47 protein-coding genes and 1 pseudogene (1 of these 48 running past the window's edge) are annotated in these 57,671 nt (G+C 64.4%); 34 read left to right on the top strand and 14 right to left on the bottom strand.

What is annotated here, in order from left to right; genetic code table 11:
- Together JOY50_RS29335 and JOY50_RS29330 are read left to right on the top strand one after the other, a co-directional pair.
- Positions 1–436 (top strand): annotated as a pseudogene (locus JOY50_RS29335) (cache domain-containing protein); its annotated part reaches 650 nt to the left of the window's first position; the annotation flags it as partial.
- 90 nt (positions 437–526) lie between these two features.
- Positions 527–1,294, top strand: coding sequence for a methyl-accepting chemotaxis protein (locus JOY50_RS29330; RefSeq protein ID WP_370529840.1), 768 nt, complete (start codon positions 527–529; stop codon positions 1,292–1,294).
- A 128-nt stretch (positions 1,295–1,422) separates the two neighbouring features.
- Here JOY50_RS29330 and JOY50_RS23250 read toward each other — a convergent pair whose 3' ends face one another.
- Entirely contained in the window at positions 1,423–2,202 is a 780-nt protein-coding gene (locus tag JOY50_RS23250) for a helix-turn-helix transcriptional regulator (RefSeq protein WP_243055927.1), read from the bottom strand.
- Positions 2,203–2,293: 91 nt separating this feature from the next.
- On the bottom strand, positions 2,294–3,571 hold the full coding sequence (locus tag JOY50_RS23245) for an acetyl-CoA C-acetyltransferase (RefSeq protein ID WP_132846996.1): 1,278 nt from the start codon (positions 3,569–3,571) through the stop codon (positions 2,294–2,296).
- 118 nt (positions 3,572–3,689) lie between these two features.
- On the opposite strand from JOY50_RS23245, the gene JOY50_RS23240 reads away from it, so the two are divergent.
- From JOY50_RS23240 to JOY50_RS23205, 8 genes are all read left to right on the top strand, one after another.
- Positions 3,690–5,042 carry a 3-oxoacyl-ACP reductase gene (locus JOY50_RS23240; protein ID WP_019470371.1) on the top strand — a complete coding sequence of 451 codons (1,353 nt, stop codon included), beginning with the start codon at positions 3,690–3,692 and terminating at the stop codon, positions 5,040–5,042.
- Positions 5,043–5,044: 2 nt separating this feature from the next.
- Entirely contained in the window at positions 5,045–5,896 is an 852-nt protein-coding gene (locus JOY50_RS23235) for a MaoC/PaaZ C-terminal domain-containing protein (RefSeq protein WP_243055925.1), read from the top strand.
- 73 nt (positions 5,897–5,969) lie between these two features.
- Entirely contained in the window at positions 5,970–6,275 is a 306-nt protein-coding gene (locus JOY50_RS23230; RefSeq protein ID WP_019470373.1) for a MazG-like family protein, read from the top strand.
- On the top strand, positions 6,272–7,021 hold the full coding sequence (locus tag JOY50_RS23225) for a methyltransferase domain-containing protein (protein ID WP_138737175.1): 750 nt from the start codon (positions 6,272–6,274) through the stop codon (positions 7,019–7,021). Before JOY50_RS23230 ends, JOY50_RS23225 begins: the two co-directional genes overlap by 4 nt.
- 21 nt (positions 7,022–7,042) lie before the next feature.
- The gene (locus JOY50_RS23220; RefSeq protein ID WP_243055923.1) at positions 7,043–7,678 is read left to right on the top strand and encodes a DUF4136 domain-containing protein; all 636 of its coding nucleotides are present in this window, start codon (positions 7,043–7,045) and stop codon (positions 7,676–7,678) included.
- 19 nt (positions 7,679–7,697) lie between these two features.
- Positions 7,698–8,267, top strand: coding sequence for a DUF4136 domain-containing protein (locus JOY50_RS23215; protein ID WP_132846992.1), 570 nt, complete (start codon positions 7,698–7,700; stop codon positions 8,265–8,267).
- Positions 8,268–8,571: 304 nt separating this feature from the next.
- Complete coding sequence (locus JOY50_RS23210; protein WP_019470377.1) at positions 8,572–9,042, top strand: A24 family peptidase; 471 nt, start codon at positions 8,572–8,574, stop codon at positions 9,040–9,042.
- Positions 9,043–9,161: 119 nt separating this feature from the next.
- The gene (locus JOY50_RS23205; protein WP_243055921.1) at positions 9,162–9,938 is read left to right on the top strand and encodes a response regulator transcription factor; all 777 of its coding nucleotides are present in this window, start codon (positions 9,162–9,164) and stop codon (positions 9,936–9,938) included.
- A 139-nt stretch (positions 9,939–10,077) separates the two neighbouring features.
- On the opposite strand, the gene JOY50_RS23200 is transcribed toward JOY50_RS23205, so the two are convergent.
- Together JOY50_RS23200 and pbpC are read right to left on the bottom strand one after the other, a co-directional pair.
- A complete protein-coding gene (locus JOY50_RS23200; RefSeq protein ID WP_132846990.1) occupies positions 10,078–11,724 on the bottom strand; it encodes a ShlB/FhaC/HecB family hemolysin secretion/activation protein in 1,647 nt (548 codons plus the stop codon).
- 92 nt (positions 11,725–11,816) lie between these two features.
- Positions 11,817–14,159 (bottom strand): peptidoglycan glycosyltransferase PbpC, encoded by a 2,343-nt coding sequence (gene pbpC, locus JOY50_RS23195; protein ID WP_132846989.1) that lies wholly within the window; start codon positions 14,157–14,159, stop codon positions 11,817–11,819.
- Between the two features lie 77 nt (positions 14,160–14,236).
- Here pbpC and JOY50_RS23190 point away from each other — a divergent pair, with 77 nt between their 5' ends.
- Positions 14,237–14,530, top strand: coding sequence for a hypothetical protein (locus JOY50_RS23190; RefSeq protein WP_016497866.1), 294 nt, complete (start codon positions 14,237–14,239; stop codon positions 14,528–14,530).
- 164 nt (positions 14,531–14,694) lie between these two features.
- Here JOY50_RS23190 and JOY50_RS23185 read toward each other — a convergent pair whose 3' ends face one another.
- On the bottom strand, positions 14,695–19,596 hold the full coding sequence (locus JOY50_RS23185; RefSeq protein ID WP_243055919.1) for an alpha-2-macroglobulin: 4,902 nt from the start codon (positions 19,594–19,596) through the stop codon (positions 14,695–14,697).
- Between the two features lie 279 nt (positions 19,597–19,875).
- On the opposite strand from JOY50_RS23185, the gene JOY50_RS23180 reads away from it, so the two are divergent.
- Positions 19,876–21,213: an MATE family efflux transporter gene (locus JOY50_RS23180; RefSeq protein WP_132846987.1), complete on the top strand. Its 1,338-nt coding sequence runs from the start codon at positions 19,876–19,878 to the stop codon at positions 21,211–21,213.
- Between the two features lie 142 nt (positions 21,214–21,355).
- Positions 21,356–22,225: a class A beta-lactamase gene (gene bla, locus JOY50_RS23175; protein ID WP_132846986.1), complete on the top strand. Its 870-nt coding sequence runs from the start codon at positions 21,356–21,358 to the stop codon at positions 22,223–22,225.
- A 12-nt stretch (positions 22,226–22,237) separates the two neighbouring features.
- Here the strand turns inward: bla and speA are convergent, their stop codons facing one another.
- The 4 genes from speA to JOY50_RS23155 all read right to left on the bottom strand — a co-directional run bounded on the left by speA (position 22,238) and on the right by JOY50_RS23155 (position 26,600).
- The gene (speA, locus tag JOY50_RS23170) at positions 22,238–24,151 is read right to left on the bottom strand and encodes an arginine decarboxylase (RefSeq protein ID WP_132846985.1); all 1,914 of its coding nucleotides are present in this window, start codon (positions 24,149–24,151) and stop codon (positions 22,238–22,240) included.
- 151 nt (positions 24,152–24,302) lie between these two features.
- Positions 24,303–24,674 (bottom strand): translation initiation factor Sui1, encoded by a 372-nt coding sequence (locus JOY50_RS23165; protein ID WP_016497861.1) that lies wholly within the window; start codon positions 24,672–24,674, stop codon positions 24,303–24,305.
- A 319-nt stretch (positions 24,675–24,993) separates the two neighbouring features.
- A complete protein-coding gene (locus JOY50_RS23160) occupies positions 24,994–25,530 on the bottom strand; it encodes an NUDIX hydrolase (RefSeq protein ID WP_138737171.1) in 537 nt (178 codons plus the stop codon).
- Positions 25,531–25,532: 2 nt separating this feature from the next.
- A complete protein-coding gene (locus JOY50_RS23155) occupies positions 25,533–26,600 on the bottom strand; it encodes a DUF2333 family protein (protein ID WP_243055918.1) in 1,068 nt (355 codons plus the stop codon).
- Between the two features lie 248 nt (positions 26,601–26,848).
- On the opposite strand from JOY50_RS23155, the gene JOY50_RS23150 reads away from it, so the two are divergent.
- From JOY50_RS23150 to accC, 6 genes are all read left to right on the top strand, one after another.
- Positions 26,849–28,207 (top strand): diguanylate cyclase, encoded by a 1,359-nt coding sequence (locus JOY50_RS23150; RefSeq protein ID WP_132846983.1) that lies wholly within the window; start codon positions 26,849–26,851, stop codon positions 28,205–28,207.
- Positions 28,208–28,385: 178 nt separating this feature from the next.
- Entirely contained in the window at positions 28,386–30,347 is a 1,962-nt protein-coding gene (locus tag JOY50_RS23145; RefSeq protein WP_243055916.1) for a methyl-accepting chemotaxis protein, read from the top strand.
- Between the two features lie 231 nt (positions 30,348–30,578).
- Positions 30,579–32,351 (top strand): protein-disulfide reductase DsbD, encoded by a 1,773-nt coding sequence (locus tag JOY50_RS23140; protein ID WP_132846785.1) that lies wholly within the window; start codon positions 30,579–30,581, stop codon positions 32,349–32,351.
- Between the two features lie 179 nt (positions 32,352–32,530).
- Positions 32,531–32,986: a type II 3-dehydroquinate dehydratase gene (gene aroQ, locus JOY50_RS23135; protein ID WP_003255330.1), complete on the top strand. Its 456-nt coding sequence runs from the start codon at positions 32,531–32,533 to the stop codon at positions 32,984–32,986.
- Between the two features lie 98 nt (positions 32,987–33,084).
- The gene (gene accB / locus JOY50_RS23130; protein WP_016497855.1) at positions 33,085–33,546 is read left to right on the top strand and encodes an acetyl-CoA carboxylase biotin carboxyl carrier protein; all 462 of its coding nucleotides are present in this window, start codon (positions 33,085–33,087) and stop codon (positions 33,544–33,546) included.
- A gap of 17 nt (positions 33,547–33,563) precedes the next feature.
- The gene (gene accC, locus JOY50_RS23125) at positions 33,564–34,919 is read left to right on the top strand and encodes an acetyl-CoA carboxylase biotin carboxylase subunit (protein ID WP_132846783.1); all 1,356 of its coding nucleotides are present in this window, start codon (positions 33,564–33,566) and stop codon (positions 34,917–34,919) included.
- Between the two features lie 173 nt (positions 34,920–35,092).
- Here the strand turns inward: accC and JOY50_RS23120 are convergent, their stop codons facing one another.
- A complete protein-coding gene (locus JOY50_RS23120; protein ID WP_132846782.1) occupies positions 35,093–36,946 on the bottom strand; it encodes a sigma-54-dependent Fis family transcriptional regulator in 1,854 nt (617 codons plus the stop codon).
- 283 nt (positions 36,947–37,229) lie between these two features.
- Here JOY50_RS23120 and JOY50_RS23115 point away from each other — a divergent pair, with 283 nt between their 5' ends.
- From JOY50_RS23115 to JOY50_RS23090, 6 genes are all read left to right on the top strand, one after another.
- Complete coding sequence (locus JOY50_RS23115; RefSeq protein ID WP_132846781.1) at positions 37,230–38,285, top strand: ATP-NAD kinase family protein; 1,056 nt, start codon at positions 37,230–37,232, stop codon at positions 38,283–38,285.
- A gap of 22 nt (positions 38,286–38,307) precedes the next feature.
- On the top strand, positions 38,308–39,285 hold the full coding sequence (locus tag JOY50_RS23110; RefSeq protein ID WP_016497852.1) for a thiamine pyrophosphate-dependent dehydrogenase E1 component subunit alpha: 978 nt from the start codon (positions 38,308–38,310) through the stop codon (positions 39,283–39,285).
- Positions 39,286–39,318: 33 nt separating this feature from the next.
- A complete protein-coding gene (locus JOY50_RS23105) occupies positions 39,319–40,341 on the top strand; it encodes an alpha-ketoacid dehydrogenase subunit beta (RefSeq protein WP_243055914.1) in 1,023 nt (340 codons plus the stop codon).
- Complete coding sequence (locus JOY50_RS23100; protein ID WP_243055911.1) at positions 40,338–41,444, top strand: acetoin dehydrogenase dihydrolipoyllysine-residue acetyltransferase subunit; 1,107 nt, start codon at positions 40,338–40,340, stop codon at positions 41,442–41,444. The genes JOY50_RS23105 and JOY50_RS23100 overlap by 4 nt, the downstream gene beginning before the upstream one ends.
- 276 nt (positions 41,445–41,720) lie before the next feature.
- The gene (locus JOY50_RS23095; protein ID WP_132846779.1) at positions 41,721–43,454 is read left to right on the top strand and encodes a C13 family peptidase; all 1,734 of its coding nucleotides are present in this window, start codon (positions 41,721–41,723) and stop codon (positions 43,452–43,454) included.
- A gap of 27 nt (positions 43,455–43,481) precedes the next feature.
- The gene (locus tag JOY50_RS23090) at positions 43,482–44,126 is read left to right on the top strand and encodes an oxidoreductase (RefSeq protein ID WP_132846778.1); all 645 of its coding nucleotides are present in this window, start codon (positions 43,482–43,484) and stop codon (positions 44,124–44,126) included.
- A 47-nt stretch (positions 44,127–44,173) separates the two neighbouring features.
- Here JOY50_RS23090 and JOY50_RS23085 read toward each other — a convergent pair whose 3' ends face one another.
- The 4 genes from JOY50_RS23085 to JOY50_RS23070 form a co-directional block, all read right to left on the bottom strand.
- Positions 44,174–44,461, bottom strand: coding sequence for a YceK/YidQ family lipoprotein (locus tag JOY50_RS23085; protein ID WP_019472371.1), 288 nt, complete (start codon positions 44,459–44,461; stop codon positions 44,174–44,176).
- A complete protein-coding gene (ubiX, locus tag JOY50_RS23080) occupies positions 44,458–45,087 on the bottom strand; it encodes a flavin prenyltransferase UbiX (protein ID WP_243055910.1) in 630 nt (209 codons plus the stop codon). The genes JOY50_RS23085 and ubiX overlap by 4 nt, the downstream gene beginning before the upstream one ends.
- Positions 45,084–46,433: a UDP-N-acetylmuramate:L-alanyl-gamma-D-glutamyl-meso-diaminopimelate ligase gene (mpl, locus tag JOY50_RS23075; RefSeq protein ID WP_243055908.1), complete on the bottom strand. Its 1,350-nt coding sequence runs from the start codon at positions 46,431–46,433 to the stop codon at positions 45,084–45,086. Before mpl ends, ubiX begins: the two co-directional genes overlap by 4 nt.
- A 66-nt stretch (positions 46,434–46,499) precedes the next feature.
- Positions 46,500–48,569, bottom strand: a complete 2,070-nt coding sequence (locus tag JOY50_RS23070; protein ID WP_243055907.1) for a sigma-54-dependent Fis family transcriptional regulator — start codon at positions 48,567–48,569, stop codon at positions 46,500–46,502.
- Positions 48,570–48,824: 255 nt separating this feature from the next.
- On the opposite strand from JOY50_RS23070, the gene JOY50_RS23065 reads away from it, so the two are divergent.
- The 9 genes from JOY50_RS23065 to JOY50_RS23025 all read left to right on the top strand — a co-directional run.
- On the top strand, positions 48,825–50,345 hold the full coding sequence (locus tag JOY50_RS23065) for an aldehyde dehydrogenase family protein (RefSeq protein ID WP_019472367.1): 1,521 nt from the start codon (positions 48,825–48,827) through the stop codon (positions 50,343–50,345).
- Positions 50,346–50,582: 237 nt separating this feature from the next.
- Positions 50,583–52,031: an ethanolamine permease gene (eat, locus tag JOY50_RS23060; RefSeq protein WP_132846775.1), complete on the top strand. Its 1,449-nt coding sequence runs from the start codon at positions 50,583–50,585 to the stop codon at positions 52,029–52,031.
- Between the two features lie 46 nt (positions 52,032–52,077).
- Positions 52,078–53,472 carry an ethanolamine ammonia-lyase subunit EutB gene (locus JOY50_RS23055; protein WP_019472365.1) on the top strand — a complete coding sequence of 465 codons (1,395 nt, stop codon included), beginning with the start codon at positions 52,078–52,080 and terminating at the stop codon, positions 53,470–53,472.
- An 8-nt stretch (positions 53,473–53,480) separates the two neighbouring features.
- Positions 53,481–54,299 carry an ethanolamine ammonia-lyase subunit EutC gene (eutC, locus tag JOY50_RS23050; protein ID WP_243055905.1) on the top strand — a complete coding sequence of 273 codons (819 nt, stop codon included), beginning with the start codon at positions 53,481–53,483 and terminating at the stop codon, positions 54,297–54,299.
- A gap of 107 nt (positions 54,300–54,406) precedes the next feature.
- Complete coding sequence (locus JOY50_RS23045; RefSeq protein WP_016484718.1) at positions 54,407–54,865, top strand: GNAT family N-acetyltransferase; 459 nt, start codon at positions 54,407–54,409, stop codon at positions 54,863–54,865.
- A gap of 269 nt (positions 54,866–55,134) precedes the next feature.
- Positions 55,135–55,782, top strand: a complete 648-nt coding sequence (locus JOY50_RS23040) for a DedA family protein (protein ID WP_019472362.1) — start codon at positions 55,135–55,137, stop codon at positions 55,780–55,782.
- Positions 55,783–55,802: 20 nt separating this feature from the next.
- Positions 55,803–56,618 (top strand): zinc-dependent peptidase, encoded by an 816-nt coding sequence (locus JOY50_RS23035; RefSeq protein WP_132846772.1) that lies wholly within the window; start codon positions 55,803–55,805, stop codon positions 56,616–56,618.
- A 92-nt stretch (positions 56,619–56,710) separates the two neighbouring features.
- Entirely contained in the window at positions 56,711–57,238 is a 528-nt protein-coding gene (gene ppa, locus JOY50_RS23030; RefSeq protein WP_016484715.1) for an inorganic diphosphatase, read from the top strand.
- Positions 57,239–57,423: 185 nt separating this feature from the next.
- Positions 57,424–57,671 (top strand): helix-turn-helix transcriptional regulator (locus JOY50_RS23025; RefSeq protein WP_243055904.1); only part of this gene is annotated, 248 nt, incomplete at its 3' end.

Here is a 57,671-nt window from a genome sequence, read left to right as displayed (position 1 = left end):
CAACGGCAACGTCATGGTCGACCCACGCGACGCCGCTCACAACTTCAAGCAGCTGGCCAGCTTTGGCGACGGCTATGCCGCACTGGCCAAGGCCGGCAAAGGCCTGGTCGAGGTCGAGCTCAATGGCGTGCGCTACATGGCCAACGTCTACCCCGACGAGCAGCTGGGCTGGACCTTCATCGGCCTGATCGAGCAAAGCGAAGTGATGCAGACCACCACCCGGCTCACCTGGCTGATCGGCGTTATCGCCGTGGTGCTGGCCGCGCTGTTCGCAGTGGTGGGTGCAGCCTTCGCCAAGCTGATCGTGCGCCCGATCAACAGCGTCACCAGCGGCCTGGAAGACATTGCCCAAGGCGAGGGCGACCTGACCCGCAACCTGGAAATCCGTGGCCGCGACGAAACCGCGCAACTGGCCAGCTGGTTCAACCAGTTCCTCGGTGCCATTCGCAGCCTGATCCAGCACATCGGCGCTGCTGCCGGCAAAATCCTCAGCACCTCCAGCAGCTCGACCCGTGTTTCCAGCGACATGGCCGAGGCCGCAGGCCGCCAGCGCGAGGCCGTGGACATGGTTTCCACCGCCTTCCACGAAATGGTCGCCACCGCCAACGAAGTGGCCCGTTCCTGCAGCCAGGCGGCGCAGTCGGCCGACAGCGGCCAGCAGCAAGCCCGCGAAGGCCAGCAGCAGATCGACGCTGCGGTGCAAAGCGTCGACCGCCTGAGCCACGAAATCGAACAATCTGCGCAGTCGATCCAGCAGCTGGAGCGTGACAGCAACGCCATCCAGTCGATCCTCGGCACCATTCGCTCGATTGCCGAACAGACCAACCTGCTGGCCCTCAATGCTGCCATCGAAGCCGCCCGTGCCGGTGAGCAGGGCCGTGGCTTTGCCGTGGTGGCCGATGAAGTGCGGGCCCTGGCCAAGCGCACTGCCGACTCCACGGCCGAAATCGACGGCCTGCTGGGCAACCTGGCCAGCCGCACTGCCGAAGTGGCCGACCAGATGCATGCCAGCCTGGAAGTGTCGCAGCAGTCGGTGAGCCGTATTGGCCTGGCCCGCGACAGCTTCGGGCAGATCCGTGAGTCGGTGGATGTGATCCGCGACATGAACACGCAGATCGCCACGGCGGCCGAGGAACAACACCAGGTGGCCGAGGACATCAACCGGCACATCAGCCAGATCCACGGGGATGCGCAGCTGGTGGCCGAACTGGCCCAAGCGGCGCGCCAGGACTCCGAGAGCCTGGCTGGGCTGTCCAATGAGCTGGATTCGCTGGTGCGCAGGTTCCGCACCTGATTGACGCATTGCCTATACCGGCCCTATCGCCGGCAAGCCAGCTCCCACAGGGACTGCAAAGCCCCTGAGGCAGCGGGGTCCTGTGGGAGCTGGCTTGCCGGCGATAGGCCGGAACAGGCAAACGATGCCTAGAGTTTCAACTCGCCAGGGGTAGCCCCAAATAGCTGCTTGAACGCCGCAATGTAGGCCGAAGTGGAGTCATACCCACACCCCAACGCCGCCTCGGTCACATTCTCCCCCGCCTCCAGCAGCGCCAGCGACGACAGCAACCGCATGCGCTGGCGCCAGTTGCGGAAGCTCAACCCCGTCTCCCGCTGGAACAGCCGCATCAGCGTCTTCTCCGAACACCCCAGCTCCCGCGCCCATTGCTGCAAGGTCTGCGGCTGGTCCGGTGCGGCCATCAAGCCGTTGCACAGGGCCAGCAACCCTGGGTGGCGGGGCAGCGGCAGTGAAAACCCGACTTCCGGCAAGGTGCACAATTGGTCGAGCAGCACCGCCACCAGACGCGCCTCGGCGCTGTCGCCCTCCGGGTAGTCCGGCGCAAACAGGCAAAACTGTTTGATCAGCTCGCGCGCCAGTGGCGTCACTTCCAGCACCCGGCATTGCTCCGGGGCCCATGGGCAGGCATCGCGGCGCACATACAGGCTGCGCATCTCGGCCTGCACGGAGGTGACCACTTCGTGTTCGGCATCGGCAGGGATCCACACACCCCACTGGGGCGGGGCGAAGTAACTGCCGTCGCGCGTGTATACGCCGAGTACGCCGCTGATGGCGTAGGAAAACTGCACCCAGTCGTGCTGGTGGCGGGTGGTCCAGGAGCCGGCGCCGAGGCTTTCGGCACGGGCATAGAGGGGCCTGGGCAAGTGGTCCAGCGCCGGGATAGCGCGGGGATGTCCGATGATCGGCATGGCGGTTTCTTGTAGTTATGAGCAGACAAGCCTAACAGTTGGGGGTAGGACTGTGGCATCTGTGCTGCCTTCTTCGCGGGCTTGCAGAAGATCACCGCTCGACGATAACGGTTATTCCCTGCCCACCCGCCGCACAAATCGAAATCAGCCCACGCCCCTTCCCCGCCGTGGCCAGCAACTTGGCCAGGTTGGCCAATATCCGCCCCCCGCTCGCCGCGAACGGGTGCCCAGCCGCCAGCGAGCTGCCCTTGACGTTGAGTTTGCTGCGGTCAATCGCGCCAAGCGGCGCATCCAGCCCCAACCGCTCGCGGCAATAGTCGGCATCCTCCCAGGCCTTGAGCGTGCACAGCACCTGGGCGGCAAAGGCTTCATGGATCTCGTAGTAGTCGAAGTCCTGCAGGGTCAGGCCATTGCGCGCCAGCAAACGTGGCACGGCATACACCGGCGCCATCAACAGCCCTTCGCGGCCCGTGACGAAATCCACCGCAGCGGTTTCGCCATCGACCAGATAAGCCAACACCTCAAACCCCTGCTGCGCAGCCCATTCCTCCGTGCCCAACAACACCACCGAGGCGCCGTCGGTCAGCGGCGTGGAGTTACCCGCCGTCAGCGTGCCCTGGCCACTGCGGTCGAAGGCGGGCTTGAGCTTGGCCAACTGCTCGAGGGTCAAGTCGGGACGCAAGTTGTTGTCCCGCGTCAGCGACAGAAAAGGGGTCAGCAAGTCATCCTGCCAGCCCTCGGTGTACGCGGCGGCCAGCTTCTGGTGGCTGAGCAACGCCAGCTCGTCCTGCTCTGCACGGCCAATGCGCCAGGCCTGGGCCATGCGCTCGCAATGCTCGCCCATCGACAACGCCGTGCGCGGTTCGCCATTGCGTGGTAATTCGGGTTTCAGATGGTGAGGCCGCAGCTTGAGGAAAGGCTTGAGTCGCTCGCCCAGGCTTTTGCCACGGTTGGCCTGCAGCAGGATGTGACGCAGGCCTTCGTTGACGGCAATCGGTGCATCGGAGGTGCTATCCACACCACCGGCAATACCGCAATCGATCTGCCCCAGGGCAATCTTGTTGGCCACCAGTAGCGCAGCTTCCAGCCCGGTGCCACAGGCTTGCTGGATGTCATAGGCCGGGGTCTGCGGCGACAGGCGCGAACCCAGCACACATTCACGGGTCAGGTTCATGTCACGGGAATGCTTGAGCACCGCGCCAGCCACCACCTCCCCCAACCGCAACCCATGCAGGCGATAACGCTCGATAAGGCCTTCGAGTGCGACGGTGAGCATCGCCTGGTTGCTGGCCGTGGCATAGGCGCCATTGGAGCGGGCAAAGGGAATTCGGTTGCCGCCCAGGATCGCGACCCGGCGAAGTAAACGCATGTGCTTGTTCCTCCTGAAACAATTTGATCCGTACAGCCTAGGTGTTTTTACCGCTTTCGAACGACCTTGCCACAAAGTTGGTCCACACTTTCAAGCTTGCCTTTGCGGAGACCCACTCATGAGCGATCGCTACCTCGGTTTTGCCAACTCCAACCTCGGCCGCCGGCTCGTGGATGCCCTTGGCCTGCCAAGCCCTGCGCCGCTGGAGCGCTGGCAGGCCGGCCGCCTGCGCCCGGTCGAAGGGGCACTGGTGCTGGGTGGCGGGCCACTGGCAGCCCAGGTCGAAGCCATCGCCCCGCGCCTGACCGACGCGCTATACAGCTTCAATGCCGACAACCTGCAGGCCGAAGCCTGGGTGGCCGGCCTGGGGCCGAAAATCAAAGCCGTGGTGTTCGATGCCAGTCATCTGTCCGACAGCGATGCGCTGAAGCAGTTGCGCGAATTTTTCCAGCCACTGCTACGCAGCCTGGCCCCGTGCGCCCATGTCGTGGTATTGGGGCGCGCTCCGGAAAGCCTCGACAACCCGTTGGCCAGCGTTGCCCAACGGGCCCTTGAAGGCTTCAGCCGCTCGCTGGCCAAGGAACTGCTCAATGGTGCGACCGCCCAGCTGCTGTATGTCGCCCCCGGCGCCGAAGACCAGCTGGAAGGCGCCTTGCGGTTTTTCCTCTCGCCCAAGAGTGCGTTCATTTCTGGCCAGGTACTGCGCCTGGAAGCGTGCACCAGCCAGGTAGACGACTGGACCCGCCCGCTGGGTGGCCGCCGCGCCTTGGTCACGGGTGCGGCACGCGGCATCGGCGCCGCGATCGCCGAAACCCTGGCGCGGGACGGCGCCGATGTGCTGCTGCTGGATGTGCCGCAGGCCAGCCAGGACCTCGACGCCCTCGCCGCACGCCTGGGTGGCAAGGCGCTGCCACTGGATATCTGCGCCAGCGATGCGGCAACGCAACTGCTCGCCGCCCTGCCCGACGGCATCGACATCGTGGTGCACAACGCCGGCATCACCCGCGACAAGACCTTGGCCAACATGACCCCGGAATACTGGGACGCGGTCATGGCGGTTAACCTCAAGGCACCGCAACTACTAACCCAGGCGCTGTATGACAACGGCGCACTGGGGGAAAACGCGCGCATCACCCTGCTGGCCTCGGTCAGTGGCATCGCCGGCAACCGTGGGCAGGCCAACTATGCCGCGAGCAAGGCCGGGCTGATCGGCCTGGCCCAAGCCTGGGCGCCCCGGCTCGCCGAGCACGGCGGCAGCATCAACGCTGTCGCCCCCGGTTTCATCGAAACCCACATGACCGCGGCCATGCCCATGGGCCTGCGCGAGGCCGGGCGGCGCTTGAGCTCGCTGGGCCAGGGCGGCCGCCCGCAGGACGTCGCCGAAGCCATCGCCTGGCTCAGCCAGCCAGGCTCCGGGGCGGTCAACGGCCAGGTGCTGCGCGTATGCGGCCAGGCCTTGATGGGAGCGTGAACATGAGCAGAAACTGGCATGACCTGCAAAGCCCGGCTGCCCGCGCCAGCCTGTACCTGCGTGCAGCCAGCAAGCGCAGCATCAGCGGTGACCGCTTGCCGGAGGATGGCCTGCGCTGTTTCATCCCGGTTCAGCCGGGCAACCTGGCAGCCTATCGACGGCTTTGCCACTTTACCGACGATGGCCGCCTGCCAGGCACTTACCCCCACATCATGGCATTCACGCTGCAGTTGCAGTTGATGACCGCCCAAAACTTCCCTTTCCCGCTGCTCGGGCTGGTGCACCTGCATAACCGCATCGAGGTGCTGCGCCCGCTTGGTGGTATCGAAGGGCTGCGCTTTGCGGTGTATGCGCAAAACCTGCAGCCGCATGCCAAGGGCGGCACCTTCGACCTGGTTACCGAGGCAGACGACGGCATTGGCCTGCTCTGGCGCGAGACCAGCCGCATGCTGGTGCGCGGGCTGAAGCTGGAGGGCCTGGCAGGCGAGCCGGCCGACGATGAACCGGCGCCATTGCCCGAGGCCACCCGCTGGTACGCCGACAGTGATATCGGCCGGCGTTATGCCAAGGTGTGCGGGGACTACAACCCTATCCACCTCAGTGCCGCCAGCGCGCGGCTGTTCGGCTTCCCCACGGCCATTGCCCATGGCATGTGGAGCAAGGCCATGGCCCTGGCGGCACTGCGTGGGCACATGCCACACAGCGGCTATGCCTTTGAAGTGGATTTCCGCAAACCGGTACGGTTGCCGTCGGAAGTGGTACTCAGTGCCAGTGAGGCGGGGCCTGCGGGGGCGTTGCGGCTGGATGGGCATGGGGACGTGCTGCATATGGTCGGAGGGTGGAGTCCCCTGTAGGACCGTGTCGTAGTGGGATGCGCTTGCTTTGCATCGGGCCTGGGCCGAAGCTATGCAGCATTAGGAGACCCCGATGAACCTGCAAGAACTTACCCAACGCCTGCACCAGATCCGCGACAACAATGACTGGCGCGGCTTTCATAGCCCGAAGAACCTGGCCATGGCCGCCAGCGTCGAAATGGCCGAGCTGGTGGAAATCTTCCAATGGCTGAGCGAAGACCAATCGCGCCAGCTGCCTGCCGACAAACTCGCCCACGCCGGCCAGGAGGTCGGTGATGTGGTGCTCTACCTGTTGCTGCTGTGCAGCGAGCTGGGCCTGGACATGGACCAGGTAGTGCGGGCCAAGCTGGCCGACAGCGAGAGGCGCTTCGCCCGATGAACGACCGTCACTTCGATGAGCTGGCCACCCGCTTTGCCGAGAAGATCTACGGCGGCGCCAAGGGCGCGATCCGCCTGGCCGTGCTGCAGGCCGACCTGGCCGAGGCACTGCCCGATCGCCCGCTGCGCATCCTCGACATCGGCGCCGGGCTGGGTCACATGGCCTTGTGGCTGGCCCAGCGTGGCCATCACCTGACCCTGGCCGAGCCCGCCGCCCCCATGCTCGACGGCGCCCGGGCGCGCTTTGCCGAGGCCGGCCAGACTGCCACGTTCATCCAGGCCCCCTGGCAAGACCTGCTCGGCCAACTGACCGAGCCCTACGACCTGGTGCTGTGCCATGCCGTGCTCGAATGGCTGGCAGAACCCGAAAGCATCCTGCCCGTGCTGCACCAGCTCACGGCCCCTTCCGGGTGGCTGTCACTGGCGTTCTACAACCGCGACGCGCTGGTTTATCGCAACCTGCTCAAGGGCCATTTCCGCAAGTTGCGCAGCAACCGGCTGGAAGGTGAAAAGCAGAGCCTGACCCCACAGAAACCCCTTGATCCACGGGAGCTCAAGGCGCAACTTGATGCTATGTGGCAGGTTGAAAGCGAGAGCGGCGTGCGGGTGTTTCACGATTACATGCCCAAAGAGTTCCAGGGCAAGGCCGAGCTGCTCGACCTGCTGGAAATGGAACTGGCCTACCGCCGCCACCCCGGCTTCGCCGGGCTTGGCCGCTACCTGCACTGGGTGTGCCGCCCCCGTTGACCCGCCCGCCGGGAGGAATACATGCCGTACCGTCTGTTGTGCCTGGCCCTGCTGCCGCTTGCCCTGGCTGCCTGCCAAGGCAGCAACCCGTATGTGGCCAGCAGCCGTCCGCTGCCCCCGGCCCCCGCCCAAGCGGCCACCACCTTCGACGCCAGTGCCTACCCCGCGCCCGCGCGCGATTATGGGCACTACCGCAGCTGGAGCTGGCGCGATGGCCAGTTGCCCAGCGGCTCGGCCAATGCCGACCCGTCGCAACTGGCCGATGCCGTCAGTGGCGCACTCGACCAGCATGGCCTGCGCCCTGCCCGAGGGGCCGCCGGCGACTTGCTGGTGAGCGCCGACATACGCCTGGAAAAACGCCTGCGCCAGGTGCGTGACTACGACACCTACGACCCCTACTACGGCCCCTACCCCTACGGGGGTGTCGGCTATGGCGGCTACCGCAATGGCTACGGGGGCTATGCCAGCGTGCCCATCGTGCGCACCTACGAGGTGGAGGTGATGGTGGTGCGCATCGACCTGTACGACGCCCGCAACGGCCAGCCGGTGTGGAGCGCCAGCGCCGAAAGCGGCAGCGACAAGGACTCGCCGCGTGAACGCGAAAGCGCCTTGCGCGATTCTGTGCACAAGGCGCTCAGCGGCTATCCTCCCAGTTAATAGCTAACGGAGAACCATCATGTTGCGCCGTCTCGTTCTACTGTCATTCGCGTTACTGCTTGCCGCCTGCTCCAGCAATAACGTGCAGCAGGATTTCGATGCCAGCCGTGATTTTGCCGCCTACCGCAGCTGGGCGTGGCAAGAACCGGGCCTGCAGTACCGCCCGGATGATCCACGGATCAAGAGTGACCTCACCGAGCAGCGCATTCGCCAGGCGGTGGCAGACCAGCTCGACCAGCGCGGCCTGCGCCCGGTACAAGGCGGCGCGCGGCCTGACCTGACGGTGCGCACGTATCTGATCGTGGAACAGCGCCAGCAACAGATCACCACCAACTATGGCGGTGGCTGGGGTGGCTACTGGGGCGGCTACTGGGGCGGCCCGATGTATAACGAGACCCGCAGTGTCGACTACAAGGTTGCCACCATTCAGGTCGACATGTTCGACGGGCGTGACGGCAAGCTGGTGTGGCGCGGCAGTGCCGAGCAAATCATGAACAACTACCCGCCAAGCCCGGAAGAACGCAACAGCGCCATTCACAAAACCGTAAGCCAGGTGCTGGCCAACTACCCGCCGGGTAGCAAGAAATAACATTCAAACGCGGCTTTTGCATGCACCGCGGACTCTGTGGGAGCGGGTTCACCCGCGAAGCAAGCGACACGGTGCATGGCACCGTCTTCGCCGGTGTTCGCGGGTGAACCCGCTCCCACAGAGATCGCGATTCTGAACACGGCTGTACCTCCTGCCAGGTCTGTGACAACTACGACAAAATCCATTCCAGCCACGCCTTTTTCCCCTTCCCGCCCACTCGTGCACAGGTTCTTGACTATCTTCACTTAAGGAAACCTGACTGACCGGGTAGATGTGTTCAACATTTGGGAAAGGCGACCTGCCAATGCAAAGCATTGTTCTCCTGCTGTGGCTTGCCTTGTGCTCCGAACAGGATGTGCGTCAGCGCCAGATATCCGATCTGCTGACCTTGGGCGTGGCTGCGGGCGCCCTGTTCTGGCTGTTCGCCACCGGCCACAGCTGGATCGGCGCCGATGCCAGTGATGCCGGCTGGGCACTGGCCATCGTCATGCTGCTTACACTGCCCGGCTACATGCTCGGCCGCTTCGGTGCCGACGACGTCAAGCTGATGGGCGCACTGGCCCTGGCCACCAGCCCGCAATATGTGCTCGGCACGTTCATCGGCGCCGGTGTCAGCGTGCTGGTCTGGCTGCTCACCCGTCGGCGCCTGTGGACCCTGCTCAATCCCAAGGTGAAGAAGCGTTTGCAGGCCCTGACCGAACAAATGGGCGACAAACAGGCGTTCGTACCCTATGTGTTATCAGGTTTTCTTCTAACGGCCGTATGGATCCAATAACCCTTCCAGTGGTCCGATAACTTGTACACGTCTTGTACATATTCGCTTTGTGCGACTACTTTTAAGCTGCCAGAGCGTCTGGCACGGGAGCAGGGCCGTATAAGAACAGGGAGTTGATCGTGTCCAGACCAGTGAGTGAAGTGAAAGTGTTGGTGGTTGATGACCAACCGGTCATTGTCGAACAGCTAAGCGAATTCCTCGAAACCAAGGGCTATGTCTGCGTAACGGCCCAATCAACCGACGAAGCCATCAAGCACTATGTGTCAGACCCGGCCATCGGTCTGCTCATCTGTGACCTGCACATGCCGGATCGGGATGGCATCGAGCTGATGCGCGCTTTGAAAGAAATCAACGGCAACCAGCGCATATTCGAAGCCATCATGTTGACTGGGCGCGCCGAGAAGCAGGACGTGATCCGGGCGCTACGCGAAGGCTTCGCCGACTACTACCAGAAGCCGATGGACCTTGATGAGCTGCTGGCAGGGGTACGCCGGCAGGAAGAGGCGTTGCTGTCGCGCTTGCGCAGCGTCCGGGATCTGGGTGAATTGAACCAGCGTTTGCAGGATCTGGCCGACTCGGTGGACGAGCTGTACCAGGACCTGGAAAAAGCCCGTGGCCTAGGTACCCACCGGCGTGCCAGCGATGTGGAAGAGGCCGAAAACGAGCTGCCAGCTGCCTTCGAGAAACTGTCACCACGCCAACTGGAAGTCGCCCGGCTGGTAAGCAAGGGCAAGACCAATTACCAGATCGCCTGTGAACTGGGCATTACCGAAAACACCGTCAAGTTGTACGTGTCGCAGGTGTTGCGTTTGACCCACATGCACAACCGTACCCAGCTGGCATTGGCGCTGACGCCCAGCTCGTCGCCGGTGCATCTGAGGTTTACTACCCATTGAGGGGTTTCCCTGGAGATTGCCGGGGCTGCTTTGCAGCCCATCGCGACACAAGGCCGCTCCTACAGGCACCGCGCAACCCTCATGATACGGTGGACCTGTAGGAGCGGCCTTGTGTCGCGAAAGGGGCGCAAAGCGCCCTCTACATTTGAAACCCAACACTCAGGGTAAAACGAGGAGCGCGGTCCAGGCTATCCAACGCCACATCTGCCAAAGGCTTCGCCACCTCCAGCGCAACGTTGAAGTAGCGCCCATCCCCCAGCCGTACACCCAGTGCCGCCGAAGCCAGATGGGCATCGTCCACCGGCCCCCGGTTATGCCAGGCCTGCGCCACATCCACTGCCGCATAGGGCTGAACCAGCGCCAGCCCGCTACCTCGCAGGCTGTAGTTCAGTTCGTAAGCCACACCCCATCCCTTGTCCCCGTCCGCCTGATCACGCGGGTAGCCACGGCCGAAATGCTGACCACCAAAGCCCGCCCGTTCGCTGTCGGGTAGCCGGTCGTCACTCCAGTACAACGCACCCGACACAACGCCCTGAAAACGCGCTGACAGCGGGTCACTTTGCAGCCCAGACAACCTGAGTCGCAGAAAGTCCATGTCGTAGTCGGCGCCGCTGCGCGCCCCCAGGTAATCCAACCCCTGATAGACCCCGGCACTGATAATACGCAGGCGACTGCCTTCCACCTTGCGCCAGTCACCCTCGAAGGAAAGCGCGCGCACACTGGTGTCGTAGTCGTCCAGTTGGTCTTCGACGTGCTCGCTGACCGCGTACAAATGACCTTGCACGGCCATCCATTCGTTCGGCCTGACAACCACTGGCTGGCGCAGGCCCACTGCATAACGTTCACTGTTGCGCTCGCGGGTCATGTCACGGCCATCATCCAGGCGTATGCGCGTGCCCGGCTCACTGCGGTAGCGCGAAGCCGACAGCAGCAGTTGGCTACCGGCAGCGTCCAGGTACTGGCTGTAGTCCAGCCGCTGGTAATGCTCCTGGTCATCCCCCGCAGGCATCAACAGGCTGGCCTTGAGCTGTTCGGCAAAGCGGGTCTGGGCATTGCTGGTAGCCGTGAGCAGCGTCTGCGGATCGTCGCGATTGGAATGGGCCACGACTACAGTGGCGCTGAACGGCTTGCGCCGCCCATGTACGGTCAAGCGGGCCGCACCGTCAGCAGTTTGCGCCATCGCCAGCTCAGCCTCTATCGAAACGCCCGGCAAACGTTCAGCGAGCCCCAGGTAGCGCTCCAGCGTCTCCCGGGTCAGCGGGCGCTCGGCTTCCAGCTGCGTCAGCAGCTGCTGCAAATAGTCACTGGCCGGGCCGATATCGCCGTCTACGCGATAATCCCGAATATAACCTTCAACCAGCACCACATTTACCCGGCCATCGGCCACGTCCTGAGGTGGCAGGTAGGCGTAGGAAAGCAAATATCCTTCCTGCCGGTAGCGCTCGGTCAGGCGCTCGGTGTACTGCTGCAGCTCACCTAGCGTGACGTGGTGCCCGATCAGCGGCTGGTAGTGCTCACGCAAGTCGCTCAAGGGGAACACCGTCCCGCCTTCGAAGCGCACCTTGTGCAGGACCATACGCGTATCCGCAGGCGCCCAGGCCAGGCTATCGCCACTCGGCCCTGGCATGCGCAGGTTGGGGCTGACGGGGCGGTAGGTGTCCACCGGCAGATCAGTCTCGGGCAGGCGCCTTTCATATTCATGGCTGTCGAGAAAACCCGGCAACGACTCTGCCTGGGCCGCAAACGCCCAAGGCAGCAACAGCAAGGGCATGGCCAGAGGACGCATAGGGCGCTCCATGTTCCCATGGGTTGCGGGGCACCAGCCGGTCACACCCGTCACTTGCAAGCGTAGGTGCTGGCCCGGCTGCCGTCGAACGCCTACTCGCTGACCTGGAACGCCACCCTCGCCGTCTCGCCGCTTTCATCCAGCGCACTGAGCTCGGCCTGCCCGGCCTGCGGCAAGCGCACCAACAGGCTGTCCTGCCCTTGTGTCTCGCCCAGTGGCTGGCCATTGAGGAACCACCAGCGCCGCCCACCACCGCCCAGGGCCGATACATGCAGTTGCAACGGCTCGCTGCTGGTAGCCGGGCGCCGCAGGTTGTCACCCGGGCGCACGCCCACGATCGACAGCGGCGGCGCGCTGGCCGGCACCTGCGGCGGGCAGGCCGGGTCGATGGCCGGCAGCCGCGCCGCGCGCCGCTCCACGCGGGGCAGCCAAGGTTCCAGCGGGGCCGGCCACAAGACGATGTCGCGGGTCTTGGCGCTTGGGCAGCCGCCATCTACACGCAGCCCGTGGTCGTTGACCCACACGCTTTCGCGCAAGCCCAGGCCCAGCGGCTGGTCGGCGGCTTGCAGCGTCGGTGGCGTGGTGCCGTCCAGGGTCCAGGCGAAACGCTGGCGTCGGCAGTTGGGGTCCTGTTTGCTCATCAGCTGGCCCAGCGGCCAGCAGATCGCCGCCACACCAACATTCGCCGGCACCCGCTCCACCGGTACGCTGATGCCACGCTGGCTGTCGCGGTTGCTCAGCAGGTCGTGCACCTGCAGCATCAACGGCGCCGCCGAGGCCAGGCCGAACTGGCCGGGTACCGGCGTACCATCGGGGCGGCCGATCCACACGCCAATCAGGTAGCGCGGGCCCACACCAATCGACCAGGCATCGCGAAAGCCATAGCTGGTGCCCGTTTTCCAGGCCAGTTGCGGGCGCTGTACCAGTTCGGCATGCGGGTCGCGGTCGGGGCGCGCCTGGCCACTGAGGATGCGCCGGATGATCCACGCCGCCCCTGGTGACAGCAACCGCCGCTCCACCAGCGGGTCCTGCGGTTGCAAGCGCACCCGCGCACTGTTGCCACCCCGCGCCAGCGCCGCGTAGCCACCCACCAGGTCTTCCAGCCGGCTGCCGGCACCGCCCAGGATCAGCGACAGGTTGGGTTCGGCCAAGGGCGGCAAAGCCAGTGGCACGCCCGCCATGCGCAGTTGCGCGGCAAAGCGTTTCGGGCCGTAGGCCTCTAGCAACTGCACTGCCGGCAGGTTGAGTGACAGGGCCAGCGCCGAGCTGGCCGACACCGGCCCACTGAAGCCCATGGAGAAGTTGCCGGGGCGGTAGTCGCCATAGCGGCGCGGCACATCCTGCAACAACGATTCGGAATGGATCAGGCCATCGTCCAGCGCCATGCCGTAAAGGAACGGTTTGAGGGTGGAGCCGGGCGAGCGCAGCGAGCGCACCATGTCGACATGCCCGAAGCGGCGCGCGTCGGCCAGCTCAATCGAACCCAGGTAGGCGCGCACCGCCATGCTCTGCGCCTCGACCACCAGGATGGCGGCAGAGGTGCGCTCCGGTAGCCGCGCGCGCCAGCCCAGCAGCAAGTCTTCAAGGCGCCGCTGCAACGCTGCATCCAGCGTGGTGCGGATCAGTGGTGGGCTGTCGGCGCTGTTCAGGCGCCGGGCGAGCAAAGGTGCCAAGGCTGGCTCCTGGCGTGGTGCCAGCACCAGCGGCTCTTCGGCTGCCTCGCGTATTTGCTGCGCAGGCCACACCTGGTATTCGGCCAGGCGCTGCAGCACCTTGTCGCGGGCGCGCTGGGCGCGCTCGGGGTGGCGATCCGGGCGCAGCCGGCTGGGTGCCTGGGGCAGCACCGCCAGCAGCGCGGCCTCGGCCGGGGTCAGGTGCATCGGCGATTTGCCCAAGTACGCCCAGCTGGCGGCGGCCACGCCCTGCAAGGTGCCGCCGAAGGGCGCGCGGTCCAGGTAGATCTGCAGGATCTCGCGCTTGGACAGGTGCCACTCCAACTGCGCCGTACGCCACAGCTGGCGCAGCTTGCCGGCCAGGGTGCGGTCATGCGGGTCTAGCAGCCGTGCCACCTGCATCGACAGCGTGCTGCCGCCCGACACCACGCGCCCACCCCGCAGGTTCAGCCAGGCCGCACGTGCCAGGGCCAACGGGTTGACCCCGGGGTGGTGGTAGAACCAGCGGTCCTCGTAGGTCAGCAAGGCCTGCAGGTACAACGGCGAAACCTGGTCCGGGCTGACCGGGTAGCGCCACACACCTTCGGCATCGGCGAAGCGCCACAAGGGCGTGCCGTCCTCGGCCAGCACTACCCGGGCCAGGTCGTCGCCGGGCAGCGGCAGCGGCCACAGGCGGTCAGCCAGCCACAACAGGCCGCACAGCAGCAGCAGGCCAACCAGCGTGGCGCGCAACAGTCTGCCCGCACGCGCTAAGCTTGGCATCGGGAACCGACCTGGCCAGGTAATGGCCAAATGCTTGGGAACGGCAACCTCGCCAATTCGTTCATCAGGAAGCAACTATGCATGTAGAAGGTTTTTTCGAGTGGCTGGGCCAGGCACTGGGGTCTGTGATCCGCTTCATCGTCGACGCATTGAGCGGGCTGTTCAACCTGCTGGCCAATGCCGGTGGCAATTTCATCGATGGCCTGGCGCGCACCCTGGGCACGGACACCTCGCTGATCAGCATCCTGGCCGTGATCATCGGCCTGATGCTGCTGTACTCGGCAATCCGCGCGTTCATGCGCGCCTCGATCATCCTCGGGATCATCTGGCTGGTGCTGGGGTTGTGGGTGATGAGCTGGGTGATTCACTAGGCACTGCGCCATTCCTGTAGGAGCGGCCTTGCGTCGCGATCGGGCGCGCAGCGGCCGCAAAACCTGGCGGCGCGGTATAACAGTTGCTCCGCGCGTTCAGGTTTTGGGGCCGCTTTGCGGCCCGATCGCGACACGAGGCCGCTCCTACGGCAGACCGCGTCGCCTCAGCGGGCTTTTACGGTCATTTCACCTTGCCCATCCCCCACAGCCTGCAGGTTCGGCCGGTACATCGACTCGACCTGCGGCGGCGGCACGCGGTAAGTGCCAGGGGTCACCGCCCGCGCCAGGTACAGCAGGTGGGTGGTGCCGTAGCTGTCGAGCTTGAGCGCGGCAACATAACGGTCATCACGGTACTCCTGATGCACCACGCTGGCGTTCTGCATCGACTCGCGCCATTCCTTCACGGCGCTGCTGGCGTTGTCCAGGCTGGCGGCGCTTTGCGCCAGGTTCTGGTTTTCCAGCTCCAGGCCTGCCGGTAGCAGGTCTACCACCAGCGCATCCGGCACACGGTCTTCAGCCTTGAGCGCCAGGTGCACCAACACCAGGTCGCCACTGCGCAGGTTATGCAGGTCCAGCGGCTGGCCGTTCATGCCCAGGTACTCACGACGAATCTGCATACCGTTGCCGCTGGCCGCAGGCGCCTGGCGTGGGTAACCGGACAAGGTCAGTTGCTGGTACAGCGTCTCGCTGCCTTCGTTCTGCACGCTAAGTGGCGAGGCCAGCAACGGGCCTTCCAGCTTCATGCCGGCCTCGGCATTGTTGAACTCGCGGACCTCGCCCGCACTGTCCAGGCGTGCCTGCCACTTGCCTTCCGGCTTGCCCAGCAGGCCACGGCCGGCCAGGAACAGTGCATTGCGCTCCTGGGTCGACAGCCAGCGGTTGGCCGCCAGTTCATCCGACAAGGCGAACAAACGCTGGTCGACCTGGCTGCTGGCCAGGTTGCTTTCCTGCAGCAGCGCCAGGATCAATGCCTGGTCACGCAGGGCGCTGCCGTAATCGGCCATCCAGCCTTTGCCACGGCTGATACCCAAGCCCGCCTGCAAGGCTTGCTCGGCACGCGGTTTGTCGCCCATCTTGTCCAGCGCCACCGCCAGTTGCACCAACGGCAAGCCGGAGCGGGCATCGGCGCGGCGCTCGAACAGGCCACGCAGCGCGCCCAACGGCGCCTGCTGGCTGCGCGAAAGCACCAAAGCTGCGTAGGCCTGCACGGCAAAGCGGGTGTGGTCGGCGTTTTCGCTGTAGTCGACTTCGATCAGGTTGCGCTCCTGCAAGTAACGCAGCAGGCGCTCGCTGGCCTTCTTCAGCGCTTCGGCCGGCACGCCATAACCCTGGTCTCGGGCACGCAACAGGAAGTCGGTAACGTAGGCGGTCAGCCAGTACTCTTCTTCGCTGTCCGCACTCCACAGGCCAAAGCTGCCGTTATAGCGCTGCATACCCAGCAGGTGCTCGATCCCCATTTCAATCTTGCGCTTGCGCACATCTGCAGGCTCGCCCTTGATGCCCAGGCGCTTGAGGCTGTCGGCATCGGCGTACAGCGACGGATACAAGCCGCTGGTGGTTTGCTCCAGGCAACCGTAAGGGTAAGCCTCCAGCGCACGGATCTGCTCGGCCAGGTTCAACGGCGGCCGGCTCGACAAGGCCAGGCTGGCCTCCAGGCCAGCGGGTTCGAACGCGGCCAGGTCTGCTTCGGGCAGGGTCCATGGCTGATCCTTCAAGGCCACGCGGTAGTGCTTGAGCATTGCCGGGTAGGCCGGGCGCACGCCCAGCGTCCACTCACGTTCGAACGCAGTGGTCGGCTCGTTCGGCAGCGCCAGGCCGGTCACGCGCACATGCACCTTGCCCTGCCCCAGGCCGCCCTGGGCCTGCACCGGAATCATCAGCGTCGAGCGCTGGCCTTCGGCCAGGGCAACGTTCTGCACGGCGCTGGCTGCCAGGCTCAGCTGCCCTTCGGTGGTGACTTCAACGTTCAGTTGCTGGGCGCGGCCCGACAGGTTGGCCAAGTCCAGTGCCAGGCTGGTGCGGTCGCCTCCGGCCAGGAAGCGCGGGGCCGAAAGCTCGGCAATCAGCGGCGCGGCGACCACAGTCTTGCCTTCGGCCATGCCGAAGTGTTCTTCAGTCCAGGCCTGGGCCATCAGCCGCAGTTCGCCGTTGAAGTCGGGGATGTCGACCGTGGCCTGGCCCTCACCCTTGTCGTCCAGGGTCACCGGCAGGCTCTGCTGGGCGACGATGGTGACCGTGGTGTTAGGGCGCTTGCCGCCCTTGGCCATCGCCGCATCACCACCAAACGCCAGGCTGGCCAGGCGGCCCTGCCCGGCTTCGATCAGCTGGCCGTAGATGTCCAGTTGGTCGGCGCCATAGGCCTTGCGACCGAACAGGCTGGCAAACGGGTCGGGGGTTTTGAAATCGGTAATGTTGAGGATGCCCACATCCACCGCCGACAACAGCACATGCACCTGCTTGGGCACGCTGCCATCAGCATTCGCGGCCTTGACCTTCACGGTCAGCGGCTGTTTCGGGCGCATTTTCTCCGGCGCCTGCAGGCTCACCGCCAACTTGCGCTCGGCGCGGTCCAGTGGCATGTGCAGCACGCCTACCGAACGCTTGGGCGTGGCGTTGGCCTTGCGCTCACCCGGGCGGATCACCAGCGCGCTGATGTACAGGTCGTGGCGGGCCCAGGCTTTGTCCAGTTGCACATCGAAGGTCTTGCCCTCGGCGGGCACTTCGATCTCCTGCCACCACAACGGGCCATCGCTGGATTCAATCATCAGGTAGCCGCTGCCAGCGGCAGGCGGGGTGACGGTGACCTTGGCCGTGGCGCCGTCGGCGTAGGACGGTTTGTCCAGTGCCAGCTTGACCTGATCGGGGCGCACGGCACCGCCTTCGGCGTTGTCCTGGGCGCGGTAGCCGGCCCAGAAGCGCTCGCTGGACACCAGGCCGGTCTGCGGGTCTTCCACCTCGACGCGGTACGGGCCCCATTCAACCTGGAAACTCAGCTTGGCAGTGGAGCCCGCCTTGACGCTGACTGTCTCTTCGTTCTGGGTCAGGAATTTCTCGTTGTAGGCGTAGCTCCAGCCGTCGCTCTGCGAGTAGTTCCAGTAGTAGTCACGGCGCTCCCGGATCAACCGCACCTTGAGGTCGTTGGCCGCCAGCTTGTTGCCATCGCGGTCGGCTACCAGGAACTCGAACTCGACCGGCCCGTCACTGTCGGTTTCTTCGCCGTCAAACAGGCCACGCAGGCCCGGCAGGCGCTCGGCAGGCCAGATCGGTTGCTCCAGGCGCCGGGTAATCGGCCGGCCACCGGACTCCTGCAGGCTGGCCTGCACGGTCAGTTGCAGCGGCGAGCGGGCTTCGGCCCAGCGGCTTTCGATATCGACCACCGCCTTGCCAGCCTGGTCGAGGGTAACCTCGTCCAGCTCCAGGTCCTGGTTCAGCTCGGTTTCGGTGACCGAGCCAAACTGGTAGCCCGGCAGCGCAGGCACCGCCTCGCGAAGGGGACGCACATAGGCCTGGCCACTCAGGCGATTACCGGCAGCCGGGGCGCCATACAGATAACGGCCATTGACCTGAATGCGCGCATCCTCCTCCGGCGACAGCGGCGTGCTGCTGCCCTTCAGCTCCAGCGCCAGGCGCTCGGGCAGGAAGTCTTCGACCAGAAATTCATACACCTGCTTGCGCCCGCCGCCCAGGTCGAGCAGCAGTTGCCAACGGCCAGTCGGGGCCTCGGTGGCCAGTTGCAACTGGTATTGGTACAAACCATTGCTGTCGGCTTCCCAGACGAACTTGCGGCTTACCTGTTCATCCGGGCGACGCACTTCCACGCTCACCGGCTGGGCTTTGACCGGCTTGCCGTCCTGGTCGCGCAGCAGGCCGTTGAGCAGCACGGTTTCGCCTGGGCGGTACAGGTCACGCGGGCCGAAGATGAAAAACTGCAACGGGTTGGCCTGGGGGCCGGTGATGTCGAATTCGGCCAGGTCCAGGGCGGCGGTGTTCAGGCGCAGCAGGGTGGTGTGCACACCTTGGGTGGCGATCAGGGTATCGGCCTTGGGCGTGATCGGCAGCTGGGCGTGGCCCTTGCCATCGGTGCTGGCCTGGGCGAGCAGCTTGCCCTTCTCGTCATGGATTTCGAGGTTGACGCCGTTCAGCGCCTTGCCGCCTTCCAGCGCCTGGGCGAACACGTCGAGGCGGTCACGGTAGCGGTGCGCCGACACGCCGATGTCGCTGAGGGTGAACAGGGTCGCTGGCTGCGAGTAGTCATAGGTGCCCGAGGCACGCATCACCGCCAGGTACACGCCCGGCTCTTGCAACGGCTTGATCCCGGCGATCGGCAGCAGCACCGTTTCGCGCGTGTTGCGGGCCGGGTTGAGGTCGAAGCGGCCGCTGTAGACCAGGTCTGCCAAGGCCAGGGTTTCCTTGGACTGGTAGTAGTACAGGCTGCTGTTGCGCCCCCAGTTGACCAGGAAGGTCGACAGCATCTCCGGTTTTACCCGGAAGAACTCGACATCGACCTTGTCGACGTTCAGGGCAATCACCGGCAGGCCCTCGGCCAGGCGGGTGGGCAACAGCGAGCCGCGGCTGGCGAAGCCGATGGTCGGCTGCATGTCGCGGGTTTCCAGGCGGGTCACCGACTCGCTATCGAGCTGCTTGCCGTTCACCGCCAGCAGGCCTTTGTCGACGGTCAGCACCAGTTTGCGCTGCGGCTCCAGGTGGCGCAGGCGCAGCTCCATCTGGTTGTCGGAGAGTTCCCAGGCGCCATCGAGCTTACCCTTGACGGTATCGACCAAGTGCACCTTGGTGGCGAAGTCCTGCTTGGCATCCAGCGGTGCTGAGAAGCTGATCGACAGCGTTGCTGCGCCATCGAGCTGCACTTCCGAAACATCCAGCACCGAAAGCTCGCGGCCCTCGTAACGCTTGGCGAGCACAGCCGGGTCTTCGCGCTTGGGCGCCTGGGTTTCGACGGGCGCTGTAGCTACGGGTTTCTCGACCGGCGCCGGTTTGTCCGGCGTCGAAGAGTCACAGGCACTGAGCAAAGCCAGCGCGCAGGCCAGCAACAATCCTTTGTTGAACATGGAGTAGGAACTCTTAGGCAGCGTGTACGTGAGGGCAGCAACTATAGCTCAACGTCAGGTGCAGCACCCGGGCGTTGCGCGGCAAGTGAGACCATGGTCGCGCTAAATGGTTGCCTGGCCGTTACACTGTGGCATTTGTTAAAGGGGGCCGCTGTGCGACCCTTCGCGGGCTTGCCCGCTCCCACAGGTTTGGCGCCGTCCGCAAGAGCAACACTTTCCTGTGGGAGCGGACAAGCCCGCGAAGGGGCGCACAGCGGCCCCAAGTCTCATGGAATGCAAATGTCCCAACTCTCTGCCGACTGGCGCCACCGCCCTACCCACCACAAGGTCTGGGCGCTGGCCGCGCCGATGATCCTGTCCAACATCTCCGTGCCGCTAGTGGCGCTGGTCGACAGCACGGTCATCGGCCACCTCCCCCACGCCCACCAGTTGGGCGCCGTGGCGGTGGGCGCCACGCTGTTCACCTTCATGGTCGGCCTGATGGGCTTCCTGCGCATGGGGTCTACCGGCTTCGCCGCCCAGGCTGCTGGCCGTGGCGACGGGGCGGCGTTGCGCCAGGTGCTGGTACAAGGGCTGCTGCTGGCAGTCGGTTTCGCTGTTGTGATCGGCCTGCTGGCTCTGCCTTTCAGCCAGCTTGCACTTCATGCGATGCAACCCAGCGCAGCCCTGCAGCAATCCACCGAAGACTTCTTTCACACGCGCCTGCTTGGCCTGCCTGCAGCACTGGCCAGCTACGCGCTAGTCGGCTGGTTCCTCGGCACCCAGAATGCCCGTGCGCCGCTCGCCATACTGCTGACCACCAACCTGCTGAACATTGCGCTCAACCTCTGGTTTGTACTGGGCCTGGACTGGGGGGTGCTGGGCTCGGCGCGGGCATCGGTAATCGCCGAGTGGGCTGCGGCGCTGCTCGGCCTGGCCCTCACCCGCCCTGCCCTGCGCGCCTACCCCGGTCATATCGCCTGGGCGGCACTCAAGCGCTGGCAGGCCTGGCGGCCGTTACTGGCGGTGAACCGCGACATCTTCCTGCGCAGCCTGGCGCTGCAGTTGGTGTTCTTGTTGATCACCGTGCAGGGCGCGCGCCTGGGTGAAAACACGGTGGCGGCCAATGCGCTGTTGCTCAATGGCCTGCTGCTGACTGCCTACGCCCTCGACGGCCTGGCGCATGCGGTGGAGGCCCTGTGCGGCCATGCCATCGGCGCGCGCGACCGCGACACCCTGCGCCGCTCGCTGGTGGTGGCCTGCGGTTGGTCGCTGATCATCAGCCTGGTGTTTGCCGGGGCGTTCCTGCTGGGCGGGCACTTGTTCATCGACCTGCAGACCGACATCGACAGCGTGCGCGCGGCGGCCTATCCGTACCTGCCGTACCTGGCGCTGCTGCCGTTGATTGCGGTGTGGAGTTACCTGCTCGACGGGCTGTTCATCGGTGCGACACGGGCGCGGGAGATGCGCAATGCAATGTTGCTGTCGGTGCTGATCGCACTGCCCTTGGGCTGGCTATCGGACGGCTTCGGCAACCACGGATTGTGGCTTTCACTCCTGTGTTTCATGGCACTGCGAGCAGTGACATTGGGACGAACAGGCCTGCGCTTGTACCGGCAAGGAAAATGGCTCGAGTAGGCTTTCACAGACCTTACCGGCTGACCAAGAGATATTGCCTACAGCTAAAAGTTAAATTGCCTACAACACTTAACTCCGCATCCTGCTTACACAGCGGCACTGGCCTATTAGGTTTCACAGCCTCAATTAACAGGGAAAGGCCATGCCACTAATTAAAATCGGGCTGTCGATCAAAGCAGGGGCGATAGCTGCCGTCGTTGCGACCTCATCCAACTTGAGCGCGGCACACGATACTGTCCTGGAAGCGGCAGTGCTCGAGGAGCAAAAGCTCGCCGCCCGGGTAGGCTATGCGATCCACGATACTGGCACAGGCCGCTGGTGGCAGCATCGGGCCGATGAGCGCTTCCCGATGGCGAGCACCGTGAAGTTGCTGGTGTGCTCGGCCTTGTTGCACCAGGGCCAAGCGGCGCTTAAAAAGCCCTGGCGGGTTCAGCAGAAAGACATCCTGCCTCATTCCCCTGTGACGCAAGGCATGGTGGGCAAACAGGTAGCAGCCTCGGACCTTTGCGCCGCCACTCTGAAAACCAGCGACAACGCAGCTGCCAATGGTGTACTTGAGGTCCTGGGCGGCCCCGAGACCGTGAACACATTCCTGAAAGAGATCGGTGATCAGACGACACGATCGGATCGCAATGAACCGAGCTTGAACGAGGGCCTACCCCGCGACAAGCGTGACACAACCACACCACGGGCGATGGCAACGACGATGCAGTCGCTGCTGCTGGGTTCGGCACTGAAGGAGGGGCAGAAGCAGCAATTGAAAGAATGGTTGCTGAGCAATGAGGTAGGCGGCCCGCTGCTGCGTGCCGGTATCCCTGACGATTGGCAGATCGCCGACAAGACCGGCAGCGGCGGCTTTGGCACACGAGGCATCGTGGCGGTGATGTGGCCACCCCAGCGGGCCCCCATTGTCGCCGCCATCTATCTCACCGAAACCACCGCTTCCTTGGAGCAGCGCAACGCTGCAATCGCCGAGATCGGCCGGGCCATGGTCAAGGCTGTCGCACCCTAGCCCGGCTGCCGGTCACGAAGACAAGTAAGACGAGCGAGTCAGCCCCAGGCGCAGCGCATCGAGGAACTGGGTGCGCTCGCGCGCAGTGATCTTGGCGCTGGCCACCTTGTCGCGGTAGTGGGTCATCAACTCCTCCGGCGACAGGTGTACGTAGCGCAGCATGTCTTCGATGGTGTCGTGGGTCTCGATACCGGCGTGGTACACGCTGCCGTCGGCGTTCTGGTAGATGTTCACCGAGTCGGTGTCACCGAACAGGTTGTGCATGTCACCCAGGATTTCCTGGTAGGCACCCACCAGGAACACGCCCAGCAGGTAGTCCTCGCCGTCCTTCAGCGCATGCACCGGCATGCTGGTCTCGATGCTCTGCTCGTCGACGTACTGGTTGATCTTGCCGTCCGAATCGCAGGTCAGGTCCTGCAGTACGGCGCGGCGCAGCGGCTCTTCGTCCAGGCGGTGCAGCGGGATGATCGGCAGCACCTGGCCAATGGCCCAGGTGTCCGGCAGGCTCTGGAACACCGAGAAGTTGCAGATGTACTTGTCGGCCAGCTTGTCGTTCAGCTCGTCCAGCACCTGGCGGTGCGAGCGCTGGCGGGCTTTCAGCGAGTTATGCAGGCGGCGGCACACGGCAAAGTAGCACTGCTCGGCCAAGGCCTTCTCGCTCAGGCTGATCTTGCCATCGGCGTACTGCGCGGCCACGTCCCCCATGTAGTGGGTGGCGCGCCAGTAAGTCTCGGTCACCATCTCGATGTCGGTCGGGCCAAGCAGGTCGGCCAGCCACTGCACCGTCTCGGGCAGGGCTTCCTTGTTCTCGATGGTGGGCACGTCGTCGTTGTGCTTCTCGACGTCGGTGACCTGGATCACCAGCATGGCGTGGTGCGCGGTCAGCGAGCGGCCACTCTCGGAGAAGATGTGCGGGTGCGGCAGGCCCTGCGCGTCGCAGAACTCCTTGAGCATGCCCACCACCACGCCGGCGTAGTCGTCCATGTCGTAGTTGATCGAGCTGGCATTGCGCGAGTGGGTGCCGTCGTAGTCCACGCCCAGGCCGCCGCCAACGTCGATGTGGTCGACCGGCAGGCCCAACGCACGCAGTTCGCCGTAGTAACGGATGGCTTCCTTGAAGCCGTGCTGGTAGTCGGCCAGGTTGGCAATCTGCGAGCCCATGTGGAAGTGCAGCAGGCGGATGCCCTGGTCCAGGCCGGCATCGCGGAAGCGCTGTACCACCGAAATCAGCTGGGCAGCCGACAACCCGAACTTGGACTTCTCGCCACCGGTGTCGGCCCATTTGCTGGACGCCAGCGACGACAGGCGCACGCGCAGGCCGACCTGCGGCTTCACCTTGAGCTCGGCGGCCTCGTCGATCACCAGAGCCACTTCCGACTCTTTCTCGATGACGATGAACACGTTGTGGCCAAGCTTCTGGCCCATCAGCGCCAGGCGAATGAACTCACGGTCCTTGTAGCCGTTGCAGACGATGGTACCGCCCTTCGGCGCCAGCGCCAGCACGGCCAGCAGCTCGGGCTTGGAGCCGGCTTCCAGGCCAATGGAGACGTTTTGCGTGGCGATGATGTTTTCCACCACCGCTTCCTGCTGGTTGACCTTGATCGGGTACAGCGCGGTGTACTGGCTCTGGTACTCCAGGCGCGCGATATTGGCATCGAACGCACCGGTCAGCTGGCGTACGCGGTCCTGCAGAATGTCGGGGAAGCGCACCAGCAAGGGCAGCGAGAGGCCGCTCTGGCGCAATTCGTCAACCTGCTCGTACAGGTCGATCGGCGCGCTGTCGGGGCCGTTGGGGCGCACTTCGACGCGCCCGGCTTCATTGATGGCGAAATAGCCAGCGCCCCAATGGCGGATGCCATAAACACTGCGGCTGTCGGCCACGGTCCACTGGCTACCATCGTCTTTGCGTGTGCGTCGTACGGACATTCAAGTCCCCTATAGATAAGTCGAAGACACTGCCCCGCAGGCAGCGGAGCGAGTGTAAAAGCTGTAAATGACGATTCATCCGTGCTCAGGCATAGACCCTGAGCACAGGAACGAGTTTAGAAAGCGCTGGGCAAAAAATCGCGCGACGGCCTCAGCCGCCGGACTTTTTCGCCTTGAAACCCTGTTTGGTCAGCTCGCCGATCAACAGCTCGACATGGTCGCCCTGGATCTCGATAACCCCGTCCTTGAGGGCGCCGCCAGTACCGCAGCGGCGCTTGAGCGTGGTCGCCAGGTCTTTGAGCTGGTCGGGCGGCAGCGGCACACCGGTGACGGTGGTCACGGTCTTGCCGCCACGGCCTTTGCTCTCACGACGCACACGGGCAATGCCGTCGCCTTCGGGGATGATTTGCTGCTTGCAGCTGCAGGCATCCACCGGCTGGCCACAGTCGGGGCAGTGCCGACCGGCGTCGGTGGAGTAAACGAGACCGCCAAGGGCGGAAAAGGAAGAAGCTTTCTTGGCCACTTTTGTTCCTCTGTGCTGAGGACAAAAACTGGTCGTGCCTTGGGGTTGAGGCCGACCGCGAAGCCCCACTCTGGCAGGGGCGGCGCTACTGCCGCAAGATCCTGCGACAGCCCGAAAAGGGCGCGCAGTGTAACGATAAATCCGGCTGTTGCTAAGTACAGGATTGCGGCATTTTACGAATGTTTTGCGACCCTTGGCGTACTGGGGCTGCTTTGCAGCCCGATCGCGACACAAGGCCGCTCCTACAGGGGAGCGCGCAAGGCCGGGGGACGCGAGCTCTTGTAGGAGCGGCCTTGTGTGGCGGATCGGCCCCCCTGCTTTATTTCAAGCTGAGCTTGTAGCGCTGCAACGCCGCCAATGAGTCCGGGCAATACGGTTTGCTCAGGCTCTCTTGCTCAGCCTGCTCCAAGCCAATGAACCGCGCCTCGATCACCTCTTCCGGCTGCAGGCGCAACGGCGCATCGGACACCGCCGAATACACCGCACACCACAGCCGGTTGTCGGGCTGGTCGAAATAGAACCGTTCGTGAAAGCGTAATTCAACCCCTTCAATTCCCAGTTCCTCGGCCAGCTCACGCGCCGCCGAGTCAGCGTAACCCTCCCCGGCCGTCACCATGCCACCCGCCGCCACATCCCAGTACCCCGGGTACAGCGCCTTGCTCAGGGTACGCCGGTGCACACACAACTCACCGGCACTGTTGAACAGCAGAATGAAGGTGCAACGGCCGATCAGGCCACGCTCGCGCAATTCGGCGCGGGGCAGTGCCCCCAGCACCTGATCGGCCTCGTCCACCCAGCTGACCAGTTCGCGGTCGGAGGCCGCCCGGTGGGCGGCCTCGTTCGGGCTGATGGCCATTCTCAACCCTGCGACAGCAGCTGACGCAGGTCGATCACGGCAGCGTTGGCCCGCGAAATGTAGTTGGCCATGACCAGCGAGTGGTTGGCCCACATGCCGAAGCCACTGCCGTTAAGCACCATCGGGCTCCACAGCGGCTCTTGCGAGGCCTCCAGTTCACGGATGATCTGACGCACGCTGACGGTGGCATTCTTCTTAGCCAACACGTCGGCGAAGTCCACCTCGATGGCACGCAGCAGGTGCGACAGCGCCCAGGCCTGGCCGCGGGCTTCGTAGAACACGTTGTCGATCTGCAGCCATGGGGTTTCCACCAGCTCCTCGTCCACCTGCGGCGCCTGGCCGGCAACGACCGACTCGGTCTTCAGCGTGGTGTTGAGCTTGACCCGGCCAACGCTGGCCGACAGGCGCTGCGACAGCGAGCCCAGGCGAGTGGCCACGTCACCCAGCCAGTTGTTCAGGTTGTCGGCGCGGGTGTAGAAGATCGCGCCCTTGTCGCCGGCAGCCAGACGGGTCTGGTAACGGCTCAGCGACTTGATGCCCTCTTCGAACTCCGACTCGCTCGACGGCAGGATCCAGCTCTTGTTGTCGAAGTTGAAGCGCGGCTCGGCCTTGGCCAGGTCGGCGTCTTCGGTGGACTGCGACTGCGAGCGGGCGAAGTCCTTGCGCAGGGCGCGGGACAGATCGCGTACCTGGACCAGCACGCCATATTCCCAGCTCGGCATGTTGTCCATCCACAGCCCTGGCGGGAAGCGGTCATTGGAGATGTAGCCGCCTGGCTTGTTCAGCAAGGTACCAGCCACGGTCTTGAGGGTTTCGATGGTGGTGTAGCCCACCACCATCTGCTGGCCACCGCGCTCAGCGGCAGACTGGGCATTCTGCTGCACCGGGAACAGCTCCGGCTCCTGGCTCCAGTACCAACCCAGGCCGATGCACACCAGCAGGTACAACCCGATCAGGGTCCCCAGGGCACGGCTCCACAGGCCGCCAAGGTAGCTACGGGCGGCAGTGCCGCGGCCGTCGACACGCTCACGGGGCTCGGCTTTGGCCTCGCGGTTTTTCCAGTCCAGCATGGCTTTGTCCTTAATCAGTCACGACGGTTCTAGGGCTTGGACCACAGGCCTGCGCCAGGGTGCCACGGCAAGCCCGCATGGCAGCACTATAAAGCAGACACCACCGTACGCATAAGCGACCAATCAGTCAGTAACTGAATATTCGTTCTGGCCGCTTTGTTGATACAGGGCAGTCCCGGATTTGCAAAGAGCTGCTAGCATAGAGCCATCATTGCCCCTGCACATCCCAACCTATAAGTAGCCAGGACATGAGCCAAGCAGTTGAGCCGAGCCCGCAGTGCCCCACCCAACAGGTGACGCGTAGCGGCCTGCGCAAGGACGACCCGCTCGACCAGCTGCTGCTGCCGCCCCTGCGCAAGCCGGTGTACATCCTGCTGCAGGACCATGAGCGTGCCCAGCGCCTGGCCCAGCAACTGGAGTTCTTTGGACTGGTGGTGCAAGCGCTGCCCAGCGCGGTGGCGTTTCTCGCCTCGATCAACGAATACCCGCCTTCAGCCATCATCATGGATGTCGACTTCACCGGTGCCGGCCAAGGCCTGCTGCTGGCCGCCAAGGTGCAGCAGGGGCTGGCGCTACCTGTTCCGCTGCTGTTCTTCAGCCACCACGAAGCCGACACCCCGACCCGCCTTGCCGCCGTGCGCGCGGGTGGCCAGGACTTTCTTACCGGTAGCCTGGAAGCGTCCAGCCTGCTGGAAAAGGTCGAACTGCTGACCAACGCCACCCCGCACGACCCGCTGCGCGTGCTGATCATCGACGACTCGCGCACCCAGGCGCTGCACACCGAGCGCGTGCTGGCCAGCGCCGGCATGGTCACCCGCAGCCTGACCGACCCCATCCGCACCATGGCCGAGCTTGCCGACTTCCAGCCCGACCTGATCATCCTCGACCTGTACATGCCTGCTTGCACCGGCCCGGAACTGGCCAAGGTGATCCGCCACAGCGACCGCTATGTGAGCGTGCCGATCATCTACCTGTCTGCCGAGGACGACCTGGATAAGCAGCTGGATGCCATGAGCGAAGGCGGTGATGATTTTTTGACCAAGCCGTTTCGCTCCCGCCACCTGATCACCACCGTGCGCAACCGTGCCGCCCGCGCCCGGCACCTAAAGGCGCGCATGGTGCGCGACAGCCTCACCGGGCTGTACAACCACACCCACATCCTGCAACTGCTGGAAGACTGCAGCTTCCGCGCCCGCCGGGAGCAGCAGCCGTTGAGCTTTGCCATGCTCGACATCGACCATTTCAAGAAGATCAACGACCGCCACGGCCACCCCATGGGCGACCGGGTGATCAAGAGCCTTGCGCTGTTCCTCAAGCAACGCTTGCGCAAGACCGACTTCATCGGCCGCTATGGCGGTGAAGAGTTCGCCATTGTCATGCCCAACACCGCGCTGGACGCGGCGCACAAGGTGCTGGACGAGATTCGCCGGCGCTTTGCAGAAATCCTCTACCCGGCGCAGCCGCAGGATCTGCAGTGCACCTTCAGTGCCGGGGTGGTGCAGCTGGATGAGGTGCTGGATGCACTGACCATGGCCAGTGCGGCTGACGAGGCGCTGTACCGGGCCAAGCATGCGGGGCGTAATTGCGTAGTGCGTGTAGAGCCTTGAAACAGATTTACCTGTTCCGGCCTCTTCGCGGGTTTACCCGCGAAGAGGCCGGAACAGGTGAAATAAATGAAAGCACTGTGCCACTTTTTTCTGGCGCCAAGCCCTGTCGTCATCACCCCGTCACAGAATCGCAATAACTTCAGGCGCCTACCTCTCCCCTGCGCGGAAGTTCGCGGCTATGCGCCTGAAGTGGCTGACCAATTTCAACACCCTGTTGCTGGTAACGGTGTGTCTCGCCTTGGGCGTCACCCTGTGGTGGTCGCAGCGTGCCCTGGAACGCCCCTACCAGATGATGGAGCGCTACCTGGGCCTGTCCCAGCAGTTCCAGAACCAGACAGCACGTAACATCCAGGCTTACCTGGGCAATGGTGATGCCCTGCGCCATGCCGCCGCCATGGAGGCCAACCAGCAGTTGCAGGCAAGCCTGAGCGAGTGGCCCACAGAACTGGCCGGCAAGCTGCGCCCCAGCCTCGACAGCCTGCAGGCCTTCACCGCCAACGAGCTGCTGGCCGCCGGTAAACTGGCCGGCGATCCGCAAGCCCTGCTGCTGCAGGCCGAGCGAGAACTGGGGGCCAACTTCGAACAACTGGCCGGCTACGCCCGCGACAGCGGCAGCGCCGACGCCAACCGCTACCTGTTGCCCTTGCTCGACGCCAGCGTGCACCTCGGGCGCCTGTCGCTGGCAAGGGACAAGCTGGTCAGCAGCGGCCGCCCGGAGCTGGCCGACGAAGTAGAACGTGAACTGCAACTGATCCGCACCCAGGCGCAGGCCATCGACAACTTGCCGTTGCTGGGCGTGACCCGCACAGCCGAATCCGGTGCCGACGACTTTGCCGCCATGATGGGCCTGGAAACCCAGGCCAGCGCCCAGCTGGAAGACATTGCCGTGGGCCTGAAGCGTGAATTGCAGAGCCTGCTCAGCCGCTACCCCGCCGAACTGCAACGCACCCGCGAACAGATCGAACGCCGCACATCCCTGGCCGCCACCACCCAGCAACGCCTGGAGGCGGTACAGCAAGCCATCGCCGCGCTGGAACCCGAGGTACGCGGCCAGCATGCACAAATCGCTGCCGAGGTGCGCATCATCCAGGGCCTGATGATCGGCCTGATCCTGCTGATCGCTCTGTTGATCGACACCTTGCAGCGGCGCCTGGCACATACCCTGACCGGCCTGGCTCCGGCCCTGTCGCGCTGGGCCGAGGGCGACTTTGCCCAGGCCATCTCCCTGGGCAAGACCAACCGCGAACTGCACGATATCCAGGCGTCGCTCAACCGCCTGCGCCAGTACCTGGTGGAGCTGGTTGGCACCATCCGCCACAACGCCGAGCAGGTGGCTGGCAGCAGCCACGCCCTGGCTGGCATGAGCGCCGCCCTGCACGACGGCGCCGAGCGCCAGGCGGGCGATACCGGGCAGATCCGCGATGCCCTGGGTGAGCTGGAAGCGACCATTCAGCAAGTGGCGGGCGATGCCAGCGCCGCTGCCGATGCCAGCCGCGATGCCGGGCGCGCAGTGGAACAGGGCCAGGCGGTCATTGGCCAGAGCCTGTCGGGCTTGCGCGAGCTGGTCGATGAGGTGCAAGGCAACGCCCGCATGATCGAGCAATTGGCGGAAGAATCGGCGACCATCGGCGGAGTGCTGACGGTGATCCGCTCGATTGCCGAACAGACCAACCTGCTGGCGCTGAATGCCGCGATCGAGGCGGCCCGAGCAGGTGAAATGGGCCGTGGCTTTGCCGTGGTAGCCGATGAAGTGCGTTCGCTGGCGCAGCGCACCACGGGGGCTACCGGCGAGATTCACGCACTGATCGACCGCCTGCAGCAAGCGGCGAAAGGCTCGGTGGCGGGCATGCGTGCGCAGCTGGAGCATGCCGAGGCCACGGCCAGCCAGGCTCAGGCGGCGGATGGCGCGCTGGACGAGATTGTCTGTGCCATTCGCACCATTTCCGAGACAGCGGTGCGCATTGCCGATGTCACGGCGCAGCAGAGTGGCGCGGTGAGTGAAATTCGTGACCACAGCGAGCGGATTCACGAGCTGGGCGAAGATAACCTGCAGCGCATAGGTGAAGGGCGCGAGCAAGGCGAGCAGTTGCTGAGCCTGGGCGGTGAGCTGAACCGGGCGGTGCGAGCATTCAGGGTTTAAGGAAGCATGCGTGATAACTGTGGGAGCGGGCATGCCCGCGATCACCGGCGCAGCCGGTGCCATCCATCGCGCCGCCTGCTTCGCGGGCTTGCCCGCTCCCACAGTGATCGCTAAAGGCCGGCACAGGCGACACATGATCCAGCGGCCATGTGTCGCCCCCACCGCCTGCATAGCCCCAACCCGCACCAACTCCGCTATCATGCCCGGCACGTTCCACCTCGCGAGTCCGCCATGCGCCGCCTGTTTTTCCTGCTGTTCCTGCTGCTGGCCAGCCCTGCCTTCGCCACGGGCCTGCTCGACAACCGCCCCAGCGCCACCCTCGGCGCCGCTTCACTGGCCAACAACGCCGACTTCCTGCCGGTGCACGAAGCCTTCAAGCTCAGCCTGGTCCAGGCCGATGCGCAAACCGTCAAGCTGCGCTTCGTCGCCACCGAGGGCTACTACCTCTACCGCCACCGCTTTCAGTTCCACACCGAGCCGGCAGACATCGCCCTGGGCACGCCAGACATCCCCAAAGGCGAGGCCAAGCACGATGAATTCTTCGGCGACGTCGAGGTGTACCACGGCGTGCTCGACATCGAGCTGCCACGCACCGACCCGCGTGCCTTCACCCTGCTGGTGGGCTACCAAGGCTGTGCCGACAAAGGCCTGTGCTACCCACCCGAAACCGCACGCCTGAGCATCGATGGCGAAGGCGGTGCCAACGCCCCCGCAACCGCCGAACACGGCTGGAACTGGAAATCGCTGCTGTTGTTCTTCCTCGCCGGGGTCGGCCTGACCTTTACCCCGTGCGTACTGCCGATGCTGCCGATCCTGTCGGGCGTAGTGCTGCGCGGCCAGGTCGGTGGCCTGCGCGGGCTGTCGCTGTCGCTGGCCTACGTGCTGCCGATGGCGGCCAGTTTCGCGGCGCTCGGCGCGCTGATGGGCCTGTTCGGCGCCGGCCTGAACCTGCAGGCGCGCCTGCAGTCGGCCTGGGTGCTGGTGCCCTTCGCGCTGTTTTTCGTGCTGTTCGCCCTGGCCATGTTCGGCCTGTTCGAGCTGAAGCTGCCCCAGGCACTGAGCAACCGCCTGAACAACGTCGCCAACCATACCCGGGGTGGCTCGCTGCTGGGCGCGGCAGTGCTGGGCGTGCTCTCCAGCCTGCTGGTTTCGCCTTGTGTGTCAGCCCCCCTGGCTGGCGCCTTGCTGTATATCAGCGCCAGCGGCGATGCCCTGGGCGGCGCGCTCAAGCTGTTCGCCCTGGGCCTGGGTATGGGTGCCCCGCTGTTGCTGGTGGCCACCGGTGGCGCGGCCTGGCTGCCGAAAAGCGGCCCGTGGATGAACACGGTGAAAAACGCCATCGGTGTATTGCTGCTGGGGCTGGCCATCGGCTTGCTCAGCCGCGTGCTGCCGGGCCCTGCGACCTTGCTGCTGGTGGGCTTCCTCGCCGCTGGCGTGGCACTGTTCCTGGGCGCCCTGGAATTCGTCGTCAAGGATGCACGCCAGCGCCTGGCCCAACTGCTCGGCCTGGCCTTGCTGGTGTACGCTCTGGCCTGCTGGTACGGCGCCCTGAGCGGCCAAGGCGACCCGCTTCGCCCGCTGCCCGTTGCAACCCTCGCGGCCGCCGGCAGCAGCCAGGCGGCAGAGGCAGATGCCTGGCAGACCATCACCACCCCCACCGCACTGGACGCCGCACTGGCCCAGGCCAAGGCGGCCGGCCAGCCGGTGCTGCTGGACTGGTACGCCGACTGGTGCATCAGCTGCAAGGTGATCGAGCATGAAGTGCTCAACGCGCCGCAGGTGCAAACCCAGCTGACCGGCTTCAAGCTGCTGCGTTTCGATATTACCGAGAGCAATGCCGAGCAACGCAAACTGCTCGACCGCTATCAGCTGTTCGGCCCACCCGCCCTATTGTTCTTTGCCGCGAACGGCAGCGAAATTACCGCTGATCGGGTGATTGGCGAGATAAACGCCGGTGAATTTGCGCAAATTCTGGCACGCGTTCGCGGCAAAGTCGGTCTATAACTTCCCGCGTGCCGGGAAAAATCCTGTAATAGGTGACCGGATTTAATTATTTGGTCACATACTTCGCGCGAATCTCGGACATCGTGCTGGCTATTGCCGGGAACTGGACACTTGCCGTCGCTTTACGGCACACTCGCCGCGCTGTGTCGAATTGCCCTACAAATCCAAGGAATCCGCAGATGGCAACGCTACTGGTGCTCCACGGCCCCAACCTCAACCTGCTCGGTACTCGCGAGCCTGGCCATTACGGCGCCGTGACCCTGGCCCAGATCAACCAGGACCTGGAGCAACGTGCCCGCGCCGCGGGCCACCATCTGCAATACCTGCAGAGCAATGCCGAATACGAACTGATCGACCGCATTCACGCCGCACGCAACGAGGGTGTGGACTTCATCCTGATCAATCCGGCTGCTTTCACCCACACAAGCGTCGCATTACGTGACGCATTGCTTGCGGTGAGCATCCCATTCATCGAAGTGCACCTGTCCAACGTGCACAAACGCGAACCGTTCCGTCACCACTCCTACTTTTCCGATGTTGCCGTAGGGGTGATCTGCGGCCTGGGCGCCAGCGGTTATCGCCTGGCCCTGGAGTCCGCGCTGGAACAACTGGCTGCCAACGCACAGCCCAAATGATGAAAACCCTGGCCTAAGTGGGCCGGGGTTCGAGAGAAACGTATCGATACGTTTTTTGTATTTCGCCCCCTGACCGAACCTTTGGGAGTTGATGATTAATGGATATCCGTAAAGTCAAGAAACTGATCGAGCTGCTGGAAGAGTCTGGCATCGACGAACTGGAGATCAAGGAAGGCGAAGAGTCGGTCCGTATCAGCCGTCACAGCAAGACCCCAGCTGCCCAACAGTTCTACGCACCTGCGCCGATGGCTGCCGCCCCTGCTGCTGCTCCGGTTGCCGCTGCTGCTCCAGTCGCCGAAGCCGCAGCCGCTGCACCGGCCCTGAAAGGCACCGTGATCCGCTCGCCAATGGTAGGTACCTTCTACCGCAAGCCTTCGCCGACCTCGCCGAACTTCGCAGAAGTGGGCCAGTCGGTGAAGAAAGGCGACACCCTGTGCATCGTTGAAGCCATGAAGATGATGAACCACATCGAAGCCGATGTTGGCGGTGTCATCGACGCCATCCTGGTAGAAGACGGCCAGCCGGTTGAGTTCGACCAGCCGCTGTTCACCGTCGTTTGAATCGCGGAGAGCCAACGATGTCTGGGAAGCTCGAAAAAGTCCTGATCGCCAACCGTGGGGAAATTGCCCTGCGGATCCTGCGTGCCTGCAAAGAGCTGGGCATCAAAACCGTCGCTGTGCACTCCACCGCCGACCGTGAACTGATGCACCTGGGCCTGGCAGACGAGTCGGTCTGCATCGGCCCTGCATCGTCCAAGGATTCCTACCTGCATATCCCGGCAATCATCGCTGCCGCCGAAGTCACCGGCGCCACCGCGATTCACCCGGGCTACGGCTTCCTGGCAGAAAACGCCGACTTCGCCGAGCAGGTCGAAAAATCCGGTTTCGCCTTCATCGGCCCTAAAGCCGACACCATTCGCCTGATGGGCGACAAGGTTTCGGCCAAGGACGCGATGATCAAGTCGGGCGTGCCGACCGTACCGGGCTCCGATGGCCCGCTGCCGGAAGACGAGGAAGTCGCCCTGGCGATTGCCCGTGACGTCGGCTACCCGGTGATCATCAAGGCCGCCGGTGGCGGTGGTGGTCGCGGCATGCGCGTGGTGCACAAGGAAGAGGACCTGATTTCCTCGGCCAAGCTCACCCGTACCGAAGCCGGTGCTGCCTTCGGCAACCCGATGGTCTACCTGGAGAAGTTCCTGACCAACCCACGCCACGTGGAAGTGCAGGTACTGTCCGACGGCCAGGGCAACGCCATCCACCTGGGCGACCGCGACTGCTCGCTGCAGCGCCGTCACCAGAAGGTCCTGGAAGAAGCACCAGCCCCGGGCATCGACGAGAAAGCCCGTCAGGAAGTGTTCAAGCGTTGCGTCGATGCGTGCATCGAGATTGGCTACCGTGGTGCCGGTACGTTCGAGTTCCTGTACGAGAACGGCAGCTTCTACTTCATCGAGATGAACACCCGCGTACAGGTTGAGCACCCGGTGTCGGAGATGGTTACCGGTATCGACATCGTCAAGGAGATGCTGAGCATCGCCGCTGGCAATAAGCTGTCGTTCCGCCAGGAAGACGTGGTGATCCGCGGCCACTCGCTGGAGTGCCGGATCAACGCCGAAGACCCGAAGAAGTTCATCCCGAGCCCAGGCAAGGTCAAGCACTTCCACGCCCCGGGTGGCAACGGCGTACGCGTCGATTCGCACCTGTACAGCGGTTATTCGGTTCCGCCGAACTACGACTCGCTGATCGGCAAGCTGATCACCTACGGCAAGGACCGCGAAGAAGCCATGGCGCGCATGCGCAACGCCCTGGACGAGATCGTCGTCGACGGCATCAAGACCAACATCCCGCTGCACCGCGACCTGGTGCGTGATGAAGGTTTCTGCAAAGGCGGCGTGAACATTCACTACCTCGAGCACAAACTGGCTAGCCAGGACTGATCGAGTAGTGTGATGTAGCAAAACCCCGGACGTGTTCCGGGGTTTTTTATTGCCTGCCGGGGCCTCATCGCCGGCAAGCCAGCCCCCACAGGCACTGCACATGGCTTGAGGCCGATGCGATCGGGGTGGGAGCTGGCTTGCCGGCGATTGGGCTGCGGCACAGCCCCAGGCCCCTACCCCTTCATCCGCGGCATCTCGATGTGGTGCTCGTGCACACGCCGATACAAGGTAGCCCGCGAAATACCCAACGCTCGCGCCGCATCGGCCGGCTTCCAGCGATGGCGGATCAGTGCATCCAGCAACAACTGCCGCGCCGGGCACGATACGCCACTGTCACTCGAAACGACTGCCTCGCCCCGCACCTCCTGCGGCAAATCCTGCAACTGCACCTGCCCGCCTTCACTCACCGCACAGGCATAACGCAACACCTGCCGCAGTTGGCGCAGGTTCCCCGGCCAGCGATAAACCAGCAACGCCTGCAGCGCATCATCGGCCAGCACCACCTCGACCCCACAGGCTTGGGCTTCTTCGGCCAGCAACTGGTGGATCAGCCCTAAGCGGTCCTCGCGCTCACGCAAGGGCGGCAGCTCGAAGCGGGCATTGGCCAGGCGGAAGTACAAATCCTCACGAAACCGCCCATCCTTCACCATCGCCACCAAGTCGCGGTGGGTGGCGCAGATCACCTGAATGTCCACGCGCTCGCGCCGTGCAGCACCCAACGGCGCCACTTCGCCTTCGGCCAGCACGCGCAGCAGGCGGGTTTGCAGGTTCAGCGGCATGTCGCCGATTTCGTCAAGGAACAGGGTGCCGCCATCGGCCTGCTGCAACAGCCCCTGCATGCCTTTGCTGGAAGCCCCGGTAAAGGCCCCGGCTACATAGCCAAACAGTTCGCTCTCGATCAGGTTTTCCGGGATGGCGGCGCAGTTCAGGGTGACAAATGGCCCGTCGCGGCGCTGGCTTTGCTGGTGAATCTGGCGGGCAAACACTTCTTTGCCGACCCCGGTTTCGCCTTGTACCAGCACCGCCAGGTTGCAGTCCTTGACCCGCGTGGCCAGCCGCAAATGCTGCTCGATGCGGGCGTCCTGGGCCTGATGCAAGGGCTGCACGCGCTGCCGCTGCTGCGGGGCGCTGACGCGGCCATACAGCCCGCCCAGGCCCGGCAGGCGCTGGGCGGACGACGTGTTGACGCGCCGTAGCTGGCCCATGTCGAACAGTTCACCAATGTGCTCAGGCAAGCGCCCCAGGTGCTGCACCAGCCGCCGCCGCGCCAGGCTGTTGATGGCCTGCAAGCGGCCGTCGGCATCCCAGGCCAGCAGGTAGTCGGGCTGGCTTTCGACGTAACCCGGTGTGCCATGGGCGCGCATCACCCAGTGGCCTTGGGCACTGTGCATGAAGAAGGCGTTTTCGATTTCACGGGCAGTCTGCTCGACCAACTGGCGGATCAGGTGCTGGCTGCGGCGGTCGTCCGGTGACTGCAAGGCCGACACATCCACCACCCCCAGCAACTCGCCCTGCGGGTCGAACACCGGCGCCGCGGTGCAGGTCAGGCCGATGAAGGCTGCGCGGAAGTGATCGCGCTTGTGCACCGTGACCGGGGCCTTGCTGGTCAGCACCGCCGCTACACCGCAGGTGCCCTCCTCGCCCTCCGACCAGCAGGTGCCCAGGTACAGCCCGGCCTTGCGGCAGTCATTGCGGATGGCCGATTCGACCCGGTAATCGATGGTGCGCCCCTGGGCATCGGTCAGCAGCACGCAGTAGTCGGCGCCGCGCACCCGTTCGTGCAGGCGTGCCACGGCATCGCTGGCGATGCGCAGAAACAGCTCGGCGCGTTCGCGGCATTCGTTGAGCAGGCTTTGGGACAGGATACGCGGCCCCTGCTGGGACCCGGGGTCGAGGCGGTACAGCTCCATGGAACGGCGCCATGAATCGAGGATCAGCGCTGGCACCGGCGCCTGTGGCAGGCGGTCGGCGTTCTTCAGCACCCGGCTGACGCAGTCGACATGGGCTCGGGAGTTCGCGGCAAGCATTCAGGCCCTCCGGTTCTCGTTGCTGTTTTTATCGTTGTCCGGCCATTAAGCGCTTCCGCGCATGCCCCGACAAGCACTGTGTGATTACCGGCCGGCTTGAGACGCTGCGTCTCAGCGTCTCGCCAACCCAGGCCCCGCGCTGGCACCCGGGGTCTCGCCAGCATCGCAATGAGCACTTGCTTGAACGCAACAAAACCGCTCTGGCGCGGCCATTTCAGCCACCCCATGAAAAGCTGGCACCGCGCTTGCTCCTGCCCTTGCAAACAAAAATACGAGGTGCGCCATGCCGCTACCCGCCCCGACCGTCGGGATCATTGCCAACCCTGCCTCTGGCCGCGACCTGCGCCGCCTGACTGCCAATGCCGGGCTCTATTCGAGCACCGACAAGGCCTCGGCGATCCAGCGCCTGCTGGCGGCTTTCGGCGCCACCGGTATCGGCCAGGTGCTGCTGCCCAGCGACATGACCGGCATAGCCGCCGCCGTGCTCAAGGCCAGCCAGGGCCCGGGCGCCCGTGACCAGCACTGGCCGGCCATCGAAATACTCGACCTGCCGCTGACCCAGACTGTTGCCGATACCCGCCTGGCCACCCGGCGCATGGTCGAGCGTGGCGTGGCGATGATCGCCGTGCTCGGTGGTGACGGCACCCACAAGGCGGTCGCTGCGCAGGCCGGCGACGTACCGCTGCTGACATTGTCCACCGGCACCAACAATGCCTTCCCCGAACTGCGTGAAGCTACCAGTGCGGGCCTGGCCGGCGGCCTGCTCGCCAGCGGCCAGGTACCGGCCAGCATCGGCCTGCGCCGCAACAAGCGCCTGCTGGTGAAGGTGCCCGAGCAACAGCTTGCCGAATGGGCCCTGGTGGAAGTGGCGGTATCGCCCCAGCGCTTCATCGGTGCCCGTGCACTCAGCCGCAGCGAAGACTTGAGCGAAGTCTTTGCCTGCTTCGCCGAGCCCCATGCCATTGGCCTGTCAGCCTTGTGCGGGCTGTGGTGCCCGGTGTCGCGCCAGGACCCGCACGGCGCCTGGGTACGCCTGAACCCCGCGGCTGAACAGGCGCTGCTCGCCCCCTTGGCGCCCGGCCTGCTGCAAGGCTGCGGCATCACCGCCAGCGGCCCGCTGATGCCCGGCGTCGCCCATCGCCTGAGCCTGGCCAGCGGCACCCTGGCCCTGGACGGCGAGCGCGAAATCGAATTCGCCGAGCACGACACGCCCACCATCACCCTCGACCACCAAGGCCCGCTAAGCGTGGATGTCGAGGCCGTCCTGGCGCATGCCGCCCGCCATCACCTGCTGGCCGTGCCGCGCGGCCACCGGCTGCACCCTGCAAACCCGCGTTGAGACAACCCTGGAGAACAACAAGATGTCCAATCAACTCAGTACCGAACAACTGCTGCATGCCTATGAAGTGATGCGCACCATCCGCGCCTTCGAAGAACGCCTGCACGTGGAATTCGCCACGGGCGAGATCCCCGGCTTCGTCCACCTGTATGCCGGCGAAGAAGCCTCAGCCGCCGGGGTCATGGCCCACCTGCGCGACAGCGACTGCATCGCCTCGACCCATCGCGGCCATGGCCACTGCATCGCCAAGGGGGTGGATGTGTACGGCATGATGGCCGAGATCTATGGCAAGAAAACCGGCGTGTGCGGCGGCAAAGGCGGCTCGATGCACATTGCCGACCTGGAAAAAGGCATGCTCGGCGCCAACGGCATCGTCGGCGCCGGTGCACCGCTGGTGGCCGGGGCGGCATTGGCAGCCAAACTCAAGGGCCGTGATGACGTGTCGGTGGCGTTCTTCGGCGATGGCGCTTCCAACGAAGGCGCCGTATTCGAGGCCATGAACATGGCGTCGATCATGAACCTGCCGTGCATCTTCGTGGCCGAGAACAACGGCTACGCCGAGGCCACCGCCTCCAACTGGTCCGTCGCCTGCGACCACATTGCCGACCGCGCAGCCGGCTTCGGCATGCCGGGCGTCACCATCGACGGCTTCGACTTCTTTGCCGTGTACGAGGCCGCCGGGGCCGCCATCGAGCGCGCCCGTGCCGGGCAAGGGCCGTCGCTTATCGAGGTCAAGCTCAGCCGCTACTACGGCCACTTCGAAGGCGATGCGCAAACCTACCGCGCCCCGGATGAAGTTAAGAACCTGCGCGAATCACGCGACTGCCTGATGCAGTTCCGCAACAAGACCACCCGCGCCGGCCTGCTCACTGCCGAGCAACTGGACGCCATCGACGCGCGCATCGAGGACCTGATCGAAGACGCCGTGCGCCGCGCCAAGTCCGATCCCAAGCCACAGCCCGCCGACCTGCTCACCGACGTCTACGTCAGCTACCCCTGAGCCGCGGATTACAAGAACAACAGGAGAACCACCATGGCAAGAAAGATCAGCTACCAGCAGGCCATCAACGAAGCCCTGGCCCAGGAAATGCGCCGCGACAACACGGTGTTCATCATTGGCGAAGACGTTGCCGGCGGTGCCGGTGCACCCGGCGAGGATGACGCCTGGGGTGGCGTGCTGGGCGTGACCAAGGGCCTGTACCACCAGTTCCCCGGCCGCGTGCTGGACGCACCGCTGTCGGAAATCGGCTACGTCGGCGCTGCCGTCGGTGCCGCCACCCAAGGCCTGCGCCCGGTGTGCGAACTGATGTTCGTGGACTTCGCCGGCTGCTGCCTGGACCAGATCCTCAACCAGGCCGCCAAATTCCGCTACATGTTCGGCGGCAAGGCGGTCACCCCGCTGGTGATGCGCACCATGTACGGCGCTGGCCTGCGTGCGGCGGCCCAGCACTCGCAGATGCTCACCTCGCTGTGGACGCACATCCCCGGCCTGAAGGTGGTGTGCCCTTCTTCCCCTTACGATGCCAAGGGCCTGCTGATTCAGGCGATCCGCGACAACGACCCGGTGATCTTCTGTGAGCACAAGCTGCTGTACAGCATGCAGGGCGAGGTGCCGGAAGAGGTGTACACCGTGCCGTTCGGTGAGGCCAACTTCCTGCGTGATGGCGACGATGTGACCCTGGTCACCTATGGCCGCATGGTCCATGTAGCACTTGAAGCCGCCAACAACCTGGCCCGCCAGGGCATCGACTGCGAAGTGCTGGACCTGCGCACCACCAGCCCGCTGGATGAAGACAGCATTCTTGAAAGTGTGGAAAAAACCGGCCGCCTGGTGGTGATCGACGAAGCCAACCCGCGCTGCTCGATGGCCACCGACATCAGCGCGCTGGTGGCGCAGAAGGCCTTCGGCGCACTCAAGGGCCCGATCGAGATGGTCACTGCACCGCACACCCCGGTGCCGTTCTCCGATGCCCTGGAAGACCTGTACATCCCTGACGCGGCGAAGATCGAAGAAGCCGTGCGCAAGGTGATCGAAGCCGCAAGGAGTGCCGCATGAGCCAGATCCATACCCTGACCATGCCCAAGTGGGGCCTGTCGATGACCGAAGGCCGGGTGGATACCTGGCTCAAGCAGGAAGGTGACGAAATCAACAAGGGTGACGAGGTGCTGGACGTCGAGACCGACAAGATCAGCAGCAGCGTCGAAGCCCCGTTCAGTGGCGTGTTGCGCCGCCAGGTGGCCAAGCCGGATGAAACCCTGCCAGTGGGCGCGTTGCTGGCCGTGGTGGTGGAAGGCGAAGCCGAAGAAGCCGAAATCGATGCGCTGGTGCAGCGCTTTCAGGCCGAGTTCGTCGCCGAGGGGGGCGCCGATCAGGCCCCGGGGCCGGCCCCACAGAAGGCAGACGTTGGCGGCCGCCTGCTGCGCTGGTTCGAGCTGGGGGAAGGCGGCACGCCGCTGGTGCTGGTGCACGGTTTTGGCGGCGACCTCAACAACTGGCTGTTCAACCACCCGGCGCTGGCTGCCGAACGCCGCGTGATCGCCCTGGACCTGCCGGGGCACGGCGAGTCGGCCAAGGCCCTGCACCGGGGCGACCTGGATGAACTGAGCGAAACCGTGCTGGCCCTGCTCGACCACCTGGACATCGCCAAGGCCCACCTGGCGGGCCATTCCATGGGCGGCGCGGTAAGCCTCAACGTGGCACGCCTGGCGCCGCAACGGGTGGCGAGCCTCAGCCTGGTCGCCAGTGCCGGCCTGGGCGAAGCGATCAACGGGCAGTACCTGCAGGGCTTCGTCGCCGCCGCTAACCGCAACGCCCTCAAACCGCAGATGGTGCAACTGTTTGCCGACCCGGCGCTGGTCACCCGGCAAATGCTGGAGGACATGCTCAAGTTCAAGCGCCTGGAAGGTGTTGATGACGCCTTGCGCCTGCTGGCATCAGCCATTGCCGACGGCGACCGCCAGCGCCACGACCTGCGCGGGGTGCTAGGGCAGCATCCGGCGCTGGTGGTGTGGGGCGGCAAGGACGCGATCATCCCGGCCAGCCATGCCGAAGGCCTGGAGGCAGAAGTACTGGTGCTGCCCGAGGCTGGGCATATGGTGCAGATGGAGGCGGCTGAAGAGGTGAACCGCAGGATGGTGGAGTTTTTGCGGGGGCATTGAAGGGGGGAGGTGCATGACTTGGGGTGGCGTTGAGACATAGATGTGCATGCCTCGGTTTTTTCAGCGCCTGTAATATCGAGCGCCGCGCGGGCGGCGCTCGATCTCACAGGAGATGAACAACTAAAGGCATGCGCCTGTCTGCCCACCCTCGATCCCTCGACATTCACCTCGCAGCCATCTCGCCGCGCCGGCCTGTTGTCTCATCTGCTTATGCCCTATCTGTCTCGGCCCCTTATTCTGCGTCATACTCGGCAGACCTATTGCCCGGTCCTCGCCATGCGTCCACTGCTCCCCATTACCCTGGTCCTGCTGCTCGCCGCCTGTGGCGATGGCGAATCGCTGCTTGCGCCGGACGCACGCCTGCCCGACGGGGGGCGTTACCGGGGGCAGGTGGTTGATGGCCTGCTGCAGGGCGAGGGCCGTATCGACTACCCCAACGGCAGCTGGTACGCCGGCGGCTTCAAGGACGGCCAGTGGCATGGCCAGGGCGAATGGCATGGCCAGAACGGCGAGGTTTACCGTGGCCAGTTCGCCGAGGGGCTGTTCCAGGGGCTGGGCGACCTGACCACCCCGGGCAGCCACTACAGTGGCACCTTCAAGCACGGCCGCCGCGACGGCGAAGGCACGCTCAAACAAGCCGACCAGACCTACCGCGGCCAGTTCAAGGACGACCTGTACGAAGGCGCCGGCGAGCTGGAGCTGGCCGACGGTAGCCGCTACCAAGGCCTGTTCGCCAAGGGCAAGCCCAACGGCGCCGGGGTGCGCAGCGATGCCAGCGGCAACCAGTTCAGCGGGCGCTTCGTCAACGGCCAGCTGCAAGGCGGTGGTACTTACGACAGCGTCGACGGCGAGCAATACATCGGTGAGTTCAAGGACAACCGCCTGGAAGGCCGTGGCCGCTACGAAAACGCCGATGGCGATGTATGGATCGGCGAATTCAAGGACGGCTCGCTGATGGGTGAAGGCGAACTGCTGGGCAGCGACGGCAGCCACTACAAGGGCGAGTTCATCGACTGGCGCCTGTCGGGCCGGGGCAGCCTGCAACTGGCCGACGGCAGCACCTACGTCGGCGGCTTCCTGAACGATGCCTACCATGGCCATGGGCAGCTGACCTTGCCCGGCGGCCAGGTCGAAGGTGGCACCTGGGCCAACGGTGTGCGCGTACGCGACCAGAAAGGTAAGCTGCTGCCCGACCCACTGGACCTGGCCCTGCTCAACCAGGGCCGGCTGCTGGAAGAGTCGCTGGCCCGGGTACCGCGCTCAACGCCGCCCATCCAGCTGTACAGCCTGGTGGTGGCCGGCGATGGCCAGCAAAGCGTGTTCCTGCGCGAAGCCGACTACGTCAGCAACATGCTCAAGGTGCGCTTTGGCGCCCGCGGCCAGGTGACCCTGGTCAACCACCGTGACCACATGGCCACCCGCCCCATGGCCACCCGCGAGAACCTCACCCGCGCCGCCAGCACCCTGGCCGAACGCAGCGGCCCCGAAGACCTGGTGTTCATCTACTTCACCAGCCATGGCAGCCAGGACCACCAGTTGGTGCTCGACCAGCCGCGGCTGCAACTGGCCGACCTTTCTGCCGACGAACTGGCCACCGCCCTGGCGCCACTGAAGAACCGCGACAAAGTGATCGTCATATCGGCTTGCTATTCAGGGGGCTACATCGCCCCGCTCAAGGATGAGCGCACGGTGATCATGACTGCCGCTCGTGCCGACCGCGTGTCCTTCGGGTGCTCGGAAGAAGCCGACTTCACCTACTTTGGCGATGCGCTGTTCGCGCAAGCACTGAACCAGACCGACGACCTGAAACAGGCGTTTGAACTGGCCCGAGCCAGCGTTGCCGAAAGAGAACAAAGGGAAGGCTTCGAGGCTTCGGAGCCGCAGCTGTGGGCACCGCCAGCCGTACTTGAACACTGGCAGCACCTGCGCCGGCAACAGGCCGAAGAAGCATTGCGTAACGCCGCACAAGCCAACGTGGGGGTACAGGCAAAAACGCCTGGCAGCCACTAGAATTGTGTGTAACAAGGGAGAGACATCATGTATTTGACGCCTCAGCATGTCCTGCTTGCCGGTGCCACCGGCCTGACCGGTGAACACCTGCTGGACCGCCTGCTCAACGAACCCACCATCACCCGCGTACTGGCGCCTACCCGCCGGCCGCTGGCTGAGCACCCGCACCTGGAAAACCCGGTGGGCGACCCGGCGGTATTCCTTCCACAGCTGGCCGGGCGGGTCGACATCGCCTACTGCTGCCTGGGCACCACGCTGAAGCAGGCCGGTTCCGAATCGGCCTTCCGCGCAGTGGACCTGGACATGGTAGTGGCGTTCAGCAAGCGTGCCCGGGAGATGGGCGCGCGGCATCTGCTGGTGGTCAGTGCGCTGGGCGCCGACCCGAAATCGTCGATTTTCTACAACCGGGTGAAGGGCGAGATGGAAGAGGCGCTCAAGGCCCAGGACTGGCCGCAGCTGACCATCGTGCGGCCGTCTTTGCTGCTGGGCGAGCGGATCGAGCCACGGCTTGCGGAACAACTGGCTTCGCCGTTTTCCAGGTTGATACCCGGCAAGTACCGGGGGATCGAGGCTTGTACCTTGGCCCGGGCCTTGTGGCGGCTGGCGCTGGAGGAAGAGGACGGGGTGCGGATTGTGGAGTCGGATGAGCTTCGCAAGTTGGGCAAGATATAAACTTTACCTGAAGGTGCCTGTTCGCGGGCAAGCCCGCGAAAGGGCCGTCACAGGCCGCCGGTGGCCTGGAAGCCGACACCGGCCGCAGTCAGCAATGACAACGGCAACAACAGCGTATCGAGCAACATGCTGCCGGGCAGGTCCAGGCCTGGATAGGCCGGTGCATCAGCCCCGTAATGATCGCGCGGGCAGCACCCGCCATTGATCACGTACAAATCCAGCCGGGTACCGGCATACACCACCGGGGCCCCTGGCTTGGCGGCATCCAGCGTGCGCACCGTGGCGCAGCCTCCCAGCATCACCAGCGCCGCCACACCCAACAGCGCTCGCTTCAATCATCCACCCCGAAGTGGTGCTCGCCCCACCGCGGCAACATGTCCTGGGGAATGGCAAGCAGGTTGAGAATGCGCGCCACGACAAAGTCGACCAGGTCGTCGATGGTCTGCGGCTGGTGATAGAAGCCGGGCGCCGCCGGCAGGATCACCGCGCCCATTTGCGACAGCTTGAGCATGTTCTCCAGGTGGATGGTGGAGAACGGCGCTTCGCGCGGCACCAGGATCAGCTGGCGCCGCTCCTTGAGGGTAACGTCAGCAGCGCGTTCGATCAGGTTGTTGCAGGCACCGGTGGCAATCGCCGAAAGCGTACCGGTGGAACAAGGCACCACCACCATCGCCGCCGGGGCGCCGGAGCCTGAGGCTACCGGCGACATCCAGTCTTCCTTGCCGTACACACGGATCTGCCCATCGGCGGCGCCGGTGTATTCGGTAAGAAATGCCTGCATCGCCTGGGGCTTGGCCGGCAGCACCACGTCGGTCTCGGTGGCCATCACCAGTTGCGCGGCCTTGGAGATCAGGAAATGCACCTCGCGGTCCTCGCGCACCAGGCAATCGAGCAGGCGCAGGCCATACTGGGCGCCCGAGGCGCCGGTCATGGCCAGGGTGATGCGTTCCGACCCGCTCACTTCAGGGCCTCGGCCAGCTTGCCGTGCAGGCCACCAAAGCCGCCGTTGCTCATGATCACCACGTGGGTGCCCGGGCGTGCCTGGCCTTTGACCCGCTCGATGATCGCGTCGAGGCTGTCGGCCACCACGCTCGGTACCTTGCACTTCGCAGCGGTTGCCGCCAGGTCCCAGCCGAGGTTGGCCGGCGCGTACCAGATCACCTGGTCGGCGTCGTTGACGCTTTCCGGCAGACCGTCACGGTGGGCGCCAAGCTTCATCGAATTGGAGCGGGGCTCGATCACGGCAATCACCGGCGCCTCGCCAACGCGCTTGCGCAGGCCGTCGAGGGTGGTGGCGATGGCGGTCGGGTGGTGGGCGAAGTCATCGTAGATGGTCACGCCCTGCACTTCGGCAACCTTCTCCATGCGCCGCTTGACGCTCTTGAAGGCGCTCAGGCCTTCGATACCCATGGCCGGCACCACGCCGACATGTCGGGCCGCTGCCAAGGTGGCCAGGGCGTTGGCAACGTTGTGCTGGCCAGTCATTGCCCAGTCCACCACGCCCTGCGCCTCGCCCTCGAACAGTACTTCGAAACGCGAGCCGTCGGGGCTGAGCAGGCGCGCCTGCCACTGGCCACCTTCGCCGGTCGTCTGCACCGGGGTCCAGCAACCCATGCCGATCACCCGCTCCAGCGCTTGCTCGGTGGTGGGGTGAATGACCAGGCCTTCGCCGGGAATGGTGCGCACCAGGTGGTGGAACTGCCGCTCGATCGAGGCCAGATCCGGGAAGATGTCCGCATGATCGAACTCAAGGTTGTTGAGGATCGCGGTACGTGGGTGGTAGTGGACAAACTTCGAGCGCTTGTCGAAGAAGGCGCTGTCGTATTCGTCGGCTTCGACCACGAAGAACGGCGTATCGCCCAGGCGTGCCGACACCGAGAAGTTCTGCGGCACACCGCCAATCAGGAAGCCCGGGCTCATGCCGGCATGTTCCAGCACCCACGCCAGCATGCTGCTGGTGGTGGTCTTGCCATGGGTGCCGGCAACGGCCAGTACCCAGCGGCCTTGCAGCACGTGGTCCGCCAGCCATTGCGGGCCGGAAACATAGGGCAGGCCCTTGTTCAGCACGTACTCCACTGCCGGGTTGCCACGCGACATGGCATTGCCGATGACCACCACGTCTGGCGCCGGGTCCAGCTGGGCTGGGTCATAGCCTTGAGTCAACTCGATGCCCTGGGCTTCGAGCTGGGTGCTCATCGGGGGATAGACGTTGGCGTCCGAGCCGGTGACGCGATGGCCAAGTTCCTTGGCCAGCACCGCCAGCGAGCCCATGAAAGTGCCGCAAATACCGAGAATGTGAATATGCATGGTCGACCTCGCAAAACATCGAGGCAGGGTAGCCCAGGGCGCGACAAATCGCACCCGCTGTTTCGCTCAGCCAGCTCTGGTGATGCCGTGTTTGCGCAGTTTTCGATACAAGGTATTACGGCTGATGCCCAGGTGCTCGGCGACGCGGGTCAGATGCCAGTGTTTTGCCTCCAGGGTCGCCAGCAGCGCGTGGCGCTCGGCCTCTTTCAACGCTGCCGGCCCTATCGCCGGCAAGCCAGCTCCCACAGGTGCAGCGTCAGCTTCGAAAGCCCTGTTTACCCTGTAGGTGCAACTGCCTTCTAGCGCCTGTTCTGGCCTTGTCGCCGGCAAGCAGGATCCCCCTGGATTTACAAATGGCTTGAAGCCAGTGTGGCCGGGGTGGGAGCTGGCTTGCCGGCGATCGAGGGCAAAGCCCTCGCGGACGATGGCGGGGAGGTCCGAGAACATGATTCGGGCATCTTCGCAAAGCGCCACCAGGGTACGCAGCACATTGCGCATCTGCCGCACGTTCCCCGGCCAGGCGAAGTCGAGCAGTGCCTCCCGCGCCCTGGGTTCGATATCGACACGCTGCCCCTGCGCCTCCTGACGCAACAGAAAGTCCAGCAACTGCGCCTTGTCACTGCGATCGCGCACCGCAGGTAACGCCACCTCCAGGCCATTCAGGCGGTAATACAGGTCCTCGCGGAAACTGCCCTGCGCCACCCGCTCCAGCAGGTCACGGTGGGTAGCGCTGACAATGCGCACGTCAACCCCTTGCGGTTCACCACCGATCGGTACCACCTGGCGCTCTTCCAGCACCCGCAGCAGGCGGGTTTGCAGGGCCAGCGGCATGTCGCCGATCTCGTCCAGCAGCAAGGTGCCGCCGTCAGCCTGCAACAGCTTGCCGCGCATGCCTTCCTTGCGCGCGCCGGTAAAGCTGCCGCCGCGGTAACCGAACAGCTCGCTTTCAATCAGGCTCTCCGGGATCGAGGCGCAGTTGATGGCGACAAACGGCTTGCCGCGCCGTTCACTGGCCTGGTGCACGGCCTGGGCGAAAGCCTCCTTGCCACAGCCGGTCTCGCCGCGCAGCAACAACGGCACGTCGCGCTCGAACACCCGCACGCAGCGGCGAAAGTCGTTTTGCAACGCCGGGTCGAGCAGGCAGATGGCCGGTTCCACATCGCGCACGGGCTGGCGGTGGGCGGTGGGCACAGACCACACCGGCGTACGTGCCTGGCCGCGCACGCTGGCGAACACTTGGCGGCCGTCCACCGCGCGTAGCGGCCAGACCGTACTGCCTGCGGGCATGGCGCGGTTGAACAACTCGTCGTGGCTGCAGGCAAAGAAGCGCTGCACGGGTTTGCCCAGCACGCCACCGCGCACGGTACCCAGCAGGTTCAGCGCACTCTGGTTCGCCGCGCAGATGCGCCCGTCACCGTCGAAGGCCAACAAACCTTCGCTGAACAGGCCGACCGACTCGGCCTGCAGGTGGAAACGCAGCAGCCACTGCTGCTCGAAATGGCGCAGGAAATAGCAGCTTTCGATCATCTTCGCCGAAAGGTTGACCAATGCCATGGTGTGGAACTGGCTCTGGCGCGAAACATCGGGCCGGGCCGACGACACATCAAGCACCGCCAGCAGTTCGCCATGGGGGTCGAACACCGGGCTGGCCGAGCAGGTCAGGCCGGTATGGCGGCCACGAAAGTGCTCGTTCTGGTGGATGGTCAGCGCCTGGCGCTCGACCAGGCAGGTGCCGATGCCGTTGGTGCCCTCGCGCGCTTCGCTCCAGTCGGCGCCCAGCCACAGCCCGGCACGCTCGAAGCTGCGCCGCTCGGTGGGTGCGCTGACGCAATTGAGGATCACCCCGCGAGCGTCGGTCAGCAGTACCGCGTGGCCGGCCCCGGAAAGCTGCTGGTGCAGGCTGTTCATTTCAGGGTCGGCAATTTGCAGCACCTGACACAAGCGCTCGCGGCTTTCCAGCAGGCGCCCGTGCTCGAGCACCACCGGGGCCGCGATCACAGCAGGGTCGAGGTGGTAGTCCTCCAGGCAACGCAGCCAGGAGCGGGCGATGGACGGGTCACTGCCGCCCTCCCCGGCCCCGCCATGGGCAACGGTATGGACTTGCTGGGCATGGCGACTGAAAGGGTTGCTCTGCATTGTTGTAGTTCTCCGCAGATAGAGAGTCTGGTCAGCATCCTCCACCCGGGAAGCCTTTGCAATGCACCCGGCCATGACGTGTCGCAAATGGCACAAAGTGTCACCCCTGCGTGTACCGCCGCTGGCACAGCAGCCGTTTACCGGTCCCAGACAACTGGCCCAAGTCATTGATTTGCCTGGCGTGCGAAACGCTGGCCCAACCTTTGCTCTACGCTTCTCAACTCCCCAACAAACATAACAGCCAGGAGACACACCATGCGTTACGCACATCCCGGTACCGACGGCGCGAAGGTTTCCTTCAAGAACCGCTACGGCAACTACATCGGTGGCGAGTTCGTAGCTCCGGTCAAGGGGCAGTATTTCGAAAACACCTCCCCGGTGAATGGCAAACTGATCGCCGAATTCCCCCGCTCCACTGCCGAAGACATCGATAAAGCGCTCGACGCCGCCCACGCCGCTGCCGACGCCTGGGGCCGCACGTCGGTGCAGGACCGCTCCAACGTGCTGCTGAAGATTGCCGACCGCATCGAGCAGAACCTTGAACTGCTGGCCATTACCGAAACCTGGGACAACGGCAAGCCCATCCGCGAAACCCTCAACGCCGACATTCCGCTAGCCGTCGACCACTTCCGCTACTTCGCCGGTTGCATCCGCGCCCAGGAAGGCGGCGCTGCCGAGATCAACGAAGGCACCGTGGCCTATCACATCCACGAGCCGCTGGGCGTCGTCGGGCAGATCATCCCGTGGAACTTCCCCATCCTGATGGCTGCCTGGAAGCTGGCGCCTGCGCTGGCCGCCGGTAACTGTGTGGTGCTCAAGCCTGCCGAGCAGACGCCACTGGGCATCACCGTGCTGCTGGAAGTGATCGGCGACCTGCTGCCACCTGGCGTACTCAACGTAGTGCAAGGCTATGGCCGCGAAGCCGGTGAAGCCCTGGCCACCAGCAAGCGTATCGCCAAGATCGCCTTCACCGGTTCTACCCCGGTTGGCTCGCACATCATGAAATGCGCAGCCGAAAACATCATCCCGTCCACCGTCGAGCTGGGCGGCAAGTCGCCGAACGTGTACTTCGAAGACATCATGCAGGCAGAGCCAAGCTTCATCGAGAAGGCTGCCGAGGGCATGGTGCTGGCGTTCTTCAACCAGGGCGAGGTGTGCACCTGCCCGTCGCGCGCCCTGGTGCAGGAGTCGATCTACCCGCAGTTCATGGAAGTGGTGATGAAGAAGGTGCTGCAGATCAAGCGCGGCGACCCGCTGGACACCGACACCATGGTTGGCGCCCAGGCTTCGCAGCAGCAGTTCGAGAAGATTCTTTCGTACCTGCAGATTGCCCAGGACGAAGGCGCCGAGCTGCTGACCGGCGGCAAGGTCGAGAAGCTGGAAGGCTCGCTGGCCACCGGTTACTACATCCAGCCGACCCTGCTCAAGGGCAACAACAAGATGCGCGTGTTCCAGGAAGAAATCTTCGGCCCGGTGGTCAGCGTCACCACCTTCAAGGACGAAGCCGAAGCACTGGCGATTGCCAACGACACCGAGTTCGGCCTGGGGGCCGGCGTGTGGACCCGTGACATCAACCGTGCCTACCGCATGGGCCGCGGCATCAAGGCTGGCCGCGTGTGGACCAACTGCTACCACCTGTACCCGGCGCATGCGGCGTTTGGCGGGTACAAGAAGTCCGGTGTTGGCCGTGAGACCCACAAGATGATGCTCGACCACTATCAGCAGACCAAGAACCTGCTGGTGAGCTACGACATCAACCCGTTGGGCTTCTTCTAAATCCGGGATGGCCTCGGGGGCTGCTTTGCAGCCCATCGCGACGCAAGGCCGCTCCTACAGGGACCGCACTGATCTCGAAAACTGTGCAGTACCTGTGGGAGCTGGCTTGCCGGCGATGAGGCCGGACCTGCATCACTCAACCCCCGGGGCACCAACCGCTCTGGCTCGCTTCCTGCAGTACCCATCACCATCGGCCCGGGTCCCTTCCGGCCACCAAGAAAAAGAACAGGTGAATCTATGCCAAGCGATCATTCCGCCGGCTCGCCGGCAGGCTCTTCCGTCGACTTCGAAAAAGTCGGATCGGACTATTTCCAGCAACGTGAACTGAAAAAAGGCGCGGCCGGCTGGGTACTGCTGGTTGGCCTGGGCGTGGCCTATGTCATCTCCGGCGACTACGCCGGCTGGAACTTCGGCCTGGCCCAGGGCGGCTGGGGCGGCATGTTCCTCGCCACCTTGCTGATGGCCACCATGTACCTGTGCATGTGCTTCTCGCTGGCCGAACTGTCGTCGATGATCCCCACCGCAGGCGGCGGCTACGGCTTTGCCCGCAGTGCGTTCGGCCCGTGGGGCGGTTTTCTGACCGGCACGGCGATCCTTATCGAATACGCTATCGCACCGGCCGCCATCGCGGTGTTCATTGGTGCCTACTGCCAGTCGCTGTTCGGTATCGGCGGCTGGATGATCTACCTGGCCTTCTACATCGTGTTCATCGGCATCCACATCTTTGGGGTGGGTGAGGCGTTGAAGCTGATGTTCATCATCACCGCCATCGCCGCCATCGCCCTGGCAGTGTTCCTGATAAGCATGGTGCCCCATTTTGATGCAGCCAACCTGTTCGACATCGCCAAAACGGACGCAGTAGGCGCCAGCAGCTTCCTGCCGTTCGGCTATGTCGGCGTGTGGGCGGCGATCCCTTACGCCATCTGGTTCTTCCTTGCCGTCGAAGGCGTGCCGCTGGCTGCCGAAGAAACCAAGAACCCCAAGCGTGACCTGCCACGCGGCCTGATCGGCGCCATGCTGGTACTGCTGGCCTTCGCCCTGCTGATCCTGGTGGTCGGCCCTGGCGGCGCCGGCTCCGAAGCGCTGAAGGCATCCGGCAACCCGCTGGTCGAAGCGCTGTCCAAGGCTTACGGCGGCAGCACCTGGATGGGCGGCTTCGTCAACCTGGTCGGCCTGGCAGGGCTGATCGCCAGCTTCTTCTCCATCATCTACGCCTATTCCCGGCAGATCTTCGCCTTGTCCCGCGCCGGCTACCTGCCGCGCAAGCTGTCGGAAACCAACAAAAGCAAAGCCCCGGTACTGGCCCTGATCATCCCCGGCATCATCGGCTTTGCCCTGTCGCTGACAGGCCAGGGCGACTTGCTGATCCTGGTGGCGGTGTTCGGCGCTACGCTGTCCTATGTGCTGATGATGGCCGCGCACATCACCCTGCGCATCCGCCGGCCGAAGATGGAGCGCCCGTACCGCACCCCCGGTGGCATCTTCACTTCGGGCGTGGCGCTGGTGCTGGCGTGCATCGCCGTGGTTGCCGGCTTCCTGGTCGACCCACGGGTGGTGATTGGCGCCGCAGTGATTTATGCGGTATTGATTGCCTACTTTGCTTTCTACAGCCGCCACCACCTGGTCGCGGGCACGCCGGAAGAGGAATTCGCCGCCATCCAGCAGGCCGAAGAGGCCTTGCACTGATTGCCGCCACCCGCCGCGGGGCAACCCGCGGCTCTGGAGATTCTGTATGGCAAGTTTCGTACACACGGTAGGCCACCTGGTCTACCGCTTCGACAGCCTCAAGGACGTGATGGCCAAGGCCAGCCCGGCACGCTCGGGGGACTTCCTGGCAGGCGTCGCGGCCAGCAATGACGGCGAGCGTGTCGCCGCGCAAATGGCGTTGGCCAATATCCCGCTGACCCACTTCCTCAATGAAGCCCTTATCCCTTACGAAGCCGATGAAGTCACCCGGCTGATCATCGACACCCACGACGCCCAGGCCTTTGCCCCGGTCAGCCACCTGACCGTGGGCGGCCTGCGCGACTGGCTGCTGAGCGAAGAGGCCACTGAAGACAGCCTGCGCGCCTTGGCGCCGGGGCTTACGCCAGAAATGGCTGCGGCGGTGTCGAAGATCATGCGCGTGCAGGACTTGGTGCTGGTGGCGCAGAAGATCCGCGTGGTCACCCGGTTCCGCGGCACCATGGGTTTGCGCGGGCGCTTGTCTACCCGGTTGCAGCCCAACCACCCCACCGACGAGCCGGCCGGTATCGCCGCCAGCATTCTCGACGGCCTGCTGTACGGCAATGGCGACGCGATGATCGGCATCAACCCGGCCACCGACAGCATCGCCTCGATCTGTGCCCTGCTGGAAATGCTCGACGCCATCATCCAGCGCTACGACATCCCCACCCAGGCCTGCGTGCTGACCCATGTCACCACCTCGATCGAGGCGATCAACCGTGGCGTGCCGCTGGACCTGGTGTTCCAGTCCATTGCCGGCACCGAGGCGGCCAACGCCGGCTTTGGCATCAACCTGAACGTGTTGCAGGAGGGTTACGAAGCGGGCCTGTCGCTGAAACGCGGCACCCTCGGGCAAAACCTGATGTATTTCGAAACCGGCCAGGGCAGCGCACTGTCAGCCAACGCCCACCATGGCGTCGACCAGCAAACCTGCGAGACCCGCGCCTATGCCGTGGCCCGCCACTTCAAGCCGTTTCTGGTCAACACCGTGGTCGGTTTCATCGGCCCGGAGTACCTGTACAACGGCAAGCAGATCATCCGCGCGGGCCTGGAAGACCACTTCTGCGGCAAGCTGCTGGGCGTGCCGATGGGCTGCGACATCTGCTACACCAACCACGCCGAAGCCGACCAGGACGACATGGACACCCTGCTGACCCTGCTGGGGGTGGCCGGGATCAACTTCATCATGGGCATCCCCGGCTCCGACGACATCATGCTCAACTACCAGACCACCTCGTTCCACGACGCGCTGTACGCGCGCCAGACCCTGGGCCTGAAGCCCGGGCCGGAATTCGAGGCATGGCTGGCCCGCACCGGCATCTTCACCCAGGCCGATGGCCGGGTGCGCTTTGGTGACAACCTGCCACCGGCCTTTCGCCAGGCCTTGGCACAGCTTGCATAGGGATGACCATGGACCATCGCACGCCTACCCCCGACAACCCTTGGCTGGCCCTGCGCAACCTGACCCCGGCGCGCATCGCCCTGGGCCGCGCCGGCACCAGCCTGCCGACCGGGGCGCAGCTGGACTTCCAGTTCGCCCATGCCCAGGCCCGCGACGCCGTGCACCTGGCCTTCGACCATGCCGGCCTGGCTAGCCAGCTGAGTGACCGCGGCCGCGAAAGCCTGGTGCTGCACAGCGCCGCCAGTGACCGCCACCAGTACCTGCAACGCCCGGACCTGGGCCGGCGCCTGAACGAAACGTCGATTGCCACCCTGCGCCAGCACGCCCAGGCCAACCCCGGCGGCGTCGACCTGGCCATTGTGGTCGCCGATGGCCTGTCAGCCCTGGCCGTGCACCGCCACACTCTGCCGTTCCTGACCCGCTTCGAAGAACAGGCAGCCGCCGACGGCTGGACCAGCGCCCCGGTGGTGTTGGTGGAGCAGGGCCGCGTGGCGGTGGCCGACGAGGTCGGTGAACTGCTGGGCGCCCGGATGACCGTGATGCTGATCGGCGAGCGCCCGGGGCTGAGCTCGCCCGACAGCCTTGGCCTGTATTTCACCTACGGGCCAAAGGTCGGCCTGACCGATGCCTACCGCAACTGCATTTCCAACATCCGCCTGGAGGGGTTGAGCTATGGCATGGCGGCGCACCGCCTGCTGTACTTGATGCGCGAAGCCTGCCGGCGCCAGCTTTCAGGGGTGAATTTAAAGGACGAAGCCGAGGTCCATAGCCTGGAAACCGAACACACCAGCAACCAGAAAGGCAACTTCCTGCTGGGCAAAGGGTAAAAAACCTGTCACGGAAGGCGGATTGCACTTGTGACCTGCATTGGGCAGGATGCCCTTGAAAGCTGCTGGCATTCCGCTGTTTCCCCAATGGACTCTGAGGGCCGCACATGCGCATCATCAAGGCAACCCTGGAACACCTCGACCTGCTCACGCCACTGTTCGTCAAATACCGTGAGTTCTACGGGCAGCTACCCTACCCCGACAGCTCGCGCAGCTTCCTGGAAAAGCGCCTGAAGCGGGATGAATCGGTGATCTACCTGGCACTTCCCGATGATGACGACAGCAAGTTGATGGGCTTTTGCCAGCTTTACCCAAGCTACTCGTCGCTGTCGCTCAAGCGCGTGTGGATTCTCAATGACATCTACGTGGCCGAAGACTCGCGGCGCATGCTGGTCGCCGACCACCTGATGCGTGAAGCGAAGAAAATGGCCAAAGAGACCAACGCCGTGCGCATGCGGGTGTCGACCAGCGCGGACAATGAAGTAGCACACAAGACCTACGAATCGATCGGGTTTCGTGAAGATACCGAGTTCAAGAGCTACATCCTGCCCATCAGCCAGGATTGACCCGCATACCTGTACCGGCCTCATCGCCGTCAAGCCAGCTCCCACAGGTTGACCACTACCTCAGGGCAGTAGTTGACCTGTGGGAGCTGGCTTGACGGCGATGAGGCCGGTACAGTCGATACAACTATCCAGGCCTTTCACCGTAACCCCCCGCTACAAACTCCCCGGGCATGATCCTCACTTCGCCGTATAATGCCCCACCTGTCATGTGTGAAAATTTACCCATCCCCAGGTAACCCAGCCTACGCCCAAGAACACAGGTGCTGTACATGGATTTCAACCCGTTGGACCTTATCCTGCATCTCGATGCCTACCTCGATCTGCTGGTCACCAATTACGGTCCCTGGATCTACGCCATCCTTTTCACCGTGATCTTCTGCGAAACCGGGCTGGTGGTAATGCCCTTCCTGCCGGGCGACTCGCTGCTGTTCATCGCCGGCGCCGTAGCGGCGGGCGGCGGTATGGACCCGGTGCTGCTGGCTGGCCTGTTGATGGCTGCCGCCATCCTGGGCGACAGCACCAACTACGTGATCGGCCGAACAGCCGGCGAGCGGTTGTTCAACAACCCCAACTCGAAAATTTTCCGCCGCGACTACCTGCAGCGCACCCACGAATTCTATGAACGCCATGGCGGCAAGACCGTGACCCTGGCGCGTTTCCTGCCCATCCTGCGCACCTTCGCACCGTTCGTCGCCGGCATCGCGCACATGCATTACCCACGTTTCCTGGGCTTCAGCGTTGCCGGTTCGCTGCTGTGGGTCGGCGGCCTGGTCACCCTGGGCTACTTCTTCGGCAACGTGCCATTCATCAAGCAGCACCTGTCGCTGATGGTGGTGGGCATCATCGTCCTGTCGCTGGTGCCGATGATCCTCGGCCTGTTGCGCGGCCGCCTGGGCCGTGCGGCCAAGGCTCACTGAACACTCAGAGAACAGCAGGCATGTGGTCGTTCAGCGCCTGGCGGCGCAAGCGCGCACTGGCGCGCTACCCCATTGAGCCAAAGCAGTGGCAGGCCGTGCGCGAGCGCCTGCCCATGCTGGACGGCATCAGCGACGACGAAGACCACTGGCTGCGCGAAGCCTGCATCCTGTTCCTGCTCGACAAGCACCTCACCTGCTTGCCAGGCGTTGAACCCGACGACGAGCAGCGCCTGTTGCTGGCCGCCCAGGCGCAGCTGCCGCTGCTGCACCTGGGTGATCTGAACTGGTACCAGGGTTTCCACGAAATCATCCTGTACCCCGACGACTTCAAGAGCCCCCAGCGCCACCGCGATGCCAGTGGCGTGGAGCACGTGTGGGACGGCGAGCACAGCGGCGAGGCCTGGCAACAGGGGCCGATCATCCTGGCCTGGAACGGCGTGCTGGCCAGCGGTGGCTGGGAGGCCTATAACCTGGTCATCCATGAGCTGGCGCACAAGCTGGACATGCTCAATGGCGATGCCAACGGCCTGCCCCCGCTACACAGCGGCATGCCGGTGGATGAGTGGGCAACGGCCATGCAGCAGGCCTACGACGACCTCAACCGCCAGCTGGACAACAACCCCGACGCCGAAACCGCCATCGACCCGTATGCCGCAGAAAACCCGGCGGAGTTCTTTGCCGTCACCAGCGAATACTTCTTTAGTGCCCCCGACCTGCTGCACCAGGCTTATCCGTTGGTCTACCACCAGTTGTCGCAGTTCTACCGGCAAGACCCGCTGGTGCGGCTGCACCGGCTGCAGGCCGAACACCCCGAATACCGCGAAAGCCACGCCTGACGGGGCCGCACATCAGGCCAGGCGTGGCATGCCCCGGCAGAATGTGCCTATAATCGCCGCCACTTTTTGGTCAAACACGGGGGCACTGCCCAATGAGCTACAGCAAGATTCCGGCGGGCAAAGACCTGCCGAACGACATCTACGTCGCCATCGAAATCCCGGCCAACCACGCGCCGATCAAATACGAGATCGACAAGGACAGCGACACCCTGTTCGTCGACCGTTTCATGGCCACCCCGATGTTCTACCCAGCCAACTACGGTTTCATCCCGAACACCCTGGCTGACGACGGTGATCCGCTGGACGTGCTGGTGGTTACCCCTTACCCGGTAGCGCCAGGCTCGGTTATCCGCGCCCGTCCGGTTGGCGTGCTGAACATGACCGACGACGGCGGCGGCGACGCCAAGGTCATCGCTGTTCCTCACGACAAGCTGTCGCAGCTGTACGTCGACGTGAAGGAATACACCGACCTGCCAGCCCTGCTGATCCAGCAGATCGAGCACTTCTTTGCCAACTACAAAGATCTCGAGAAGGGTAAGTGGGTCAAGATCGAAGGCTGGGATGGCGCTGACGCCGCCCGTGCCGCGATCACCAAATCGGTTGCTGCCTACAAAGGCTGATACCGGTTGTAATAAAAACCCGCCTCGGCGGGTTTTTTTTTGCCCGAAACGGCGACAACGCCTTTATCGGTAAAAAGTCCTACGCAGTCCTACACCAACGCCCTACAAACAGGCATTTTTCGTACAAATTCCGTCAACAACCGGTTCATTTCCTTGTGGGTAACGCGTCGCTAAACTCGCCCCCCATGAACACGTCCGGCGACCGCCTCAAAGCCCTTCTCCACGAATGTGGCCTGTCCCCTTCCGCTTTCGCCGCTCAGCGCAGCGTCACACCGCAGCACGTCAACAACTGGTTCAAACGCGGCGTGCCCCTGGCCCGGCTGGACGAACTGGCCGACCTGTTCTGTGTGTATAGGCGTTGGCTGCGCACGGGCGAAGGGCCAAAACACCCAATCCCGATCCAGCGCAACAACCCGCCACACCAGGCCCCCAT

This window comes from Pseudomonas sp. BP01, assembly GCF_022760795.1.
In the GTDB taxonomy this organism is placed as follows: domain Bacteria; phylum Pseudomonadota; class Gammaproteobacteria; order Pseudomonadales; family Pseudomonadaceae; genus Aquipseudomonas; species Aquipseudomonas putida_Q.
Note: the sequence above shows the minus strand (reverse complement) of the source record. Positions and strands in the feature narration are given on the sequence as shown.

Coding starts and splice junctions, on each gene's coding strand:
- JOY50_RS29330 (WP_370529840.1), top strand. CDS start 527: ATGGCCGAGGCCGCAGGCCGCCAGCGCGAGGCCGTGGACATGGTTTCC.
- JOY50_RS23250 (WP_243055927.1), bottom strand. CDS start 2,202: ATGCCGATCATCGGACATCCCCGCGCTATCCCGGCGCTGGACCACTTG.
- JOY50_RS23245 (WP_132846996.1), bottom strand. CDS start 3,571: ATGCGTTTACTTCGCCGGGTCGCGATCCTGGGCGGCAACCGAATTCCC.
- JOY50_RS23240 (WP_019470371.1), top strand. CDS start 3,690: ATGAGCGATCGCTACCTCGGTTTTGCCAACTCCAACCTCGGCCGCCGG.
- JOY50_RS23235 (WP_243055925.1), top strand. CDS start 5,045: ATGAGCAGAAACTGGCATGACCTGCAAAGCCCGGCTGCCCGCGCCAGC.
- JOY50_RS23230 (WP_019470373.1), top strand. CDS start 5,970: ATGAACCTGCAAGAACTTACCCAACGCCTGCACCAGATCCGCGACAAC.
- JOY50_RS23225 (WP_138737175.1), top strand. CDS start 6,272: ATGAACGACCGTCACTTCGATGAGCTGGCCACCCGCTTTGCCGAGAAG.
- JOY50_RS23220 (WP_243055923.1), top strand. CDS start 7,043: ATGCCGTACCGTCTGTTGTGCCTGGCCCTGCTGCCGCTTGCCCTGGCT.
- JOY50_RS23215 (WP_132846992.1), top strand. CDS start 7,698: ATGTTGCGCCGTCTCGTTCTACTGTCATTCGCGTTACTGCTTGCCGCC.
- JOY50_RS23210 (WP_019470377.1), top strand. CDS start 8,572: ATGCAAAGCATTGTTCTCCTGCTGTGGCTTGCCTTGTGCTCCGAACAG.
- JOY50_RS23200 (WP_132846990.1), bottom strand. CDS start 11,724: ATGCGTCCTCTGGCCATGCCCTTGCTGTTGCTGCCTTGGGCGTTTGCG.
- pbpC (WP_132846989.1), bottom strand. CDS start 14,159: ATGCCAAGCTTAGCGCGTGCGGGCAGACTGTTGCGCGCCACGCTGGTT.
- JOY50_RS23190 (WP_016497866.1), top strand. CDS start 14,237: ATGCATGTAGAAGGTTTTTTCGAGTGGCTGGGCCAGGCACTGGGGTCT.
- JOY50_RS23185 (WP_243055919.1), bottom strand. CDS start 19,596: ATGTTCAACAAAGGATTGTTGCTGGCCTGCGCGCTGGCTTTGCTCAGT.
- JOY50_RS23180 (WP_132846987.1), top strand. CDS start 19,876: ATGTCCCAACTCTCTGCCGACTGGCGCCACCGCCCTACCCACCACAAG.
- bla (WP_132846986.1), top strand. CDS start 21,356: ATGCCACTAATTAAAATCGGGCTGTCGATCAAAGCAGGGGCGATAGCT.
- speA (WP_132846985.1), bottom strand. CDS start 24,151: ATGTCCGTACGACGCACACGCAAAGACGATGGTAGCCAGTGGACCGTG.
- JOY50_RS23160 (WP_138737171.1), bottom strand. CDS start 25,530: ATGGCCATCAGCCCGAACGAGGCCGCCCACCGGGCGGCCTCCGACCGC.
- JOY50_RS23155 (WP_243055918.1), bottom strand. CDS start 26,600: ATGCTGGACTGGAAAAACCGCGAGGCCAAAGCCGAGCCCCGTGAGCGT.
- JOY50_RS23150 (WP_132846983.1), top strand. CDS start 26,849: ATGAGCCAAGCAGTTGAGCCGAGCCCGCAGTGCCCCACCCAACAGGTG.
- JOY50_RS23145 (WP_243055916.1), top strand. CDS start 28,386: ATGCGCCTGAAGTGGCTGACCAATTTCAACACCCTGTTGCTGGTAACG.
- JOY50_RS23140 (WP_132846785.1), top strand. CDS start 30,579: ATGCGCCGCCTGTTTTTCCTGCTGTTCCTGCTGCTGGCCAGCCCTGCC.
- aroQ (WP_003255330.1), top strand. CDS start 32,531: ATGGCAACGCTACTGGTGCTCCACGGCCCCAACCTCAACCTGCTCGGT.
- accB (WP_016497855.1), top strand. CDS start 33,085: ATGGATATCCGTAAAGTCAAGAAACTGATCGAGCTGCTGGAAGAGTCT.
- accC (WP_132846783.1), top strand. CDS start 33,564: ATGTCTGGGAAGCTCGAAAAAGTCCTGATCGCCAACCGTGGGGAAATT.
- JOY50_RS23120 (WP_132846782.1), bottom strand. CDS start 36,946: ATGCTTGCCGCGAACTCCCGAGCCCATGTCGACTGCGTCAGCCGGGTG.
- JOY50_RS23115 (WP_132846781.1), top strand. CDS start 37,230: ATGCCGCTACCCGCCCCGACCGTCGGGATCATTGCCAACCCTGCCTCT.
- JOY50_RS23110 (WP_016497852.1), top strand. CDS start 38,308: ATGTCCAATCAACTCAGTACCGAACAACTGCTGCATGCCTATGAAGTG.
- JOY50_RS23105 (WP_243055914.1), top strand. CDS start 39,319: ATGGCAAGAAAGATCAGCTACCAGCAGGCCATCAACGAAGCCCTGGCC.
- JOY50_RS23100 (WP_243055911.1), top strand. CDS start 40,338: ATGAGCCAGATCCATACCCTGACCATGCCCAAGTGGGGCCTGTCGATG.
- JOY50_RS23095 (WP_132846779.1), top strand. CDS start 41,721: ATGCGTCCACTGCTCCCCATTACCCTGGTCCTGCTGCTCGCCGCCTGT.
- JOY50_RS23090 (WP_132846778.1), top strand. CDS start 43,482: ATGTATTTGACGCCTCAGCATGTCCTGCTTGCCGGTGCCACCGGCCTG.
- mpl (WP_243055908.1), bottom strand. CDS start 46,433: ATGCATATTCACATTCTCGGTATTTGCGGCACTTTCATGGGCTCGCTG.
- JOY50_RS23070 (WP_243055907.1), bottom strand. CDS start 48,569: ATGCAGAGCAACCCTTTCAGTCGCCATGCCCAGCAAGTCCATACCGTT.
- JOY50_RS23065 (WP_019472367.1), top strand. CDS start 48,825: ATGCGTTACGCACATCCCGGTACCGACGGCGCGAAGGTTTCCTTCAAG.
- eat (WP_132846775.1), top strand. CDS start 50,583: ATGCCAAGCGATCATTCCGCCGGCTCGCCGGCAGGCTCTTCCGTCGAC.
- JOY50_RS23055 (WP_019472365.1), top strand. CDS start 52,078: ATGGCAAGTTTCGTACACACGGTAGGCCACCTGGTCTACCGCTTCGAC.
- eutC (WP_243055905.1), top strand. CDS start 53,481: ATGGACCATCGCACGCCTACCCCCGACAACCCTTGGCTGGCCCTGCGC.
- JOY50_RS23045 (WP_016484718.1), top strand. CDS start 54,407: ATGCGCATCATCAAGGCAACCCTGGAACACCTCGACCTGCTCACGCCA.
- JOY50_RS23040 (WP_019472362.1), top strand. CDS start 55,135: ATGGATTTCAACCCGTTGGACCTTATCCTGCATCTCGATGCCTACCTC.
- JOY50_RS23035 (WP_132846772.1), top strand. CDS start 55,803: ATGTGGTCGTTCAGCGCCTGGCGGCGCAAGCGCGCACTGGCGCGCTAC.
- ppa (WP_016484715.1), top strand. CDS start 56,711: ATGAGCTACAGCAAGATTCCGGCGGGCAAAGACCTGCCGAACGACATC.